Raw genomic sequence first — 56473 nt, forward strand, 5'->3', positions numbered from 1 at the left:
CGCGCTGAACGTGCCCGAAGCCGAAGAACCGCACGTCACGTTCGTCGAGAACGCGCTCGCCAAGGCACGCCATGCGGCAAAGCTCACGGGCCTGCCCGCCCTCGCCGACGACTCGGGCCTGTGCGTGCCCGCATTGCGCGGCGCGCCGGGCGTCTATTCGGCGCGCTACGCGCAGCTTGCAGGCGGCGAGAAGAGCGACGCAGCAAACAACGAACTGCTAGTCGAAAACCTCAAGCCACATGCCGATCACCGCGCCTACTACTACTGCGTGCTGGCACTCGTGCGCCACGCCGACGATCCGGAACCGCTGATCGCGGAAGGCCGCTGGCACGGCGTCGTGATCGACGCACCGCGTGGCGAGAACGGCTTCGGCTACGACCCGTACTTCTACCTTCCGGGTCTCGAAGCCACGGCAGCCGAACTCGATCCGGCGCTGAAGAACGCATCGAGCCATCGAGCCATCGCCTTGCGGCAACTGCTCGCGCGGCTGGAGGAGCTAGCGTGAGCAAGCAGCATCGCACCGGCATCGACGTGATCCAGTCGTTCACGATGCCTGGCAGCATCCGCCTGACTTCGCTGCCGCCGCTATCGCTTTACGTGCATTTCCCGTGGTGCGTGCGCAAATGCCCCTACTGCGATTTCAACTCGCACGAATGGAAAGGCGAGCGCTTTCCCGAAGACGACTACCTCGACGCGCTGCGCGCCGACCTCGAGCAGGCGTTGCCGCTCGTTTGGGGCCGCCAGGTGCACACGGTGTTCATCGGCGGAGGCACGCCCAGTTTGCTCTCGGCGGCGGGGCTCGATCGCCTGCTCTCCGACGTGCGCGCGCTGCTGCCGCTCGACGCCGATGCCGAAATCACGCTCGAAGCGAACCCCGGCACCTTCGAAGCCGCGAAGTTCGCGCAGTTTCGCGCGAGCGGCGTGAACCGCCTTTCGGTGGGCATCCAGAGCTTCAACGAAGCGCATCTGAAAGCGCTCGGGCGCATTCACGACGCCGCGCAGGCGCGTCATGCCGTGGAGGTTGCGGCAAACACGTTCGACAATTTCAATCTGGACCTGATGTTCGCGCTGCCACGGCAGACGCTGGCCGAATGCCAGGCCGATATCGAAACGGCGCTTTCGTTCGCGCCGCCGCATTTGTCGCTCTATCACCTCACGCTCGAACCGAACACGCTGTTCGCGAAGTTCCCGCCCGAAGTGCCCGACGACGATCTGTCGGCCGACATGCAGGAGTGGATCCACGCGCGCACGGCCGAGGCCGGCTATGGTCGCTACGAAGTGTCGGCCTATGCGCAGCCGAGCCGGCAGAGCCGCCACAACCTCAACTACTGGCGTTTCGGCGATTACCTGGGCATTGGTGCGGGCGCGCACTCGAAGCTCTCGTTCCCGAACCGCATCGTCCGGCAAGTGCGCTACAAGCATCCGGCCACGTTCATCGAAGAAGCGCGCGCGGGCAAGCCGATCCAGGAAGAGCACGAAGTGAGCGCGCGCGATCTTCCGTTCGAGTTCATGCTCAATGCGCTGCGGCTCGTAGAGGGCTTCCCGGTGCATCGCTTCCTGGAACGCACCGGACTGCCGATCACGACGATCGAGCCCGCGCTGCAGGAGGCAGAAAAGCGCGGCCTGATCCTGCGCGACTACGAGAAGATCGTGCCCACTGAGCTGGGTCAGCGGTTTCTCAACGATCTTCAGGAGCTGTTTCTCAAAGAGCCTGCCTGAGGCTCAAATCGAGATGGCTGGGGGACTGCCGGCGTGCCGGTGTTTCGGGTTACAATGCGCGGCTCCGGAGGTGTGGCAGAGTGGTTGAATGCACCGGTCTTGAAAACCGGCGAAGGGGTAACCCTTCCGTGAGTTCGAATCTCACCGCCTCCGCCAGCAGACTTTCCCGCCCCTTTCCGCCTTACTTTCTCTCCCTGAACTGTCCCATCCGGGACCACAGGCCCATGCCACAAGCACGTCTTGACGGCACATCGCGCCTGCAGCCGGAAGCGATTTGATTGAACTTAAGGGTCGCATGCGTATATCGCTGCCACATACTATGCCACCTATACGGCAGATGCCTAGGTGAAAACCCTAGTAGTGCTGTACAATCCTGCTCATTGAGAGGATTAATCATGCCGCACCGTTTCCAACTGCTTGAAAAATTCGCATTTTCGATCGTCGTCCTGTCTGCCGTGATCTGCTCGAGCTACATCGCCTGGGAAAGCTCGCCGGATCTGCGCGCCAACCTTGAGGTCGGCAAAGAGCTCTTCCTGAAGAGCGGCCAGTACTCGTACGCCTGCGCCACCGTGTCCGGCGATCCGTGCGCACAGTTCCCCATCGAATAAGCGTTCAACACGTCTTTCCCGCTGTTTGCCTCGCGCCGCCTTGCTCAAGGCGGCCTTGAACGCACACCCCGATACGCCACGCGGGTGACTGCGGATTGAAACCCCGCTCGTTTCGACTAAGCTCAAATCTGGTTTCGCATCCGAGCCTGCTCGCCATGCTCATCCGCGCCCGCCCGCGCAACGGCCTTGCAGCCGTGAGCGCCCCTAGCCACAGGCTCGACTGCACCTGCCTGCTGCGTTATCTCGGCTCGTCCTTGCTGCTCGCCCTCGCGAGTGCCTGCACGATCACACCCGCGACCCGCCCGACACTGGTCATCCCGCCCCAGGCGATCAACAGCGCGGCGCTCGACGAGTATCGCGCCGCCGTGGCGAAGCGCATCGTCGAGCGCAATCCGTCCCATGTGCTGCGTGGCACGCCTCAGGCGATGCTGCGCTCGCTCGTGGTCGTCTCGTTCACGGTCAATCGCGACGGACAGATCGTGAAGTCGTCGGTCTACCGCACCAATGGCGACTACGATTCCGAAGCTACCGCGCTCGTCACGCTGCGCCACTCGGCGCCGTTGCCACCGCCGCCGGCGCACCTGCTCAACTCGATCGGCCAGCTCGAACTATTCGAAGACTGGCTGTTCAATGACGACGGCAAATTCCAGTTACGCACGCTCGCCTCGCCGCAGGCACAGAACTTCAACTGAACCCGCGGGCGCCACTCACCTTGCGGGTGCCTTGCTGCGCCTTGCGAATGGTCGTTATAATTTTTTGCTATCCCCTACCGGCATTTGCCCGGCCAGGCGCATGGTCTGGCGCCACCCGCGCCGCGCCAATGCGCGCCCCGGCCGCCGCGCGGCCACGTCGCGTGCCCATTGCGCTTATCCACGCGCACCCGGCCGGTTCCCGTTTCGTGCACACACCCGGCCCCGCACGATGCATACTGCTAGATCGTTGCCTGCGCAAGGATGGCCCCAACGCCTGCGCCAAGGCGAAGCGCTGCCGCCTTGAGACCACTCCGCCGCGCCGCCAGCCTGCCAGCTTCGAACCCTGAATAAAAGACGCCTGCGCCGTGCCTTGCGCTTCGCGCGCCGGAACGCGCAAGGCGCGCTTCACACTGACAGCACAACGACTGGAGACCCATCGATGTCCACCTCTCTCATTTCGCCCGCGCGCGCCGATCAGCCAGACGCAGCGAAGCAGCAAAGCGCCGCGCGCGTGATCTTCGCGAGCTTCATTGGCACCGCGATCGAGTTCTACGATTTCTATGTGTACGCAACGGCCGCCGCGCTCGTGATTGGCCCCGTATTCTTCCCGCATGGCTCAGCCACGGCCCAGGCGCTCTCCGCATTCGTGACATTCGGCATCGCGTTCGTTGCACGGCCGATCGGCTCGTTCATCTTCGGCCACTTCGGCGACCGTATCGGCCGCAAATCGACACTCGTCGCTTCGTTGCTCGTGATGGGCCTGTCCACCACGCTGATCGGCTTCGTGCCCGGCTACGACTCGATCGGCAGCCTGGCCCCAATCCTGCTGTGCGTGCTGCGCTTCGGCCAAGGCATCGGCCTTGGCGGCGAATGGGGCGGCGCGGCGCTGCTCGCGACCGAATACGCGCCAGAGGGCAAGCGCGGCTGGTTCGGTATGTTCCCGCAACTCGGGCCCTCGGTAGGCTTTCTGGCATCGAACGGCCTCTTCTTCGGCCTCGCCTCCACGCTCTCCGACCAACAGTTCCGTGACTGGGGCTGGCGCGTGCCGTTCATCGTCTCGGCGGTGCTCGTCGCGCTGGGGCTCTATGTGCGCCTGAAGATTGCCGAAACGCCGGCGTTCAAGACTGCCATCGAGCGCGAGGAGCGCGTGCGCGTGCCGGTCGCCACGCTGCTTTCGAAGCACTGGTGGCCGACGCTGCTCGGCGCACTCGCGATGGTGGTCTGCTACACGCTGTTCTACAACGCCACCGTGTTCTCGCTTTCACATGGCGTGAGCGCCCTGCATATCCCGCGCCCGACCTTCCTCGGCATGCTGTGCATCGCGGTGGTGTTCATGGGCATCGCCACGCCGATCTCGGCCTGGCTGTCCGACCGCTTCGGCCGCAAGCCGGTGCTGATCGTCGGCTGCATCGCCGCGATCCTTTCGGGCTTCACGATGCAGCCGCTGCTCGGCAGCGGCTCGCTGCCGCTCGTGCTGCTGTTCCTCGTAATCGAGCTGTTCCTGATGGGCGCCACCTTCGCACCGATGGGCGCGCTTCTGCCCGAGCTCTTCCCCACCAGCGTGCGCTACACGGGCGCGGGCGTCGCGTACAACCTGGGCGGCATCCTGGGCGCGTCAGTGGCGCCGTATATTGCGCAGGTGCTCGCCGCGCGCGGCGGCCTCTCGTGGGTTGGCGCCTATGTCTCGATCGCGGCATGCGCGAGCCTGTTCGGCGTGTTGTGCATGCGCGAAACGCGTCACAGGTCGCTGACTTGATTCACAGCGCTGATTCACGGTCCTGATTCACAACCCTGATTCACAGCGCACCGGCAAAAAAAAGCGGAGTCCGCGCAAACGCGGATTCCGCTTTTTTATTCGCCAGCGACACTGGCGTGCCTATACTCGATTAAACGAGGTCCGCGTACGTCTGCGGGGGGAGATCTACCATGAACCTGCATCTGAGCAACGCCGATATCGTGCTGATGATCGCACTCGCTCTAGGTATCTCGCTCGTCCTGGCCTTCCGCCTGCGCACAGCGACCTGGCGTTCAGTCGTGCTGGAAGCGCTGGTTGCCAATGCCGCGGCAATCGCGGCAGTGGTTGCGGTCGAGCTGCTGCTCGCCTGAACGCACCGCCACACTCCGCGCGAGCCTCATCGATAGTAATAGCCGTGGTGGTAGCCGCCGCCGTAATAGCCACCCGCCGGCACCACGACGCACCCGCCCAGCGCCGCCGCGAGCAATGCACCTGCAATCAGGGTACGCGTCAATCGTTTCACTTCGTTCTCCCATCGAGTCAATGTCAGTTGTCCCGCGCGGCCCTTGCGGGCTGCGGACGCTTTCGATTGAACACGACGGCGAACGTCTGAGGCGTTGCAATTTGTAAGAAGCAGTGTGGCGGATGTTACAGCCCGCGCAATGTCTCGCGGACGCATGCGCCGCCAGCGCAGCGCACGGCAGGCAACGGCGACACTTTTAACAACTATGTAATGAGAAACAGCGCAGAAGCGGCAGAGCAGCGGCGCCGCAGAACGCGACGCCGTGCGTGTTGTTCAGGCCGCGGTTGCGAGTGGCCCCTTCGATGCATCGCCGCCGTTACGCGCAGGATAAACGCGATCGACAGCATCTAGCGCAACCGCGACCGGCGGCACGTGATGTCCGTCGCCGACCGAGATCGAACGGTTGGGCGCACGCACACCAAGATGCTCGGCGTCGGTCGCAACGAAGATCATGACAGTCGGCTTGAGCAGCGCGTGGCCGAGATGCACGAAGCCCGTGTCGGTGCCGACCACGAGCGAGCAGTCTTCGATACGCTGCGCGACTTGCGAAACCGTGAGGCGCGGCAGCACCGTGGCACCCGGCACGAGCGCGGCGATCTCGCGCGCGGTGGCGTGCTCGGCATCCGAACCCCACGGCAACTCGATGCGCAGACCGCGCGCAATCAATGCGTGGCACAGCTCGCCCCAATGCTCGACGGGCCACTTCTTCTCTTCTTTCGAAGTGGCGTGGAAGATCAGCGCGGTGGGCGCATCGGGTGCGGGAAGCGCCATGCCATCGCGGGGGATGCGCATCTGGAAATCGGGCGGCGTGTCGATTTTGTAGCCCAGCGCCTCGCCCGTGCTGATGCGCATGCCCAGCCACGCGTCGCATTTCGGGCGCGGGCCGAAGCGGCCGTTGTAGGCGAAGGCCGCGCCGCGCTCGCCGAGATCCTGGGCGAGATAGCCGAAGCGCCGCCGACCGCGCGCAATAAACGAGATGATCGCGCTCTTATAGACACCGTGAATATCGATGATCGCGTCGTAGCGCTCGGCGCGCAACTCGGCGATCGACTCCCAGATCGCTTTCAAGTCGCTCCAGCGGCGCGATTTCTTGAAGCGGCGCAGCGGGGCGCAGAACACGCGGTCGACACCGGCGTTCCAGCGCACGATATCGGCGAATGCCTCGTCGGAGGCCCAGTCGACCTTCACGCCGGGGAATGCGCGTTGCACGTCGGCTACGACCGGAAGCGCCTCGACGATATCGCCGAGCGAAGTCACTTTGACAATCAAGACTCGTTTCATTGTGCTGCGAACCTGCGAGGTCCGATTTCGATGATTTGCCTGAATTTTTCCCGAGATTTTAACGGAGCGGGACCGCGCCCACGGACAAATCTATGAGTTCATCCGGTATTCATCGGACCCTTCTTTCATGCATTCCGGCGCCTCGCCCCGGTCAGAGCAGCCTGCCCCGTTGCGTAGACGAACACAGCGCCCGACCTCAGGCCGTTACAATCAGTGCTTTGCGTCTCGAATAAAAACCATGCGCCCCATGAACCCGAACCTTCTTGCGCTGCTCGAGCGACGCGCGCGGCGCCTGTGGCGGCAATACGGCGTGCTCTGGCTCGGCGCGATCGCGGTCGGTCTCGTCGCGGTGCTCTACGCGCGCCTGATCGATTGGGGCTACAACGCCTTTCTGCGCGTGCAGCATGATCACGTCTGGCTGCCGCTCGTCGTCACACCCGCCGTTGCTGCGCTCGCCGTATGGCTCACCCGCACGTTCTTTCGCGGCGCAGAAGGCAGCGGGATTCCGCAGGTGATCGCCACGCTGCACACGAAGACCGGTAAAGCGGGGATGCGCCTGCTCACGTTGCGCATTCTCGCGGGCAAGATCCTCGTCTCGTTTCTCGCCATTCTCGGCGGCTTTACGATTGGCCGCGAGGGGCCCACGGTGCAGGTGGGCGCGGCGCTGATGTTCAACATGCGCCGCTTCTACCCGCGCTCGAACGCGCTCATCGAGCGCAAGCTCGTGCTCGCCGGCGCGGCTGCGGGCCTGTCCGCGGCGTTCAACACGCCGCTCGCGGGCATCGTGTTCGCCATCGAAGAACTCACGCGCAGCTTCGAGGCGCGCGCAAGCGGCGTGGTCATCACATCGATCATCATCGCCGGTGTGATCGCGCTCGGCCTGAACGGCAACTACACGTATTTCGGCAGGATCCAGATCGGCGCGCACTTCCCCAACCTGCTCGCCGTGGCCGTGCTCATTACTGCGATCGTCACCGGCATCGCGGGCGGCATCTTCTGCTGGCTGCTGCTCAACACGCAGCGCTGGATTCCCGCGCCGTTGCGCAAGCTGCATGCCGAACGTCCCATCGCATTCGCCGCGCTCTGCGGGCTTGTCATCGCAGTGATCGGACTTGTCTCGGGCGGCACGACGTTCGGCAGCGGCTACGCCGAAGCGCGTGGCCTGCTCGACGGCCGCGAGCATCTGTCGATCGCCTATCCGTTCCTCAAGATGGCCTCGATGGTCGGCTCCTACCTGCCGGGGATTCCGGGCGGCATCTTCGCCCCTTCGCTGTCGATCGGCGCAGGCTTCGGCAACGTGCTGCACATGATCTTCAACGACATGCAGCTGCCGATGCTCATCGCGCTCGCCATGGTCGGCTATCTCGCGGCGGTCACGCAGTCGCCCATCACTTCGTTCGTGATCGTCATGGAGATGATTGACGGCCATGCGCTCGTGATCTCGCTGATGGCCACTGCGCTGATCGCGAGCCGCGTCTCGCGCATCTTTGCGCCACCGCTCTACGAAACGCTCTCGTTGCGCTACACGCACCCGGCGATGGCGTTGGCTGCACCGAAAGCCGCACCCGAAAGCGACAAGCCCGGCCACACCGCAACGGGCGAAACCACAACCCGCTGAGGTGCGCCGGGCTTGCCGTGCCATTGCATGGCAGGTGGCGTCAATAAATCACGACGGGCGCGGGCCGCATATACATGGGCCGGGCCGGAACAACGATGCAACCGGCCAGCATGATCGTAAGCGCCGCAGCGGCAAGCAGTCTTTTGCTCATGGTGTTTTATCTGTCGATCAGGGTTAGCGCTTTTTTCACGTCAATCAAGCGCGCCTCTCAAGCTACCCAGCGACCTTCGACCCAGCGCCAGTTCGGGCCGTGCGCGACCCAGTGGCCCGGCACCCAGTGATAGCCGACACGCTCGGCCTGCCAGTGGCCCGCGATCCACACGTAGTGGCCGCGATTCCAGCGCCAGTGGCCCCGATCCCATACATAGCCGACACGCGGCGCGGGCACGACTTCGACGCGCGCGGGCGGCGGTGCGCTCGGCGCGATGACGACAATTTGTTCCGCAAACGCAGGGGCCGCGACGGCGCAAGCGCCCGCGGCAACAATGGCAGCCTTGGCAACCAGCAGGCGGATGGAATGGTTCATATGAAGCTCCCCTTCGAGGTGTACGCCGAAAGTGGCGTTACCCGATCAATGCGCGAGCACGCGCCTGCGCTGACAACGGCGCTGTTACCACGAGGGGTGAAGTGAAACCGAATATTTCGGTAAGGAAGGCGGCGATGAAACGCGCCGGCGGAAGGCGCGTAAAGAAGGCGTAAAGAAGACGCAAACGCAAACCACGCGCATGCGCGAAAAGCGATGGCGTTACGGCGACAATATTGAGATGCGCGCGGCGCACAGCCGCTCCGCGCGCATCGCGTGCATCAGGCCTGCGGAATCTCGATCTTGACCTCGAGCACTTCGAGATCGTCCTGGCGTTCGAGGCTCACGCGAATGTCGTCGTCGGAGATCTTGATGTACTTCGAGATCACCGCGACCAGCTCGCGTTGCAGGGCCGGCAGATAATCGGCGGGAGGATGGCCGCCTGCGCGCTCGTGAGCGATGATGAGCTGCAGGCGTTCCTTCGCTACCGAGGCGGACTTCTTCTTCTCGCCGAGAAAAAACGAAAGAAACGACATGACGTGCGCCTCCCTTACTTGCTACCGAAGAGGCGCTGCAAGAGCCCCGGCTTCTGGTAATCGGTGAAACGAAGCGTCTTGTCTTCGCCGAGAAAGCGCGCTACCACGTCCTTGTACGACTCCGCGACATCGGTGCCGTCGAGATGGACTGCGGGCAGGCCCTGGTTCGATGCGTGCAGCACCGCTTCCGATTCCGGAATCACGCCGATCAGCTCGATGCGCAGGATCTCCGAAATATCCGAAAGCGACAGCATTTCGCCTTCGCTCACGCGCTTGGGGTTATAGCGCGTGATCAGCAGGTGCTCCTTGATCGGATCCTTGCCTTCGATCGCGCGCTTGGTCTTCGACGACAGCATGCCGAGGATGCGGTCCGAATCGCGCACGGACGACACTTCCGGGTTCGTCACGATCAGCGCTTCGTCGGCGAAGTGCATCGCGAGCAGCGCGCCCGACTCGATGCCGGCCGGCGAATCGCAGATGATGTACTCGAAGTCCATCTTGCGCAGATCTTCGATCACCTTCTCCACGCCTTCCTTCGTGAGCGCGTCCTTGTCGCGCGTCTGCGAGGCCGGCAGGATGAAGAGATTCTCGCACTTCTTGTCCTTGATGAGCGCCTGATTGAGGTTCGCCTCACCCTGGATCACATTGATCAGGTCGTACACGACGCGGCGCTCGCACCCCATGATGAGGTCGAGATTGCGCAGGCCGACGTCGAAATCGATGACCGCGGTTTTATGGCCACGCAACGCGAGGCCCGATGCGAAACTCGCGCTCGTGGTCGTTTTGCCAACGCCACCCTTGCCCGAAGTCACCACAATGATTTTTGCCATTCCCTTACCTTGCGTTCGTCAGTTTCCCAATTTGGTCTCGTCGCGGTCTTGCGCCGCTCGCGCCCGCGTGTTGCTCGCGCCCGACAGGCGGCTCAGGAGAGCCGCAACGGCTCGATCAAGAGCCGTTCTTCGTCGAGCCGGATTTGCGCGGGCTTGCCCTTCACCTCGGCGGCAAGCGGAACTTCAGCGGTGCGGTAGATACCCGCGATCGAAATGAGCTCCGCCTCGAGGCTCGTGCAGAAAATACGTGCGTCGTGGTTGCCGTGCACGCCCGCGAGCGCGCGGCCACGCAATGGCGCGTAAATATGGATGTTGCCTTCGGCGATCACTTCCGCCCCGTTCGACACCGCGCCCAGCACGACGAGGTCGCCCTTCGCGTAGATGCGCTGACCCGAGCGCAGCGGACGGTCGATCACGAGCGTCGGCTCCGCGCTCGTCGAGCGCGCCACGGAACCGCCTGCATCGGATCCTGCGTCCGCTTCGGGAGCCTCCGGAGGGAAGAGTTCCGGCTGCACGGCGGACACGGCTGGCGCGCTGGCGGCAGCATCGGCGGACTGCACCGGCGTGCCGTTCGCCGCACCGGTTGTGACTGCAGAGCCAGCTTCAGCGCCGGCGGCCTGCACAACGGCCGAGGCCTGAGTGGCGGGCACGTCGCCGGCCAGGCCGACTGCGCTGCCTGCGACGCGCTTGTCGCGCGCTTCGAGGAACGGCAGGCCCGCCTCGGCGGCCCAGCCATGCTGCGCGGGCAGCGCGACCACGCCCACCGGGCGCATGCGCACGCTTTCGAGCAGGCGCGCGATGTCGGCAAGCGCGATTTGCTCACCCTCTGCGAGGCGCCGCAAGTCGATGGCGACCGTATCGTTGGCGAAGAATTCCGGCGTCGCCTCGAAGCGCCGGGTCAGTTCGGCGCGCATCGCATCGAGCTCAGTCGTTTTGACCACAAATAAAAGCGTATCGACTGAGCCGCTCTTCAGTTCAAAATAGGGCGATTTCCTGGACGACATGGCGTTCGGCGAAAATTTTTGCGTATTTTACAGGCGTCGACGCGCACGGCCATTATTTTTAATGGCTCAAAATGCTGCGACACAGGGAGCAATGCACAACGGCGGGAGATACCGGCGCATGACGTGCCGGACGCACGCCATGGCTAAGAACAAGAGAAAAGCTGCTGGGCAGACACTCCGTTACTGGGCCGACATGCTCTTCTGCGCGAGCGCGACGTCGCGCACGAGGAGCGTCTCCCACTGCTCGGGCGTTTGGGTGCTGCGAGCGTGGTCGCCCGTGGCGACGAAGCCGAGCCGCTCGTAGAAGCGCATGGCGGTGATGTTGTTGTCGGTCACCCAGGCGAAGACTTGCGCAGCGCCTTCGCTCAAGAGCCAGTCGATGGCGGCATTGACGAGCAGCTCGCCGCCGCGCAGATGCCGCACGGCCGGCGCCACCCACAATGCGAACACGAACGCGCGGCGCGCCGGCGCACTTTCGAAATTCGCGCCGATCAGGCCGGCCGGATGCCCCTCGGTATAGAGGATGAACGATGTGGCAGTATGCGAGTTCGCGTGACGGGCCGCCGCAGCGTCGAAAACGGCGACATCGGCGGACAGCGCGTCTTCAAGCGAGTCGCCGAACGCATAAGGCGCGTCGCGCAGCGAAGCAGTTCGAAGCTCGCGGAGCACGGCACCCTGATCGGCAGCGATACGGCGAACGGTCAGTGACGGACTCATGCAGTCGTAAACCCCAATAAAGCACTAACGCGTAGCTTTAACCGAACTGGGCGGAGAGTCAAATCCTTATTTAACAAATTTGCCCGGCGCACACCGCCGACGCGGAACTTGACAGACCAGCCCAGGGGCCCCACAGGCATATGCACCGCGGCTCAAGGGGCTTCGTACGCGCCCGTGCCGTCTGGCCAGGGCGTGAGAAGCTCGTAGCCCTCGTCGGTAACCGCCACCATGTGCTCCCATTGCGCGGAGAGCGAACGATCCTTTGTCACCACCGTCCAGCCGTCGCGCTGCACCGCCGTGCCGGCGCGGCCTGCATTGACCATCGGCTCGATCGTGAAGACCATGCCCGGCTTCAAGCGCACGCCCTGGCCGGGCTGGCCGTAATGCAGCACCTGCGGCTCTTCGTGATAGACCTTGCCGATGCCGTGACCGCAGTATTCGCGCACGATCGAGAAACCGTCGGCCTGGGCGCGACGCTGAATCGCGTGACCCACGTCGCCGAGCGTCGCGCCGGGCTTGACCTCGCGGATGCCCGCGAGCATCGCCTCGTAAGTCGTGTCGATGAGCTGGCGACCGACCGTGCTCGGCGTGCCCACGGTGTACATGCGGCTCGTATCGCCGAAATAGCCGTCCTTGATCACGGCCACGTCGATATTGATGATGTCGCCGTCCTTGAGGACCTCGTTGCGGCTCGGAATGCCGTGGCAGACCACCGAGTTGACCGAGGTGCAGATCGTTTTCGGAAAGCCGAGGTAGCCGACGTTGGCCGGCACCGCCTTGAGCGTGTTGACGATATAGTCGTTGCAGATCGCGTCGAGGTCGTCGGTGGAGACGCCGGGCTTGACGTGTTCGCCAATCATGGCGAGCACGTCGGCGGCAAGCCGGCCGGAAATGCGCAGACGCGCGACGTCGTCGGCAGATTTGTAAGTGATGGCCATCTGTGAACGCTGTGAACGGGTAGTGAGCGCGGCGGCGCAAGGCGCCTCGCAGCAAATTCGGGGCAGCCGCGCAGAAAGCGCCATTGTACCGGGGCGTCACCCCCATCCAGCAGGCGCCGATTCGGATACGTCCGATTGTCCGCGCACAAGCCACCCTTAAAAATAAGAAATATCTTACAACGACGTGAGCCGAACGCCCGACCATGACCCAGCCTGACTCCGCCCCCACGACAAGCGCCACGCCCGGCGCACAATCGGACGCCCCGCTCAACGTGCTGATCGCCCTGCCCACCTACGACAACTCGGTGCATTTCGACTTCGCGATCGCGCTGGCCCGCCTGATGGAAACCTTCAAGGAGCGCGGCGTGCGCTTCGAGTACATCCACACGGCTTCGTCGCACATCATCCGCGCGCGCAACTTCTTCGCAAGCTATTTCCTGAGCCACCCCGAATTCACGCACGTGCTGTTCCTCGATACGGACATGGACTTCTCGCGCGAAGCGGTTCCGCGCCTCCTCGCCGGCAACAAGCCGGTAGCGGGCATCGCATGCCCGTACCGGTTCTTCGATGTGGAAAAGAAGATTACGAGCGACGACGTGGGCCTCTCGCTGCGCGAATGGCAGGAAAAAACCGTGGAGTACAACACGGCGATCCGCGCCAACGAACAAGGCAGCAGCACGGTCAGCAACGGCTGGGTCGAGGTCAACCACATCGGCACGGGCATCTTCCTTATCCGCCGCGATGCGCTCGTTGCGCTCGCGCCGCTCACGCAGATCTACCGGCCGCCCTCGCAATACGCGCCCTACCTGCCCGATGGCCGCTTCTACGCGTTCTTCGATACGATCGGTGAAAAAGGCGTCTATCTCTCGGAAGACCTGTCGTTCTGCCAGCGCGTGCGCGCCGCCGGGATGTCGGTTTGGGCGCTCGTCGACGAGAAGATCGTGCACCACGGCGGCTCGGCGATCTCGGGCACCTTCCTGCGCTCGCTGGAGCAACGCGGGCACATGAAGAAATAAGCCGCCGAAAAAGCGACCACAAAGCAAAAACCCCCGCAGCCGTCAGGCATGCGGGGGTTTTCTGAATTTGGCGGAGAGGGTGGGATTCGAACCCACGGTACGGGGAAACCGTACGCCTGATTTCGAGTCAGGTACATTCGACCACTCTGCCACCTCTCCGGGGTACTGCCGGCATTGCTTTACTGCTTCTCTGACCTTGGTCGGCGACCAGAGAAGCGGAGATTATAGAACAAATTTTGGCTTTTGCAAGGGCTCTTTGAGAAAAATCTCGAAGAGAGCGTTCAGCCCTGCATTTCAAGCCGGGCAACCCCGCCCATGTACGGACGCAGCACCTCCGGCACGGTGACCGAGCCGTCCGCTTCCTGATAGTTCTCGAGCACAGCGACAAGCGTGCGGCCCACCGCGAGACCCGAACCGTTGAGCGTATGCACGAGCTCCGGCTTGCCCTGGGCATTGCGGTAGCGCGCCTGCATACGGCGCGCCTGGAACGCCTCGGTGTTCGAGCAGCTCGAAATTTCGCGATACGTGTTCTGCGCCGGCAGCCACACTTCGAGATCGTAGGTCTTGGTGGCCGAGAAACCCATGTCGCCGGTGCACAGCGTGATCACGCGGTACGGCAGGCCGAGCTTTTGCAGGATGGTCTCCGCATGCACGACCATTTGCTCCAGTGCGTCGTATGACGTTTCCGGCGCCACGATCTGCACCATCTCGACCTTGTCGAACTGATGCTGGCGAATCATGCCGCGCGTGTCGCGGCCATACGAACCGGCCTCCGAACGGAAGCACGGCGAATGCGCGGTGAGCTTGATGGGCAGCGCGCTGCCTTCGACGATGCTCTCGCGCACCGTGTTCGTGAGCGAGATTTCCGAGGTGGAAATCAGGTACTGCGTGACCGTGTTCTCGGCGCCGCCCTTCTCCACGCGGAACATGTCCTCGGCGAACTTGGGCAACTGGCCCGTGCCGTAAAGGATTTCCGGATTCACGATGTAGGGCGTGTACGTCTCCGTATAGCCGTGCTGCATCGTGTGCGTGTCTATCATGAACTGCGCGAGCGCGCGATGCAGGCGCGCGATCTGGCCGCGCAGCAGCGTGAAGCGCGCGCCCGAAAGCTTCGCGCCGGTCTCGAAGTCGAGACCCAGCGGCCCGCCCACGTCGACGTGATCCTTCACTTCGAAGCTGAACTGGCGCGGCGTGCCCCAGCGGCGCACTTCCACGTTGTCGGCTTCGTCGCGGCCCACGGGCACGCTCTCGTGCGGCAGGTTCGGCACGCCGAGCAGCAGGTCGGAAAGCTTCGTCTGGATTTCGTCGAGCTTCGCAGCCGAGGCCTTCATTTCGTCGCCGATGCCGCCCACTTCGGCCATGACCGCCGAGGTATCCTCGCCGCGGCCCTTCATCGCGCCAATCTGCTTCGACAGGCTGTTGCGGCGCGCCTGCAGTTCTTCGGTGCGGGTCTGGATGGCGCGGCGTTCCGCTTCGAGCGCGGAAAACGCCGCGACGTCGAGGGTATAGCCGCGGTCGGCGAGGCGCTTGGCGACGCCGTCGAGGTCTTTGCGCAGCAACTGGATGTCGAGCATGGGATTGTGAGACGCAGTGTCGTTGTGTGAAGCGTCGATTTTAGCGCACCGGCGGGGGCTAGCCCTTGCGCTTGCGCTCGCGGATTTCGTCACGATGCTCGTCGCGCCATTGCGCGTCGAGGTCGGCGAGGCGCGCGAGCTTCTCGCCGATCTTGCCTTCGAGCCCGCGCGGCGTGGGCTGATACCAGCGCGGCTCGCGCATGCCGTCGGGCAGATAGGTCTCGCCGGCCGCGTAGGCATCGGGTTCGTCGTGCGCGTAGCGGTATTCGTGGCCGTAGCCCAGCTCTTTCATGAGCTTGGTGGGCGCATTGCGCAAGTGGACGGGCACCGCGCGCGACTGGTCCTTGCCAACGAAGCGGCGCGCCTCGTTGTATGCCATGTAACCCGCGTTCGATTTCGGCGCGACCGCGAGGTAGATGACGGCCTGCGCGAGCGCCAGCTCGCCCTCGGGCGAGCCCAACCGCTCGTAGGTCTCCGAGGCGTCGAGCGTGATGCGCGCCGCGCGCGGGTCGGCGAGGCCGATGTCCTCCCACGCCATGCGCACGATGCGTCGTGCCAGATAACGCGGATCGGCGCCGCCGTCGAGCATGCGGCAGAACCAGTAGAGCGCGCCGTCCGGATTGCTGCCGCGCACCGACTTGTGCAGCGCGCTGATCTGATCGTAGAACGCGTCGCCACCCTTGTCGAAGCGGCGCAGATTTTCGGCGAGCGCGCTGCCGAGCAGCTCGCCGTCGATCTCGCGCTTCTTCTGCTGCGCGGCCGCCCGCGCGACGATTTCGAGGTTGTTCAGCAGCTTGCGCCCGTCGCCGTCGGCCGAACCGATCAGCGCCTTTTGTGCTTCCTCCGTGAAAGTGAGGCCGCCCAGCTCCGCGCTCGCGCGCGCAAGCAGCTCGCCCTGCTCGTCTTCGTCGAGGCTCTTGAGCACGTAGACCGCCGCGCGCGAAAGCAACGCGCTATTCACCTCGAACGACGGATTCTCGGTCGTCGCACCGATGAATACGAACAGGCCCGACTCCACGTGAGGCAGGAAGGCGTCCTGCTGGCTCTTGTTGAAGCGATGGACTTCATCGACGAACACGAGCGTCTGATGGCCATGCGCGCGGTGCATCTGCGCCGTCTCGACGGCCTCGCGGATATCCTTCACGCCCGAGAGCACCGCCGAGAGCGCGATGAACTGCGCGTGGAAGGCATCGGCCATCAGGCGCGCGAGCGTGGTCTTGCCGACCCCGGGCGGCCCCCAGAGGATCATCGAATGCGCTTCGCCCGACTCGAAGGCGACGCGCAGCGGCTTGTTGGCCCCGAGCAGATGCTTCTGGCCGATGACTTCGTCGATCGAGCGCGGGCGCAACCGCTCGGCGAGCGGGACGTTGGCACGGGTTTCTTCAAACATGACGTTTTCGCGATAATGTCGGCTTTGCCGGGGCCGGGCCATTGCCGAGGCGCTGTTCGCGCGCCCGAAAACGGCCTGCCATGACGGATGCAGTCGTGCATTATGACAGCCTGGGCGGTTGCGCGAGATGCCGTGCCTGGCTGCTGCCGATATGCGACCGATGCCCGCCTTCGCTGGCTGCCCGGATGGCCGGCCCCGCCAAACATCAGATAAGACAAACGACACAGAGGACCGTTTTACCGATGACTCTAGACTCGCAGGCCGGCGCGGCCAGCTCCGGCGAAGCCGGCTCGACCTACGCGCCCAACGTGCCCGTGCCCGACGCGCGCCGCCAGTTCCGCATCGGCGACGCCTTCGCGCTCTGGTTCTCGCTCGGCATCGGCCTGCTGGTCGCCCAGGCGGGCGCCCTGCTGGTGCCGGGGCTTTCGCTGCCCCATGCGCTCGCCGCGATCGGCATCGGCAGCGTGATCGGCGTCGTGCTCCTCGCGCTCGCGGGCGTGATCGGCACCGACACGGGCCTTGCCGCCATGTCGTCGCTGCGCCCGACGCTCGGCATTCGCGGCGCGTCGGTGCCGGCAGTCATCAACATGGTGCAGCTCGTGGGCTGGGGCTCGTTCGAGATCATCGTGATGCGCGATTCCGCCGATGCGCTCGCCAAGCAAGCCTTCGGCCTGTCGATTCCGCTCGTGTGGACGGTGATCTTCGGCTTGCTGGCCACGCTGCTCGCCGTGAGCGGCCCGCTCTCGTTCGTGCGCCGCTTCCTGCGCACCTGGGGCATCTGGCTTCTGCTCGCGGGTGCCGCCTGGCTCACGTGGAGTCTGCTCGTGCAGCACGACATCGGCGCGCTCATGCGCCGCCCCGGCACTGGCGAGATGCCGTTCGGCAGCGCGATCGACCTCGTGGTCGCGATGCCGCTGTCGTGGCTGCCGCTCATCGCCGACTACACGCGCTTCGGCCGCCGCGCGGGCGAGACGTTCCGCGGCACGCTGCTCGGCTATGGCATCGCGAACCTGTGGTTCTACGCGCTCGGCGCGATCTACGGACTCGCGGCGGGCGGCGGCGACGCGCTCCTCACCACGGCGCTCGCGAAAGCCGGTGGCGGCCTTGCGCTGTTGCTCGTGCTGATCGACGAAATCGACAACGCCTTCGCCGATATTCACTCGGCCGCGGTTTCCACGGGCACGTTCTGGACGCGCGGCAGCGTGCCGTGGCTCTCGGCGGCGTTCGGCGCGTTGTGCACGCTGATCGGCCTCGTCGTGCCGATGGCGCGCTATGAGAACTTCCTGCTCTTCATCGGCTCGGTGTTCGCACCGCTCTTCGGCGTCGTGCTCGCCGATCACTTCATCGTGCGCCGCCGGCGCATCGACGCCCATGCACTTGCCGATCTGAGCGGCATCTACGGTTACTCGGGCGGCTGGCACGTGACCGCGTTTGTCGCGTGGGGCATCGGCTTTGGCGCGTACCAGGCGCTCAACCAGTGGCTGCCGAATCTCGGTGCGACGCTGCCCGCGCTCGTGACCGGCGCGCTGTGCTATGTCGTGCTCGCGGGGCGTCGGCGCGCAGCTTACGCTTAAACCGCGCCTGCATCGATAGTGCTCCAAACGACAACGCCACGCTTCATCGCGTGGCGTTTGTCTTTTCAGCGGTGCGCTTCGACAGACTTATTCGCAGTGGCCGCAGCCGCCGTGCGCATGATGGTCATGGTGCTCATGCACATCCGCCGGCAATGCCTGCGCCGTCTGCGCGCTGATGCCCAGACGCTGCAACAGCTGGCGATCGGCTTCGGCTTGCGGGTTGCCCGTCGTGAGCAACTGATCGCCATAGAAAATCGAATTCGCGCCCGCCATGAAGCACAGCGCCTGAAGCGCGTCGTCCATCTGCTCGCGGCCGGCCGAGAGACGCACCATCGCCTTGGGCATGGTGATGCGCGCGACCGCGATCGTGCGCACGAACTCGAACGGATCGAGCGGCTCGGTGCCTTCGAGCGGCGTGCCGCTCACCTGCACGAGATTGTTGATGGGCACCGATTCCGGATACGGCTCCATGTTCGCGAGCTGCGCGATCAGGCCCGCGCGCTCGCGGCGCGACTCGCCCATGCCGACGATGCCGCCGCAGCACACGTTGATGCCCGCGTCGCGCACGCGCTCGAGCGTTTCGAGGCGGTCCTCGTAGGTGCGCGTCGAGATGATCTGGCCGTAGAACTCGGGTGAGGTGTCGAGGTTGTGGTTGTAGTAATCGAGGCCCGCGTCGGCGAGCGCCTTCGCCTGATGCGCTTCGAGCATGCCGAGCGTGACGCAGGTTTCGAGCCCCATCGACTTCACGCCGCGAATCATGTCCTTGATCGGCTCGAGATGGCGGTCCTTCGGATTGCGCCATGCCGCGCCCATGCAAAAGCGCGTCGCGCCGTTCGCCTTCGCCACACGCGCGGCGTCGAGCACGGCGTCCACGTCCATGAGCTTGCTCGCGTCGAGCCCGGTATCGTGATGCGACGACTGCGGGCAATATGCGCAATCCTCCTCGCAGCCGCCGGTCTTGATCGACAGGAGCGTGGAAAGCTGCACTGCATTCGCGTCGAAATGCTCGCGATGCACCTGCTGCGCGCGGAACATCAGATCGTTGAACGGCAGTTCGTAGAGTGCGGCGACGTCGGCGACGCGCCAGCGCGCGGCGGCTTCGTCTTGTGCTGGTGCGTGCGGCGCGCTTTTCTTGAGCGCGGTAATGTCGATATGAGCTTCGGTCATGGTGTAGGGGTCCTTCTTTACAGAGGCGACAGGGATTCGGATGCAGGCGCGAGAGTGTCGAGCCGCGCGAGCAACGCGTCGATGTTCAGGTGTTCTGCGGCGAGCTCGGCCAACGTAGCCGTATGAGCGCCGGGCATACGGGGCACGACGCCGATGAGCGGCGCGCCGAACTGCGCGGCCAGGCGCTCACGCAGCGCGTCGATGTTTTCTTGCGGGAAGGTCATGGCCGGGTCGATGCGGTTCGCGACCCAGCCCGCGATCGTGAGGCCGCGTGCGGCGATCGCCTCGGCGGTGAGAAGCGCATGGCTGATGCAGCCCAGTCGCATGCCCACGACGAGCACCACCGGCAGATTCAGCGCAACCGCGAGATCAGCGGTGTCCTGCGTCGCCGTGAGCGGCACGCGAAAGCCGCCCACGCCTTCCACCACCACGGCGTCCGCGCGCTCGCGTGCCTCGCCGAAACATTGCACGACGCGCGCCATGTCCAGCGTCACGCCTTCGAGCGCGGCGGCAATGTGCGGCGCGGCCGGCTCCCTGAGCAAAAACGGCGTGCGCATTTCCGCAGGAAGCAGCACGCTCGCGGCAGCGTCGAGCTGGTCGGCATCTTCGTTGTGCCAGACGCCTTCGCGCTCGTATGCACCCGCAGCGATGGGCTTCATCGCCGCCGCGCGCAGGCCCGCTCGCGCCATGCCGCGCAAGAGCGCCGCGCTCACGAAAGTCTTGCCGATTTCGGTATCGGTGCCGGTGACAAAAAGCGAATACTTTACAGTGCTCATCGCGCGCCCTCTTGCGCCTGCTGTTGCTCTTGCCGTTGCTCTTCAAGGCTCGCGCGTTGCAGCGCCGCGTTCAGACGGTCGAGGTCGGCGTCCGAATGCGCAGCCGAGAGCGAAATGCGCAGCCGCGAGGTGCCGGCGGGCACCGTCGGCGGACGAATCGCCGGCACCCACAGACCATCGCGCTCGAGCGCGGCTTGCAGCGCAAGCGTGGCCTCGTTGGCGCCGACCACGAGCGGCTGCACTGCCGTGTGCGAATCGACGGGCCGCCAGCAAGTTTCCTTGAGCATCGAGCGCGTGCGCCCGATCAGATGATTCAGATGAGCGCGCCGCGCGTCACCCTCCTCGCCCGCAATCAGTTGCAGGCTCGCGGAGACCGCGTGCGCGACCGCCGGCGACGACGCCGTCGTGAAGATGTACGGACGGGCGCGCTGCACGTGCCACTCGATCACCGTGTCGTGAGCGCAGATGAACGCGCCCGAAACGCCCGCCGCCTTGCCGAGCGTGCCGACCATCACGAGGTTCGGCGAGCGCAGCGCGGCTGCGGCCAGCGCGCCGCGCCCTTGCGGGCCGAGCACGCCAAGCCCGTGCGCGTCGTCGACCACCAGCCATGCGCCATGCTTTTCGGCAAGTTCGACCAGACGCGCGAGCGGCGCGACATCGCCGTCCATGCTGAACACCGTGTCGCTCACGATCACCTTCGCGCGCGCGTCCGACGCTTCGAGCATCGTGCTCAAGGCGTCCATGTCCGCGTGCGGATAGATCCGGATCTCGGCCCGCGAGAGCCGCGCGCCGTCGATCAGCGAGGCGTGATTGAGCGCATCGGAAAAGAGCGTCGTGCCCTGCCCCGCGAGCGCGGTGAGCACAGCCAGATTCGCCATGTAGCCGGTGCTGAAGTACAGCGCGCGCGGCGCATCCACAAAGGTGCCGGCGAACGCCGCGAGATCGTCCTCGAGTTGCGCGTGGGCGCGCGAATGGCCACCCAGCAGATGCGAGCCGCCGCTGCCCGCGCCGTAGCGCTGCGCGCCCTCGGCCAGCGCCGCGACGAGCCGCGGATGCGCAGCCAGCCCGAGGTAGTCGTTGCTCGCGAAGCCGATGCTCTCGCGGCCATCGACAACCATATGGGCGCTGCACGGCGAATCGATGGTGCGGCGGCGGCGGCGCAGGCCTTGCGCATCGAGTTCGCGCAGGTTTTGTTCGAGTGTGTGCAGCAAGTGCATCAGAGGTCCTCCGCGACAGTCGCGTCGAATGTCTCGCGCGTGCGCGCGGCCAGGTGCGCTTGCGTTCCGGCGTCGAGAATGTATGGCGGCATTACGTAGACCGTCGTGCCGATCGGGCGCAGCAGCAGCTCGCGCTGCAGCGCGTTTTCGAAGAACCGGCGCGAGAACGTGCGCGCGCGCTCGGCGTCGTCGATCGCCACGTCGAACGCGAGAATCGTGCCGCACTGGCGCAGGTCGCGCACGAGCGGATGCTGCTCGAGCGGTGCAAACGCTTCGCGCAATTGCTTCGATTTTTGGGCGTTCGCGGCCAGCACGCCATCGCGCTCGAAGAGATCGAGCGTTGCAAGCGCCGCGCGGCAGGCGAGCGGATTGCCCGTGTACGAATGCGAATGGAGGAAGCCGCGCGCGGTGTCGTCGTCGTAGAAGGCCGCGTAGATTTCGTCGCGCGAAAGCACGATCGACAGCGGCAGGTAGCCGCCGCTGATGCCCTTCGAGAGCGTGAGCAGATCGGGCCAGATGCCAGCCTGCTCGCATGCGAAGAACGTGCCCGTGCGCCCGCAGCCCACGGCGATTTCGTCGGCGATCAGATGCACCTGGTAGCGGTCGCACAGCGCGCGCAGGCCCCGGAGATACGCGGGATCGTGCATCGCCATGCCTGCCGCACACTGCACGAGCGGCTCGACGATCAGCGCCGCGATGCGCCCTTCGCGCTCGGCGAACACACGCTCGACGTCCGCGAGCGCGCGGTGCGCCACGTCAGCGGCGCTCTCGCCTTCGCGCGCCGTGCGCGCATCGGGCGACGCGACCACGTGCGCGTGAGTCAAAAGGGGATCGTAAGCATCCCTGAAGAGCTTCACATCCGTCACGCCAAGCGCGCCGATGGTCTCGCCGTGATAACTGTTGGCCAGGCACACGAATTCGCGCTTGTCGCTCGCACACTGATTGCGCCACGCGTGAAAGCTCATCTTCAGCGCGATCTCGACCGCCGAGGCGCCATCGGACGCAAAAAACGCATGGCCGAGCGTGCCGCCGGTGAGCGCGCTCAGGCGCTCGGCGAGTTCGACTGCGGGCTCGTGCGTGCAGCCCGCGAGCATCACGTGCTCGAGCGTGTCGAGTTGCGCCTTGAGCGCGGCGTTGATTACCGGATTGGCGTGGCCAAACAGATTGACCCACCACGAGCTAACGGCGTCGAGGTAGCGCCGGCTTTCATGGTCGTACAACCACGGCCCTTCGCCACGCGCGACGGCGACGAGCGGCAAGCGCTCGTGGTGCTTCATCTGGGTGCAAGGATGCCAGACGGCGCGCAGGCTGCGCGCGATCCAGGCGTCGTTGGCGGGGTAGGAATGCGAGTTCAAATACGGCTCCTGCTGGTGTGTCCTGCTGGTGTCCTGCCAGGCAACGGGCCCGAGATTAACGCGTTCAATTCCGCAATGCACTACCCCCGAAATGGCCTTGAAAGGCCCGCTCGCACGAGGTTCGGCGCGGTTCGGGACAGCTGCGCACAGTTCTTTTGCGAAGACCCGAAATGCCCGCAGATGACGACGGCAAAGTGAAGCGCGCTTGTGCAAAAAAATCTGCGGCCGCACGCCGAAAAAGACGAGCGCGTACGCCGCGGTCGAACTCGAGCGCGAAGGCAGGAGCGCAACAGCGGTGAGAAAATAGTGGGAAAAACGAGGGAAACGAGGGAGCGGTGGCAGCGCGACGATGCGCGCGCCAGCGATGCGTCAGGCGCGCTTAACGGCTCGCGAGTGCGTGTGCGGTATCCGCATCGGCGGCAACGGCATTGCCGTCGTCGGCGTTGTCGTTTTGCGCCGTGGCGGTGTCGTTAGACCACACGACATGGCTGTTCACCGCGTAGAGGCGGCACGGATCCGAACTGTGCTTCTGGCAGTTCGCAACGGCGACAGCCATCGGATTGTCGCCGCCCTCGGCCCACGACCATGCGCCCGAATCGGACACGGCAAAAGCACGGCTCGGGTACTGCTTGAGGAAGTTGCGATAGCCGTCACGGCCCGCCTGATCGAGGAACGGCACCGCGCTCACCGAATCGATCGATGCGTAGCCCGTGGCGCGCGGCGCGGCTTGCGTCGCTACGCGATATTCCACGGCCGTGGGCATACCCTGGTTCGCCAGGAACGCCTCGACCTTGGGCCACCAGACCTGCACGCCGTCGCGGTCGCCCACGAGGCGATGTGCATCGTTCTTGTACGAGCCGAAATCGACGAGTTGCGCGCCCGCGCCCGGCTGCGCGGAACGAAACGCCGCGAACATCCGCGTAACGAGATCGGACGTCCACACCGAATCGTTGTCGCCGTAGAGCCAGAGCGAGGCTACGCGGGCCTTCGCGCCGTAATCGCCGAAGGCTTCGGTCAGGTTGTTCTGCCAGCCGGTGCAAGCGTCCTGGCGCAGGCCGCCCGAGAAGTTGATGAGCGCGCGCACGCCGTGCGCGGCTTCGGTGCCGTAGGCCATGGTCGCGAGACCGCCATGCGAGGTGCCGGCGACGACGATATGGCTCGCGTCCACGTACGGCTGCTTCGCCATGTAGTCGACCGTGGTGGCCACGTCGGCGGCCTGGCCCAGGCCGTTGCTCGCGACGTCGCAGCCGTCTTGCTGATAGTCGCCGCCCGAGCCGGCGAAACCCCGGCGGTTCGGCGCGACGACCACGTAGCCGCGGCGCACGAATTCGCGCGCGAACGACGTCGGGTCGCTGCGCGGCTGCATGCGCGGGTCGCCCTGAATTTTGCCGTGATTGAACACCACCATCGGGAACGGGCCAGGACCGTCGGGACGGTAGACCGTGGTTTCGAGCGTAACGCTCGGGTCGCCGGCCACGGGAATGTGAATGATCTGCTGATTCATGTCGGCGCGCACGACGGGCAGATACGTGTCGCCGAGTGCGATGCGCGGCACGTTCGCACTGCCGAGCGGGCCGTTGGCGAACGACGCAGCCGCGCCTTGCGAGGCGTCGCGATGCGCGTTCGAATGCGTGGCGGACGGCGTCGACATCAGCGCTGCCTGAGCGCTGGCGGCGGCAGCCGGGTCGGAAAGCGACGCTGCATGAGCAACCGACAGCACACACGCCGTGCCGGCCATCGCCCATCCGGTAAGAAGCTTCCTGAACGCCATGCGCAACACCCGCCTGCGAAAAAACCGCCGTCAATCTGCGTACCGAACCACTGCGCGAACGTCCCCTGCCCACTGCGGGCACAACAGCACACGGCGCGCCTGGCCGGGAGGCCTGGCGTGGTCGCAACCGATGCTGCGGGGGAGAACACGGATCGGAACACCTGTGCGGCGCCGATCTGCAAACTTTCAGATCCGCCGCCAGCACCCGTCTTGTGATCGCCGCGAGAAATGTCTTTTCAACACTTGCTTACGTGGCGTAACGAGCACCGTGATTGCATCGTCGCACGACAATTATTTGTTGCGCAATTCAGGGGTAACCCGGCATAAGGCGTGCCAACGAAGGGCCAGTTCCTCGTATACCTTGACGCGCGGCGCATAGCGGGATTTCGGGGCGGTCGTGAGCCGCGGCGAAATAACGATCATTCACACAGTCATATGTCGCCGCTCGCTAAGGCCCCGTTTTTTTGCATTAAGTGATTGTTTATAAAGGCGTTGTTTTAGCCGCCACGGCAGCGGCGCAAGGACTGCCCTCAGCCTTCGAGGATGTCGCCGTCGACGTAGCGCCAGCGGCCGTCGTCGCCGCGCGTGAAGCGGCTCAGTTCGTGCAGACGAAAGGCGCGCCCGCCGCTCTTGTGGCGCGCGACGAACTCGACGCGCGCATGCGTCTCGTCGATGGGCTCGTGGCGCTTGACGGCAAGCCCGAGCCAGCGCGGCGCGCCGGGCGCATCGGGGTCGACGTCGAGATCGGCGGGACAGGTCTCGGCGGCCCAGGTCGCGCGCAGGTAGCCGGCTTCGCCAAGCACATAGGCCGTGTAGCGCGAGCGCATCAGTTCGAGCGCCGTGGCGGGCAGCGCGCCGCCGTCGATAAAGCGGCCGCAGCAATCGGCGAAGCGCGGGGGCTTGGCGCCCGATTTCAGGTTGGGGGCGGCGCCGCCGCAAGGACATTCGAGCGGGCGCTTCGCGCGCGTGGATTGAGCAGACATTCAATATCGATCCTTCTCACGCACTTCGTGCGCTTTCAGCAGAACAAAAAAACAAGGGCCGCTCGCGCCAGCGCTGCGGCCCCTACGTGCAATGGCTGCGCAATTATTGCGCGGATATTGCGTGGATCGGGCGCTCACCAATCGAGCTCGGTCCCGTCGTACTGGAAAAAGCGTCCGTTGAAGACCTCGCGTGCCGCCGCGGCTTCCGCCACCACTTCGCGCATGCCGGCGACGCTCGCCGTCACGTCGATGGCCGCCTGCGCGCCGCCCATCTCCGTGCGCACCCACCCCGGATGCAGCGCGATGCAAGTCGCCCGGCGCGTCTCCAGCGAGGTGATCTTGATGACGTCGTTCAAGGCCGCCTTGCTCGCGCGATAGAGCCAGCCCGTCGTGCCGGTTGTCTGCGTGATGCTGCCCATGCGGCTCGACAGCACGCCAAGCACGCCGAACGCCGCGTCGACGAGCGGCAGCAGAATCGGGATGAGCTGCATCGGGCCGCGCACGTTGGTGTTCATCACGTACTCGAAGTCTTCGGCGTTGATGGCTTCGACGCCCTCGGTGCGCGGGCCGTAGACGCCGGAAACGATGAGCGCCACGTTGAGCCGCTCGCCCTCGAGCTTCGCGCCGAGCGCGGCAATGTCCTCGGGCCGCGCGATGTCGAGCGCGAACGCCTGCGCGCCCAGCGCGTTGAGCGCCGTGCGCGCTGCCTCGGAGCGCGCCGTGGCCAGCACGCGCCAGCCGGCCTTCGCATACTGGCGCGCGAACTCGAGGCCGAGGCCTCGCGACGCGCCCACAATCAACGCTGTTTTCATGTCGCCGCCTTTTCTGGGTGCCGCGGCTATGCAGCGCCGCGTGCCAGCGATGGGAGGCGCCGCTGCGTGCGGCGCCCGTCACTCGGAAGCCTACATGAGTTCGACGCCCATTGCGGTCGCTTCGCCACCGCCGATGCATAGGGTCGCCACGCCGCGCTTAAGACCGCGCGCGCGCAGAGCGCCGATCAGCGTAACGAGAATGCGCGCGCCCGATGCGCCGATCGGATGGCCCAGCGCGCACGCGCCGCCGTTCACATTGACCTTCTCATGCGGCAGATCGTGCTCCTTCATCGCGGCCATGGTGACCACGGCAAACGCCTCGTTGATCTCGTAGAGATCGACGTCGGCGGCCTTCCAGCCGGTCTTCTCGAAGAGCTTCGCGATCGCGCCCACCGGCGCGGTCGTGAATTTCGCGGGCTGCTGCGCGAAAGTCGAATGGCCCGTCACGCGCGCGAGCGGCGTGACGCCGAGGCGCTTCGCCGTGGACTCGCGCATCATCACGAGCGCCGCCGCACCGTCCGAGATCGAAGAGGAATTCGCGGCCGTCACCGTGCCGGTCTTGCTGAAGGCGGGCTTGAGCGTCGGGATCTTGTCGAGATTGGCCTTGAACGGCTGTTCGTCGCGCTCGATCATGGTCTCGCCCGCACGCGTGGCCACCTTGACCGGCGCGATCTCCCAGGCGAACGAGCCGTCCTCGTTGGCGCGTTTCGCGCGCTTGAGCGACTCGATCGCAAAGGCGTCCTGGCTCTCGCGCGAAAAAGCGAATTCGCCCGCGCACTCCTCCGCAAACGTCCCCATGAGGCGGCCCTTGTCGTAGGCGTCCTCGAGGCCGTCGAGGAACATGTGATCGAGCACCTGGCCGTGCCCCATGCGCATGCCCGCGCGTGCCTTGGGCAGCAGATACGGCGCGTTCGACATGCTCTCCATGCCGCCCGCGACGATCGCTTCGGCCGAGCCCGCCAGCAGCATGTCGTGCGCGAACATCGCCGCGCGCATGCCCGAGCCGCACATCTTGTTCACCGTGGTCGCGCCCGCCGCGAGCGGCAGGCCCGCGCCGAGCGCCGCCTGGCGTGCGGGCGCCTGGCCCAGGCCGGCAGGCAACACGCAGCCCATCACCACTTCGTCAATCTGCTCGGGCTTCAGGCCCGCGCGCTCGAGCGCGGCCGCAATCGCCGCCGCGCCCAGTTGCGGCGCGCTCAATGCGGCGAAATCGCCCTGAAAGCCCGCCATCGGCGTGCGCGCCGCCGCCACGATCACCACTGGATCCATCTGCGTCTCACTCATGCTCTCTCTCCTTTTTCAATCAATCGACGATGCGAAATTCGAGTCTGTACGTTGTTCGTGCGGCGCGAAGCGCTCGGGATAGCGCGTGCGAAAACGCACCGCCGCGTCATATGGCAGGCAGTCGGGCACCTCGCCCGCCAGCAGGCGCGCCTGGCTCTGCTGCCATAGCGCGGGGTCGAAGAAGTCCGCGTGATGCTCGAGGAAATAGCGCCGCACGCGCGTATCGCCGAGCAGGAAGGTGCGGTACGTCTCCGGAAAAATATCGCGCGGACCGACTCCGTACCATGGCTCGCTCGATAATTCGTCTTCCTCATGAACTGGCGCGGGCACCGCGCGCACGTTGCATTCGGTCAGATACTCGATTTCGTCGTAGTCGTAGAACACCACGCGGCCGTGGCGCGTCACGCCGAAATTCTTGTAGAGCATGTCGCCCGGAAAGATATTCGCGCGCATCAGGTCCTTCACCGCGTTGCCGTATTCGCGGATGCCGTGCTCGACCTCTTCGTCGCTGCCGTTTTGCAGCCAGATGTTGAGCGGCACCATGCGGCGCTCGATGTAGAGGTGGCGAATCACGAGATTGTCGCCCTCGTACTCGATCATCGAAGGCGCAAGCGTTTCGAGTTCGCGCACGAGCGCCTCGGAGAGGCGCGCAACGGGCAGCGCGACGCTGGAATATTCGAGCGTATCGGCCAGACGCCCGAGCCGGTCGTGACGCTTCACGAGCTGATACTTCGCCTCCACCTGCTCACGCGTGGTCTCCTTCGGCGCGGGAAAGCTGTCCTTGATCACCTTGAACACGTACGGAAACGATGGCAGCGTGAACACGATCATCACCATGCCGCGAATGCCGGGTGCGGCGACGAACTGATCGCTCGAATGCGAGAGATGGTGCAGCAGATCCCGATAAAACAGGTTCTTGCCCTGCTTCTGCAGCCCGAGCGACGTGTAGATCTCGCCCTTCGCCTTGCGCGGCATGATCGTGCGCAGAAACTCCACGTAGGCGGACGGCACGCCCATATCCACGAGGAAATACGAGTGCGAGAAGCTGAACATGATCAGCAACTGATCGGTGCGCAGCAGCACAGTGTCGAGCACGAGCATGCCGCCTGGCGTGTGACGGATCGGCACTACGAACGGCGCGAGCAGATCGCCGTTGATGATGCGCCCGACGATGTACGCTGACTGATTGCGAAAGAACAGCGAAGCGAGCGCGTGAATCTGGAAGTTGGGCTTGGGCTCGACCACGCCGAAGGTGTCGAGCATCGCGCGCATCACGCAGTCCACATCGCGCGCGAGGTCCTCGAACGGCGTTTCGAGCTGAAAATTCGTGACGATGCGCGCGAGCGTGGCCGCCAGCCCGTCCCTGGCCGGATAGTACGCGCGATAGGTGGGCTTGGCCGCGGGCTCGTCGTTCTCGATGTACTCGGTTGAGATCGCGGGCCGCACGAAAATGAAATCGTTGTTGAAATACGAGCGATGCAGGATCTTGCAGCACACCGAGTTGAAGAACGTCTCGGCGCACTCGGGCTGCCGGTGCGTCGTCAGCAGGCCGATGTAATGAAGCTTGATCTGCTCCCAGACCTCGTCGTCGATGTTTTCCGCGTCGTACTCGTCTTCAAGCGCCACCACGCACTCGCGCACGCGCTCGTCATAAGAGGCGATGCGCTCGCGCGCGAGTTGCTGCAGGCCGTGCCAGTCGCGCGCCTCGAAGCATTCGCGCGCCCGCACGGCCACCGCGCAGAAGTTGCGGTAATGATGGTCGAAGCCCTCGAGCATCGTCTGCGCAACGTCGAAGCCGATCTGCGATGAAAGCAGTTTCGGGAAATGTCTCATGACGCATTCACCTCGGCTCGGCGGCTTGGTGCAGGAACGTGCAGAAATGGGCAATGACGGGCCAGCGCCGGCTACTGATCGTCGGGCAAGGTGTGCGGCGCGATCCGCTCGCCGGCACCGTTCTTCGCGAGCAGCGCACGCGCCTGCGACTCGTACTGCGCGAGGTCTTCGAGCGTGGCGTCGAGGTCGGCGCGCTGGCGCTCCAGTAGCTCGCGGTGGCGCACGACGGTGGCGAGAAACGCCTGGAGCTGCGGCTGCGTATCGGTGGGCGAGTCGTAGAGATCGAGCAGCGCGCGGATCTCGTTGAGCGTGAAGCCGAGGCGCTTGCCGCGCAGCGTGAGCTTCAGCCGCGTGCGGTCGCGCCCCGAAAACACGCGCTTGAGTCCGCTCGCGCCTTCGCGGCTCGGCGCGAGCAGGCCCTGATCCTCGTAGAAGCGGATCGCACGCGGCGTCACGTCGAATTCGCGGGCAAGCTCGGTAATCGTGTACTGGGTCATGTGGAAAAAGCGCGCCTCGCGCAAGCCGGGTTCGGGCTCGACCGGGCAGAAGGGCTATCGTTGGAGTCGACGTTTACGTTATCGTCAACTCAAGGGTTGCGCAACAGCCGGTTTGTGCCGCGTATCGGAACACTCTCCCGAACTGCCTGCAGGAATGGCGCAATGCAGCGACAATGAGGCGAAGCGGCGGCGCCAGCCGCCCACAGTCCACCATAACGACGCGAGACGACTCTCCAATGAACGCCCTCGAACACCAGCTCGACTATCCTTTCGCCGATACCCTGCCCGAGCCCGGCCTCGCCTTCGAAGTCGCGCCCGGCGTGAAATGGCTGCGCATGCCGCTGCCCTTCGTGCTCGATCACATCAACCTCTGGCTGCTGCGCGACGAGATCGACGGCCAGCAAGGCTGGACCGTGGTGGACTGCGGCATCACCGACGATACGATCAAGGCGCGCTGGGAGCAGGTGTTCGAAACCCAGCTCGAAGGCTTGCCGGTGCTGCGCGTGCTCGTCACGCACTGCCATCCGGACCATATCGGCCTTGCGCACTGGATTTGCGCGGGCGGCGAGAAGAAGCGCTGGGACGTGCGCCTGTGGACGACGCTCGGCGAATACATGAGCGCGTGCGTGCTGGCCTCGGGCAACGGCTCGAACGCGGGCGGCGAAGGCGCGGCGCGCCATTTCGCGCGCCACGGCGTGAGCGACGAAGCCTCGCTCGAGCAACTGCGCAACCGCCGCAATTACTACTCCAATCTCGTACCTGCGCTGCCGGGGCAATACCGCCGCCTGCGCGAGGCCGACACGGTCACGATCGGCGGCCGCGGCTGGCGCGTCGTTACGGGTTACGGCCATTCGCCCGAACATTGCGCGCTGCTGTGCGAATCGCTTGGCGTGCTGATCTCGGGCGACATGGTGCTGCCGCGCATCTCGACCAACGTATCGGTGTTCGACATGGAGCCGGAAGGCAACCCGCTCGGCCTGTACCTCGAGTCGCTCGGTCGCTACGAGGCCATGCCCGAAGACACGCTCGTGCTGCCCTCGCACGGCAAGCCGTTTCGCGGCGTGCGCACGCGCATCGGCCAACTGCGCGCGCACCACGACGCGCGGCTCGCCGAAGTCATGGAGGCCTGTGCGCACACGCCAAAAAGCGCCGCCGACATCGTGCCGCTCATGTTCAAGCGCGCGCTCGACATGCATCAGCTGACGTTCGCGATGGGCGAAGCGCTCGCGCATCTGCATCTGCTGTGGTTCGCGGGCAAGCTCAAGCGCACGATCGACGAGAAAGGCGTGGTGCGCTTTTCGGCCTGATTGCGTAAGCAGATAACAAGAAACAAAAGGGGGCGGCTCAATCGAGCCGCCCCCTCTTCTTTGCCGCATCACATCACGCCGCGAAAATCAGTTCCCGCCACCCGTAATCAGGTCGGCGCCCTTGGGCCGCACGAACTTGAACGCCGACGCCGGCAGCGACGGATTCTTCTCGATGTTGGAGAACGTGAGCAACGTCACGTTGCCGAACACGTCGTGCAGTTCCATCGCTTCAAGGTTGCCGTCACGAAAGCCGATGCCCACGCTCTTGAACTGCGTGTCCTTCGACTTCGGCACCAGTTGCAGCCAGTCGATGCCGTTCTTCACACCCGCGTCGGAAAGCGTGAAGTTTTTGTCCAGATCGTTGCTGCCGAACAGGATGGCCGCCGGGCTCGCGCCAAGCGCGCCGCCGAGCTTGCGCTCGGTGACCTGGTTCAGGTCCTTGTCGTAGACATAGAGATTGTCGCCATCGGATTGCAGCAGTTGCTGATACGGCTTCTCATAGGTCCAGATGAACTTGCCGGGACGCGAGAACACGAAGGTGCCGCTCGACGTCTTGGCGTTCGCCGTGGCCGTGGCAATGGCATCGCTCGCGTTCTTCGCGTTGGTGGGCGTCTTGAGCTCGCGCTGCACGAAGTTGCCGCGCGCGGCGTGCACTTGCGAGACGAACTGCTTCAGTTGATCGGTGCCACTCGCCCAGGCGTGCGACGCCATCACGAGCGACGCGCCAAGCGCGACGAAGATTGCGCGGCCCGCGCGGCCCAGCGTCAAACGGGTCTGTTGTCCAACCGGAAACTGCATCTGTCGTTCTCCAAAAACTTCCATGCGACCACCCTGAGTGCTCGCGCCGTCATGCGCGCGGACTCAAGGCAGACTCAATCGACCTCGCGCGTGGGCGCGAGAATCTCGCGGTTGCCGCTCGAAGACATCGCCGAAACGAGTCCCGATTGCTCCATCTGTTCGAGCAGGCGCGCCGCGCGGTTGTAGCCGATGCGCAGATGCCGCTGCACGAGCGAGATCGACGCGCGCCGGTTCTTGATGACCACCTCGACGGCCTGATCGTAGAGCGGGTCGGACTCGTCGCCGGTTCCGGAAGCGCTCGCCGAGCCTTCGTCGCCCTCGCCCGCCGTGCCGCCTTCGAGAATGCCTTCGATATAGTTCGGCTCGCCCTGCTCCTTGAGCTTGTCGACGACGCGGTGCACCTCGTCGTCGGACACGAATGCGCCGTGCACGCGCACAGGCAGCCCCGTGCCGGGCGGCAGATAGAGCATGTCGCCCATGCCGAGCAGCGACTCGGCGCCCATCTGGTCGAGAATCGTGCGCGAGTCGATCTTCGACGACACCTGGAACGCGATGCGCGTCGGCACGTTGGCCTTGATGAGGCCGGTGATCACGTCCACCGAAGGCCGCTGCGTCGCGAGGATCAGGTGAATGCCGGCGGCGCGCGCCTTCTGCGCAATGCGCGCGATCAGCTCTTCGACCTTCTTGCCGACCACCATCATGAGGTCGGCCAGTTCGTCGATCACCACGACGATGTGCGGCAGCTTTTGCAGCGGCTCCGGATCGTCGGGCGTGAGGCTGAACGGATTCGGAATCTTCTCTTCGCGCTTGTTCGCTTCGTCGATCTTGTTGTTGTAGCCCGCGAGATTGCGCACGCCCAGCTTGCTCATGAGCTTGTAGCGGCGCTCCATTTCGGCGACGGTCCAGTTCAGCGCGTTGCCGGCCTGGCGCATGTCGGTCACGACCGGACACAGCAGATGCGGAATGCCCTCGTACACGCTCATTTCGAGCATCTTCGGATCGATGAGGATCATGCGCACCTGCTCGGCGCTCGCCTTGTAAAGCAGCGAGAGGATCATCGCGTTGATGCCCACCGACTTGCCCGAGCCGGTCGTGCCGGCCACGAGCAGGTGCGGCATCTTCGCGAGATCGGCGCAAACCGGCTTGCCGCCGATGTCCTTGCCCAGACCCATGGTGAGCGCCGAAGGCGCGTCCGCATAAACGGCCGAGCCGAGGATTTCGGACAGGCGCACGGTCTGGCGGCGCTGGTTCGGCAACTCGAGCGCCATGTAGTTCTTGCCCGGAATCGTCTCCACCACGCGGATCGAAACGAGCGAAAGCGAGCGCGCGAGGTCCTTCGCGAGGCCCACGATCTGGCTGCCCTTCACGCCGGTGGCGGGCTCGATCTCGTAGCGCGTGACGACCGGGCCCGGATACGCAGCCACCACGGCCACGTCCACGCCGAAGTCCTTGAGCTTCTTCTCGATCAGGCGCGAGGTGAACTCGAGCGTATCGTCGGAGATCGTTTCCTGAGTCTTGGGCGCGGGGTCGAGCAGCGAGATCGGCGGCAAGGTGGAGTCGCCCGGCAGATCGGTGAAGAGCGGCACCTGACGCTCCTTCTCCACGCGCTCGGAGCGCTGCGGCGTGACCACGGGCGGCACGATCGTGACCGGCTCGTGCTCCTCGATCTTCACGCGGCCGCGCTCGACCTTGCCTTCGCGCTTGACCGCGGCGGCCTCGCCGAGCTTGCGGTCGCGGCCCGCTTCGCGGCGCAGTTGCGCCATCGTCACGGCATTGATGATCGACTCGCCGACCTTTTCGGCCACGCTCAGCCACGAAAAACGGAAATACAGCGACAAACCGATCGCAAGCGCCAGCAACAGCGCGAGCGTGCCGCCCGTAAAGCCCAGCGCGCTGGAGACGCCGCGCGCCACTGCCTCGCCCACCACGCCGCCCGGCGCACGCGGCAACTGCACCTTGAGCGACCACATGCGCAGCGCCTCGATGCCGTCGCAGGCGAGCAGCACGAGCACGAATGCGAAGCCTTCGGCGATCCAGCCGTGGTCGCGCGGTTTCTCGTCGTCGTCCTCGGGGAGCGCTTCGTGGCGCGTGATGCGCTGGTAATTCTTCGAAATGTGGCGCGCGAGCAGCACGACCCACCAATAGGCGGACAGGCCGAACAGCAGCAGCAGGATGTCCGAGGTCCATGCGCCGACGCGCCCTGCCCAGTTCGAGATATGGTCGACCTGAGCGGCGTGGGTCCAGCTCGGGTCGCGGCGGCTGTAGCTGATGAGCGCCATCAGCAGGAACACGCCGAGCGCGACCTGCAGGATCCAGCGGATTTCGGTGAAAAGACGCGACATGCGATTAGGCAATGCCTGCGCCTGCGCGGAAAAAGGAGCTTTGGCCATTGAATCCTGGTGATTCTTGATGCTTGCGCGGTCCGGGCGCACTGCCGGGGGCTCCGGCAGACCGGCGCGGCCGCCGACGTCTGATCCGGCCTATTGTAAACGCGTTGTTTAGACCCCGGCTGCCTCAACGCTGTAAATGAGGGTAACTGGCAACGGCGCCGCCGGCGCCGAACCCAGGCTATCGCGCCGATGAAAAACCTTGATAGCGCGGCGAAAGCTCCCGGCCTTTATAATTGCGGGCTGATGCCCAACTACCTGCGTGTGCCCCGCCGCACTCACCGGCGGCCGCCTGAGGATTCAGCTAACTGCACCAGGCCGCCGGCCCCGGGAACCCGCGCCACGCAGCGCCTTCTACGGAATTCGATCATGTCCGCAACCAAACACGCCAAAGTCCTGATTCTCGGTTCCGGCCCCGCCGGCTACACGGCAGCCGTCTATGCGGCGCGCGCGAACCTTTCGCCGCTGCTCGTCACCGGGCTCGCCCAGGGCGGCCAGCTCATGACCACGACCGATGTGGAAAACTGGCCCGCCGATCCGAACGGCGTGCAGGGCCCGGAACTGATGCAGCGTTTTCTCGAGCATGCCGAGCGCTTCAACACGGAAATCGTGTTCGATCACATTCACACGGCCAAACTCGATGAGAAGCCCATCCGCCTGATCGGCGACTCGGGCGAGTACACCTGCGATTCGCTCATCATTGCGACGGGCGCATCGGCGCAATACCTCGGCCTGCCGAGCGAAGAGCTCTTCATGGGCCGCGGCGTCTCCGCCTGCGCGACCTGCGACGGCTTCTTCTACCGCAACCAGCACGTCGCGGTGATCGGCGGCGGCAACACGGCGGTCGAGGAAGCGCTTTATCTCGCCGGCATCGCGAAGAAGGTCACGGTCATCCACCGCCGCGACAAGTTCCGCGCCGAGCCGATCCTGATCGACCGCCTGCTGGAAAAGGAAAAGGAAGGCGTCGTCGAGATCAAGTGGGATCACGTGCTCGACGAAGTCAAGGGCAACGAGGGCGGCGTGAACGGCCTGCGCATCAAGAACACGAAGACGGGCGAAACCACCGACCTCGATCTCCAGGGCGTGTTCGTCGCGATCGGCCACAAGCCGAACACCGACATCTTCGAAGGCCAGCTGGAGATGAAGAACGGCTACATCATCACGAACGGCGGCCTGAACGGCAACGCCACGGGCACGAGCGTGCCGGGCGTGTTCGCGGCCGGCGACGTGCAGGACCACGTCTATCGCCAGGCCATCACGAGCGCCGGCACGGGCTGCATGGCCGCGCTCGACGCGCAGCGCTATCTGGAAACCGTCAGCGAGATCGGGGCGCACGTGATGAGCGCCGAAGCCGAGCGCTGATCGATCCGCGCGAGCCGTTAAAATAGCGTCGTTAAACCAGACGGCGCACCGAGAGAGGGCCGCGGCCAGCCAGCCGGCGGCCCTTTGCTTTTACAGCGTTTTTTGCCGTCTTTTTTGCAGCGTTTTTCGCGTGCCGCGCTGAACGCACGCCACTGAGATTCATCCAGCGTCTTTCGCCATGCCCAAGAACGTGCCCCATCCGGGCGAGCCCAAGCGCCCCGCCCCCACGCGCCCTGCCGCGCCAAGCATCGCGCCCGAGCCCGCCCCCGAACCCGGCAAGGCCGCCACGGGCTTCGCCGGCCTCGGCAGCCTGCGCGAAGCGCTCAAAACACAAACGCGCCAGCGCGAGCGTGAACGCGCGGCCGCCCAGGCGGCGCGCGTGGAAGCCGCCGCCGACAGCGACCTGTTCCGCCGCGAAATCGGCCAGATCGCGCCGCTCAAGCAGCCGCCGCGCGCGCAGCCGCGCCGCGAAGCACCCGTGCCGCTGCCACTGCAAACGCGTCTCGACGAGCAGGCGGTCCTGCACGAAGCGATTTCCGACGACTTCGACCCCGAAGCCCTGCTCGATACCGACGACTCGCTCTATTACCACCGTCCCGGCGTGAGCGAGGAAGTCGTCAAGAAGCTGCGGCGCGGTGCGTGGATCGTGCAAGCGCAGCTCGACCTGCACGGCATGCGCCGCGAGGAAGCGCGCGATTCACTGCAAACCTTCATCCGCGAGGCGGGCAAGCGCGGGCTGCGCTGCGTGCGCGTGATTCACGGCAAGGGGCTCGGCTCCGTGGGCAAGGAGCCCGTGCTCAAGGGCAAGGTGCGTGCGTGGCTCGTGCAGAAGGAAGAAGTGATCGCGTTCTGCCAGGCGCGGCCGCATGACGGCGGCGCCGGTGCGGTGCTCGTGCTGCTGCAGCCGCATACGCACGGGCACGGACAGCATCACTCGCACGCACGCTGAGCGAAGCCTTCAGTAAAAACCCCGCGGCTGCTCACGCAGCGGCGGGGTTTTTTGTCGCTTACCACACCAGAAGCGCACCAGCAAAACCTGGCGCGAATCGATCCGGACCGCTCAAGCGATGCGCTCTTCGGTTTTCGGATCGAACAGCACAGCCTTCGACACGTCGAATAGCAGCTCCATGCTATTGAGCGGCTGCGGATTCGCGCCCGGGTGCACGCGGCTCACGATGCGCTTGCCGTTGACCTGCGCGAACACGAGCGTGTCCGGGCCGGTCGGCTCGATCACGTCGACCTTCACGGTGTGGCGCTGCAGTTCGTGGCCGTGGCCGTCGTGCGAGCTGCGCGCGTCGGTGATGCGCTCCGGGCGCAGGCCCAGCACCACCTCCTGGCCGACACGGCCGCGCAGCTTGCTGGCCTCGAACGGCAGGTTCAGCACGCTGCGTGCGACACCCGTGTCGAGCTCGATGCCGATGCCCGAGCCCTGCTCCACCAGCTTGCCGTTGATGAAGTTCATCGGCGGCGCGCCGATGAAGCCCGCCACGAAGAGATTCGACGGCGAATCGTAGATCTCCTGCGGCGCGCCGAACTGCTGCACGATGCCGTCCTTCATCACGGCGATGCGGTCGCCGAGCGTCATCGCCTCGATCTGGTCGTGCGTCACGTAGACGATCGTCTTGCCCACGCGCTGGTGCAGCAGCTTGATTTCCGAGCGCATCTCGATGCGCAGCTTGGCGTCGAGGTTCGAGAGCGGCTCGTCGAACAGGAACATGATCGGGTCGCGTGCGAGTGCGCGGCCCATCGCGACGCGCTGGCGCTGGCCGCCCGAAAGCTGGCCGGGCTTGCGGTCGAGCAGATGCTGAATCTGCAGCATGCTCGACACGCGGTCGACGATCTGCGTCTGCTCGGCCTTCGGCACCTTGCGGATGTTCAGGCCGAACGAGATGTTCTCGCGCACGGTCATCGACGGATAGAGCGCGTACGACTGGAACACCATCGCGATGTCGCGATCCTTCGGCGAGAGGTTGTTCACCACCTTGCCGTCCATCATGATCTCGCCCTTGGTGACGGTTTCGAGACCCGCGATCATGTTGAGCAGCGTCGACTTCCCGCAGCCCGAGCCGCCGACCAGAATCAGGAACTGGCCGTCTTCGATGTCGATGTTGACGCCCTTGAGGACGGGCACCCCGTTGGGGTAGGTCTTGTAGACGTCGCGAATGGAAAGGCTTGCCATGCTATGAATCCTTTAATCGAGTAGAGCTTCTTAGCCCTTCACCGCGCCCGCCGTGAGGCCGCGCACGAAGTAGCGGCCGGCGATCACGTAGACGAGCAGCGTGGGCAGCGCGGCGATGATCGCGCCGGCCATGTCGACGTTGTATTCCTTCACGCCCGTGGAGGTGTTCACGAGATTGTTCAGCGCCACCGTGATCGGCATCGAATCGACACCCGAGAACACGATGCCGAACAGGAAGTCATTCCAGATCTGCGTGAATTGCCAGATCAGGCACACCATGAAAATCGGCAGCGAGATCGGCAGCATGATGCGCGTGAAGATCATGAAGAAGCCGGCGCCGTCGATGCGCGCAGCCTTCACGAGTTCCGCCGGCACGCTCACGTAGAAGTTGCGGAAGAACATCGTCGTGAACGCGATGCCGTACACCACGTGCACCAGAACCAGCCCGCCAATCGTGTTCGAAAGGCCGAAGAAGCCTTCGAGACGCGCCATCGGCAAGAGGATCGCCTGAAACGGGATGAAGCAGCCCACCAGCAGCATCGTGAAGAGCGCATCCGCGCCGCGAAAGCGCCAGTGCGTGAGCACGTAGCCATTGAACGCGCCGATGATCGACGAGATCAGCACGGCCGGGATCACCATCTTCACCGAGTTCATGAAGAACGGCTGCATGCCGTCGCAGCGCACGCCGGTGCAGGCATGCGCCCACGCCTTCACCCACGGCGCGAAGCTCGGGCTCGCGGGCAGCGTGAGCATGTTGCCCGTGTGAAGCTCGTCGAGCGTCTTGAACGACGTCGACAGCATGACGTAGAGCGGGAACAGGAAGTACAGGGCGAACAGGATCAGCGCCGCATAGACGAACACGCGGCTCACCTTCATCTTAGGCTGCATTGCGCGTGCTCCTCGATTCCAGGTACATGAGCGGCACGAGCACGGCCACCACTGTCGCGAGCATCATCATCGACGAAGCTGCGCCGACACCGAGCTGCCCGCGGTTGAACGAAAACGTGTACATGAAGATGGCCGGCAGCGACGACGACGTGCCGGGGCCACCCGCGGTGAGCGCGACGACGAGGTCGAAGGTCTTGATCGTGATGTGGCACAGGATCAGCAGCACCGAGAAAAACACCGGACGCATGCTCGGAATCACGATCTTGCGGTAGATCGTGGGCAGTGTCGCGCCATCCACCTGGGCGGCCTTGAAGATTTCGCTGTCGACGCCGCGCAGGCCGGCGAGGAACAGCGCCATGCAAAAGCCGGTGGACTGCCAGACGGCGGCAACCACGATACAGAAAATCGCCTTGTCCGGGTCGTTGAGCCAGTCGAGCTGGAAGCTCGTCCAGCCCCAGTCGTGCAGCACCTGCTGAAGACCGAGATCGGGGTTGAAGATCCACTGCCACGCCGTGCCCGTGACGATGTACGAGAGCGCCATCGGATAGAGAAACACCGCGCGCAGCGCGCCTTCCTGGCGAATCTGCTGATCGAGCAGGATCGCGAGAAACAGCCCGAGCGCCACGCAAACGGCGATGAACGGAATGCCGAACCATGCGAGGTTCTGCGCCGAGGTCCACCAGACGTCGTTGCTGAAGAGCTCGCTGTAGCGGTCGAAGCCCGCGAATTCGTAGCGCGGCATCAACCGCGAATTCGACAGCGACAGATAGCCGGTGATGATGATGAAGCCGTAGACAAACACGAGGCTGATCAGAATGCTGGGCGAAAGCACCAGCTTCGGAATCCAGCGGTCTGCGAGCGCCGCCATGGGCGACGCGCGGCCTGTGGCAGGCGTGGCCGCCTTGCCGTTGCCGCTAAGAGAAGCAGTCACTGCGCGACTCCTGGTACGGTGTGGAACATTACGGACTCCGCACGATAAAGGGTTAGGTTTGACCCGTCATGCCCGGAGTGCGCCGCGCACGGCGCACTCCGCTTGTTTCATTGCAACGACTTCAAAAACCCGCTTCGCTTACTTGGTCTTGGCAGCCTTCGCGAGCGCTTCCACCGCGCTCTTCGAATCCTGGGTCGAGTTCATGAACTTCGTGACGACGTCGGTGATCGCACCGGCCGTGGCGTCTGCCTGAGCCATGCCGTGTGCGAGCGACGGCACATAGCCGCCCGCCTTGATCGCGGCCTGCTCATCCGCGTACGACTGCTTGCCGCACGCATCGAACTTGCTCATGTCCACGCCAAGGCGCACCGGGATCGAGCCCTTGTACAGGCTGAACTGTTCCTGGAAAGCGGGGCTCATGATCGTCTTCGCCAGCGCGATCTGACCCGGCGTGGCCGCCTTCTGGTCCTTCTGCTGGAAGAACACGAACGAGTCGACGTTGAACGTGTAGGCCTTCGAGGTGCCCGGCACCGGCGCGCAGACGTAGTCCTTGCCCGGCTGCTTCTTGGCGTTTTCGAACTCGCCCTTGGCCCAGTCACCCATGAACTGCATGCCCGCCTTGCCGTTGATGACCATGGCCGTGGCGAGGTTCCAGTCGCGGCCCGTGCGCGCGTTATCCATATACGACTGAATCTTGCGAACTGTGTCGAACACACCCACCATCTGCTGCGAGGTCAGGGTCTTCTGGTCGAGATCGACAATCGCCTTCTTGTAGAAGTCCGCGCCCTGCGAGAGCACCACGTCTTCCCACAGCGTCAGGTCTTGCCACGGCTGGCCGCCCGCCGCAACCGGCTGGTAGCCCGCGGCCTTGAGCTTGTCGGCCAGCGCGAAGAACTCCGGCCACGTGGTCGGCGCCTTGCCGCCCACCTTGTCGAGCGCGGCCTTGTTGATCCACAGCCAGTTCACGCGGTGCACCGAGAACGGCGCGCCGACGTAATGGCCGTCCGCGCGCATGATCTTGTCGATTTGCGGCGGCAGGTTGGCCTTCCAGTCGCCGGTAGCCGAATCGATCGGCACCAGCACGCCCTGCTGCGCCCATTCCTGGATCAGCGGGCCCTTGATCTGCGCTGCCGTGGGTGCGTTGCCCGAGATCACCTGGGTCTTCAGTGCCGTCATGGCCGCCGCGCCCGCGCCGCCGGCGACCGCGAAGTCCTTCCACACGTAGCCCTGCTTCTGCATGTCGTCCTTGAGCACGCCGACCGCCTTCGATTCGCCGCCCGAAGTCCACCAGTGCAGCACTTCGAGGGATTCGGCTGCCTGCGCAGTCGCGACGCCGGCCATGAGACCTGCGGCGCACAGGGCGCCCATGATCGCTCGGAATTTCATTGCTTATCTCCTCCAGACACCTGATCAGTAAAAACTAGTTGGCCCCTGATGTACCCAGGGTGCGGTGTGGTTAATACAGGCACAAAAACAGGCAAAACACTGGACGGACGGGCGCCGGAGTGCCGCGCGCGTGAAGGTCAATCGATGCGCGCGGGCCGCGGGCCGGTGTCCGGCCGCTGGACGCTCAAGAGATGAGTGGTTCGGAATACAAAGACTGTCTCCTCTTTTGATTTTCTCCGGCCGCGTTCGCAAGCGCGATGCGCAGCCAGTCGAGGCGCCGCGTGCCATGCTCATGCAGCGCGGCGGCCGAACATCCCCACCTCCGGCGCCCGGCGGGCACATGAACGGCTCCATTGTCCGTTAACATGTGGGCGTTCCGCCCATCCGAAAAAGCGCGCGAAAACCCGTGCACGATTGCTGCAAAACCCATGCTGCGCCGCGCTTGTCTACGCTTTTTTCATCGAATGAACGTTACCTCTTGATTTGGATTGTAGTTAAACTACAATTCAGTGTCAAAAAAAATTTTATCGGACTACGGCCGCCTGGCGCAGCGCGATCGGCATACCGCCGCGGCCCCGCCGGAACTTGTTCCCGCGGCATTTCTGGACTGTGACGGAGACTATGCAAAGCCCTAACGATTCTGGTTTCACGTTCGTGCTCTTCGGCGCCACCGGCGACCTGTCGATGCGCAAGATCCTGCCGGCCCTGTTCGAGGCGCACCGCTCGGGCATGCTCGCCGCGTCCGGGAAAATCGTGGGCGTTGCACGCCACGAGGACACTCGCGACCAATACCTCCAGTGGGTCAACGAGCACGTCAAGCCGCACGTCTCGAAGAACGGTCTCGACGAAGCCGCGTGGGCGAGCTTTCTCGAGCGCATCGTCTATGTGAAGCTCGACCTCTCGCGCGCCGAGGACTTCACCACGCTGCGCGACGGCATCGAGGCGCTGCCCGGCATCCGCGTGTTTTACCTGGCCACGGGCCCGTCCCTGTTCGTGCCGATCTGCCGCGCGCTCGCCTCGGTCGGCCTGAACCAGAACGCGCGCATCGTGCTGGAAAAGCCGCTCGGCTACGACCTCGAGTCGTCCAATGCGATCAACGACGCGGTCGGCGAAATCTTCGCCGAAGAGCAGATCTACCGGATCGACCACTATCTCGGCAAGGAGCCGGTGCAGAACCTGCTCGCGCTCCGCTTCGGCAATGCGCTGTTCGAGCCGCTGTGGCGCCGCGAATGGGTCGAAAGCATCCAGATCACCATTGCGGAAGAACTGGGCGTGGAAGCGCGCGGCGACTTCTACGACAACACCGGCGCGCTGCGCGACATGGTGCAGAACCACTTGCTTCAATTGCTCTCGATCGTCGCCATGGAGCCGCCGCATTCAATGGATTCGGACTCGGTGCGCGACGAAAAGCTGCGCGTGCTGCGCGCGCTCAAGCCCATCAATCCCGCCGATATCAGCAAGGTCGCCGTGCGCGGCCAATACCATGCGGGCGTGATCCGCGGGCAGCAGGTGCCGGGCTACGCGACCGAGCACGGCGTGAAGCCCGATAGCCGCACCGAAACCTTCGTCGCCCTGAACGTCGAGATCGAGAACTGGCGCTGGGCGGGCGTGCCTTTTTTCCTGCGCACGGGCAAGCGTCTGGCCGACCGCGTCGCGGAAATCGTGGTGAACTTCCGCCCCGTGCCGCATTCGGCGCTGGGCCCCACGGCGCTGCGCGCGGGCTCCAACCGTCTGGTCATCCGCCTGCAGCCGAACGAAAATATTCGTCTGTACTGCCTCGCCAAGCAGCCTGGCGAAGGCATGAATCTCTCGAGCGTGCATCTCGACCTCGCGTTCGACCAGTTCTTCCGCGAAGGCCAGATGGAGGCGTACCAGCGTCTCTTGCTCGACGTGATCAACGGGCGCCTCGCGCTCTTCGTGCGCCGCGACGAGCAGGAAGCCGCGTGGAAATGGGTCGAGCCCATCCTCAACGAATGGGCCGTGTCGCCCCGCCCGCCCAAGCCTTATGCCGCGGGCACCTGGGGACCGGCAGCGTCGAGCGCGATGCTGGCGCAGCACGGCACCTGCTGGCTCGAAGAAGAGAATTGACCGGACCGATGAACACCCCCGCGAACATTCCCGCGGATCGACAAAAAAGCAGCCTGGAGGAGAAGTGATCGAGCTTCACGTATTCGACGACCCGCGCGTCCAATCGGACGCGCTGGCGCGAGCCGTGGGCGACGCACTACATGCGTCGCTCGCCGCTCTTGCTGCCGCGCCCGGCACCGGCGCGCGCCGTGCAACGCTCGCGGTTTCCGGCGGCACGAGCCCGCGTCCGTTTCTCGAGACCCTGTCGACGCACCGCTTCGACTGGGCGCACACCGACATCACCCTGGTGGACGACCGCTGGGTGCCCGAGACCGATCCGGCCAGCAACGCACGCCTCGCGCACGAGACCCTGCTGAAGCACGAGGCGGCGCAGGCGCGTTTCCTGCCGCTCGTCGACGTCACGCAGGAACTGGATGCGCACGTGGCCGCGCTCAACGCCGACCCGCAGCGCCGCCTGCCCAACGTCGCGGTGCTCGGCATGGGTGAAGACGGCCACACCGCGTCGATCTTCGCCGACGCGCCCGAGTGGCACGAAGCCATCACCACGGCGCGCCCGTTCGTGGCCGTGCATCCGCAGGCCGCGCCGCACGCGCGCGTCTCGTGGTCGATGCAGGCGCTGCGCCAGGTCGATCGCCTGTTCCTGCTGATCGCGGGCCAGCGCAAGCTCGACGTGCTGCAACAAGCCGCTGCCGCGGAACAGAACAACGCCATCTCGAAGCTGGCGAACGACAAGGGAGTGAGACTCGATGTCTACTGGTGCGCCTAACAAATCCGCCCCTGGCGCGGGCCAGCACGCCGACGGACCGAGGCTGCTCGCCGACATCGGCGGAACCAACGCGCGCTTCGCGCTGGAGACGCGCGCGGGCGAGATCGGCCAGGTGCGCGTGTACCCATGCGCCGACTATCCGGGCGTCGCGGACGTGATCCAGCAGTATCTGAAGGACACGAAGATCGGCCGCGTGAACCACGCCGCGATCGCCATTGCGAACCCGGTCGACGGCGACCAGGTGCGCATGACCAATCACGACTGGACCTTCTCGATCGAAGCCACGCGCCGCGCGCTCGGCTTCGACACGCTGCTGGTCGTGAACGACTTCACCGCGCTCGCCATGGCCTTGCCGGGCCTGACCGACGCGCAGCGCACCCAGGTGGGCGGCGGCCAGCGCCGCCAGAACAGCGTGATCGGTCTGCTCGGGCCGGGCACGGGCCTCGGCGTCTCGGGCCTGATTCCCGCCGACGACCGCTGGATCGCGCTCGGCAGCGAAGGCGGCCACGCCAGCTTCGCGCCGCAGGACGAGCGCGAAGATCTCGTGCTCCAGCACGTGCGCAAGAAGTGGCCGCACGTGTCGTTCGAGCGCGTCTGCGCGGGGCCCGGCATCGAGCTGATCTATGGGGCGCTTGCCGCGCGCGACAAGAAGAAGGTGGGCGCGGACATCAACACGGCCGAGATCGTCAAGCGCGCGCACGACGGCGACGCGCTCGCGGCGGAAACCATCGAATGCTTCTGCGGCATTCTCGGCAGCTTCGCGGGCAACATCGCGATGACGCTCGGCTCGCTCGGCGGCATTTATATCGGCGGCGGCGTGGTGCCGCGTCTGGGCGAGCTATTCATGCGCTCGTCGTTTCGCCAGCGCTTCGAGGCCAAGGGCCGCTTCGACGCCTATCTCGCTAACGTGCCCACCTACGTCATTACCGCCGAATACCCGGCGTTTCTCGGCGTCTCGGCCATCCTCGCGGAACAGCTCTCGAACCGCGCGGGCGGCGGATCGTCGGCGGTGTTCGAGCGCATCCGCCAGATGCGCGATGCGCTCACGCCCGCCGAGCGGCGCGTGGCCGACCTCGCGCTCAACCATCCGCGCTCGATCATCAACGACCCCATCGTCGATATCGCGCGCAAGGCCGACGTGAGCCAGCCCACGGTGATCCGCTTTTGCCGCTCGCTCGGCTGCCAGGGGCTCTCCGACTTCAAGCTCAAGCTCGCCACCGGCTTGACGGGAACGATCCCCGTGAGCCACAGCCAGGTGCATCTGGGCGACACCGCGACCGACTTCGGCGCGAAGGTGCTCGACAACACGGTTTCGGCCATCCTGCAGCTGCGCGAGCACCTGAACTTCGAGCAGGTCGAGCAGGCCATCACGCTGCTCAACGGCGCGCGGCGCATCGAGTTCTATGGGCTCGGCAACTCGCATATCGTCGCCCAGGACGCGCACTACAAGTTCTTTCGCTTCGGCATCCCGACTATCGCTTACGGCGACCTCTACATGCAGGCGGCGTCCGCTGCGCTGCTCGGCAAGGGCGACGTGATCGTGGCGGTCTCGAAGTCGGGCCGCGCGCCTGAGCTCTTGCGCGTGCTCGACGTGGCGATGCAGGCCGGCGCGAAAGTGATTGCGATCACGTCGAGCAACACGCCGCTCGCCAAGCGAGCGACCGTGGCGCTCGAAACCGATCACATCGAGATGCGCGAGTCGCAGCTTTCGATGATCTCGCGCATCCTGCACTTGCTGATGATCGACATTCTCGCGGTGGGCGTCGCGATCCGCCGCGCGTCGCCCGAGGGCGACATGAGCCACGCCGTCGAAAAGGCCCGCGAGCAGGCCGACGACGACGCCTCCGCCGTGCTCGACTGGCTGAGCCACGGCGCGTCATCGTCGGCGCGCGCGAGCGATTGATGTCAATGCGTGACGCAAACGCATGACGCAAATGCGCCACGCGAACGTGCGATGAAATGAACAACGGGACGCCTCGGCGTCCCGTTGTTCATGGTGCGCGCTTACGCGTTCGACGCCGTCTGGCTGACGCCCGGCGCGGGCCGGCCATGCCACTTCACGACGATGCGGCGGCCAACCCAGGTGAGCGCGCCGCACGCGCCGATCGTGCAGCCCATGCCGAGCGGCGAGACACCCGGGAACCAGCCGACCACGACGCTCGCGAACGCGCCCAGCGCGAGCTGCGTCGCGCCGAACACCGCAGCGGCCGCGCCGGCGTTCTTCGGGTAGCGGTACATCAGATCGGTCGCGCAGTTCGCGCTCAGCAGCCCCACCACGCCCACCACGAAGAACAGCCCTGCCACGATCGACCACAGCCCGCCCCAACCCGTCACGCACACGAGCGCAACAAAGAACGACGCGGCGATGCTCACCGTGGAGGCCATCGACACCATGCGCAGCGTGCCCATGCGCCCGATGAAGCGCGTGTTGAGGAAATTGCCGAGCATGATGCCGAACACGTTCGCGCCGAAGAACAGCCCGTAGTGCTGGGGCGAGACGTGGAAGTACTCGATATAGACGAACGGCGTGGCCGAGATATAGGTGAACATGGCCGCGAACGCCATGCCGCCGCACAGCATGTGGCCCCAGACGAGCGGGTCGCGCAGCAGCCGCTCGTACGCCATGAACGAGCGCAGCACGGCGCCGCTCTCGCGCTTCTCGGCGGGCCAGGTCTCGGGCACGCGCAGCCAGGCGGCCGCAGCGCACGCGAGGCCGAACAGTGTGAGTGCGACGAACACCACGCGCCAGCCGCCGAGCAGCAGCAACTGCCCGCCGACGAGCGGCGCGAGCAGCGGCCCGATCGAGGTGACGATGGCGACCATCGACAGCACCTTGGCGGCGTCGGACGGCTCGTGCGCGTCGCGCGCGATCGCCCGTGCGAGCACGGAGGCCGCGCCCGCGCCGAGCGCCTGCAGAAAGCGCACGACCGTGAGCTCGCCCACCGAGTACGAGAACCAGCATGCGATGCTCGCGAGCGTGAAGAGCGCGATGCCGCCCAGCAGCACGGGGCGACGGCCGTAGGCATCGGAGAGCGGGCCGTAGAGCAGCATGCCGATCGAGAAGCCGGCCATGAAACTCGTGAGCGTGAGCGCGGCCGCAGCCGTGCTCACGCCGAACGACTGGGCGATGGCGGGCAGGCTCGGCAGGTACATGTCGGTGGCAAGCGGGCCGCAGGCGGCGAGCGCGCCGAGCAACAGGATCAGCCGGCCATCGGGCCGGCGTCGCGGGGAATGGGGCATGGGATCGACCAGGAGCGGACCGTCGCCGAGGGCGCGGTCCCGGTGTTCTGGGCCGCTTCGGCATGAACCGGTTGGGGTCTCATCCGCGTCTCTCCTCCGCATCTCGATTGCGATGCAAGTGCGACGCGGGTGACGCAAAAAGCGGCTACGTAGCGGGGGCATTGTACCCGACGCTTAAATTCCGCTTTCGGCATCGCGCAAGGCCGGCCAGGCCGGGCTGCGCCCACGCTTTGCGTTAAGCTGCGCCCTTTCCCGTTCTTCAATGCGCCGCACGGCGCGAGCTTCGTTCATGAGCGCCTACCTGCTGATCTGGAGCCCCAGGAAGTGGCCCTGGCCCGAGTTGCCCGACTGCGCGCGCCGCGTTCAGGAAGGCGCTGCCGTCGCCGACACCTGGGGCTGCGGCTTCGCACGCGGCATCCTGCCCGGCGACCGCGTGTTCCTGCATCGCGTCGCCTCCGAGCCGCGCGGCCTGTTCGGCTCCGGCTACGTGACGCGCGCGCCCTACGAGGTGCCCGACCTCGCGTACAAGCGCGGCTATCGGCTATGCATCGACTTCGTCTACGACTGGCTGGTCGACGCCAACGACAACGTCGTCATCGCGCGCGACGCGTTGCGCGTCCATCCGTTTTCCGTGCAGACATGGGATGCGCAAAGCTCGGGCACGGTCATCAAGCCGATCGCCGAGGGCGCGCTGGAGAAACGCTGGGTCGAGCTGACCGGCAAGCGGCCCATGCCGGCCGCCGCGGTTGCGGCGGCTGCGGCGCATGACGCGCTTGCGCGGACCGCGCGCCGTCCGTAGCGGCCCCCGGCCCATTCGGCGTGAGTCCGGTACAATTTCGCCATTGCCGCCCCTTCGCTGGCGCCCGGCCCGGCACCTCGTCTGGCCGGCCCCGAGCCGCATGGGGTCCGAGCGTCGGCGCGCCAAGGCCCCGCCTGCCGCGCGCCTGATCACACCACTGCAGCCACCGCACCAACCACTCTCGCAGGCCCAGCACCCATGTCCAACAGCTCGTCCACGAACCAGGCCCTCTTCGAACGCGCCCAGCGCACCATTCCGGGCGGCGTCAATTCGCCCGTGCGCGCGTTCCGCTCGGTCGGCGGCACGCCGCGCTTCATCGAGCGCGCACAAGGTGCGTACTTCTGGGACGCCGAAGGCAAGCGCTATATCGACTACATCGGCTCGTGGGGCCCGATGATCGTCGGCCATGTCCACCCCGAGGTGCTCGAAGCCGTGCAGCGCGTGCTCGTCAACGGCTTCTCGTTCGGCGCGCCCACCGAGGCAGAAATCGAGATCGCCGAGGAAATCTGCAAGATCGTGCCGTCGATGGAGCAGGTGCGCATGGTGTCGAGCGGCACCGAAGCCACCATGAGCGCGCTGCGGCTCGCACGCGGCTACACGAAGCGCGACCGCATCGTGAAGTTCGAAGGCTGCTATCACGGCCACGCCGACAGCCTGCTCGTGAAGGCCGGCTCGGGTCTGCTCACGTTCGGCAACCCCACATCGGCGGGCGTGCCGGTGGACATCGCGAAGCACACCACGGTGCTCGAGTACAACAACGTCGCGGCGCTCGAAGAAGCGTTCAAGGCGTTCGGCGACGAGATCGCCGCCGTGATCGTCGAGCCCGTCGCGGGCAACATGAATCTCGTGAAGGCCACGCCCGAATTCATTGGCGCGCTGCGCAGCCTCACGGCGAAGCACGGCAGCGTGCTGATCTTCGACGAGGTGATGTGCGGCTTCCGCGTCGGCCTGCGCGGCGCGCAGGCGCTCTACGGCATGCAGGCCGATCTCGTGTGTCTGGGCAAGGTGATCGGCGGCGGCATGCCGGCGGCGGCGTTCGGCGGCCGCCGCGAGATCATGGACCACCTCGCCCCCAACGGCGGCGTGTACCAGGCGGGCACGCTCTCGGGCAACCCGATCGCCGTGGCCGCGGGCCTGAAGACGCTGCAACTCATTCAGGCGCCGGGCTTCTACGACCGGCTCACAGCGCAGACCGCGCGGCTCGCGCAAGGCCTCTCGCAGGCCGCACGCGAAGCGAACGTGCCGTTCGTCGCCGATTCGGTGGGCGGCATGTTCGGTCTCTATTTCGCGGACAAGGTTCCGGGCAGCTTCGCGGAAGTCACGAAGAGCGACGTGACGCGCTTTAACCGCTTCTTCCATCAGATGCTGGACGCGGGCGTGTACTTCGCTCCGTCGGCTTACGAGGCGGGCTTCGTGTCGAGCGCGCACGACGACGCCCTCATCGACGAAACGATCGCCGCCGCGCGCCACGCGTTCGCCGCGCAGTAAGGCACACCGTAAGGCGCGCAACAAGGCGCGCCGAGCATCAGCCGAAAGCGGGGCGCACGCCCCGCCCCTCGTCCGCAACGCCCCGGAGCCCGCACGACATGTTTTCGCAAGCCGATTTCACCTACATGGAGCGCGCGCTCGCCCTCGCGGTGCGCGGTCTGTACACGACCGATCCGAACCCGCGCGTCGGCTGCGTGCTGGTGAAGGACGGCGTGGTGATCGGCGAGGGCTTCACGCAGCCCGCTGGCCACGACCACGCCGAAATCCAGGCGTTGAGGGACGCGCGTGCGCGCGGCCACGAAGTGCGCGGCGCCACTGCCTACGTTACGCTCGAACCGTGCAGCCATTTCGGCCGCACGCCGCCCTGCGCGAATGCACTGATCGAAGCGAAGGTCGCGCGCGTGATCGCGGCGATGGAGGACCCCAACCCGCTCGTTTCGGGGCGCGGCCTCTCGATACTGCGCGACGCGGGCATCGAAGTGCGCTGCGGCCTGCTCGCCAACGAAGCGCGCGAACTGAATATCGGCTTCGTCTCGCGCATGACGAGAAAGCGCCCCTGGGTGCGCATGAAGGTGGCGGCATCGCTCGACGGCCGCACCGGCCTGCCTTCGGGCGAAAGCCAGTGGATCACGGGCGAAGCCGCGCGCGCCGACGGCCACGCGTGGCGTGCACGCGCCTCGGCCATCCTCACGGGCATCGGCACTGTGAAGGAAGATGACCCGCGCATGACCGTGCGCGCGATCGACACGCCGCGCCAGCCCAAGCGCATTCTCATCGACAGCCGTCTCGACGCCTCGCCGCTCTCACAGATCTTCGTTGGCGCGCCCACGCTGGTGTTTTGCGCCGCGCTCGACGCCACCAACGAGGAACGCGCCGATGCGCTGCGCGCGCGCGGCGCCGAAATCGTCGCGCTCGGCAACGCGGGCGGCAAGGTGGATCTGCCCGCCGTGCTCACGGAGCTGGCCGCGCGCGGCGTGAACGAACTGCACGTGGAAGCCGGCTACAAGCTCAATGGATCGCTGCTGCGCGAAGGCTGCGTGGACGAGCTGCTCGTCTATCTCGCGCCCTCGCTGCTCGGCACGGACGCGCTCGGCATGTTCAATCTTGCCGCGCCCGCGACGCTCGATGCGCGCACGCGCCTCGCGTTCCACTCGGTCGAGCGCGTCGCCGAGGATCTGCGCATCCTCGCGCGCCTCGTGCCCGATGACTCGAATACGAATCTCGACGCGGACACGCACGCGCATGGAGACGCATCATGATTGTTTCTGACGAACTGAACGCACTGAACACAAAGGACAGCCAGATGTTTACCGGAATCGTCGCGGCCGTGGGCCGCATCGAATCGATCAAGCCGCTCGGCAGCGACGCCGATGCGGGCGTGCGCCTCACCGTCGACGCGGGCGGCCTCGACCTCGACGACGTGCAGCTCGGCGACAGCATCGCCATTCAGGGCGCGTGCATGACCGTCATCGAAAAATCTGCGACCCGCTTCGACGTGGACGTCTCGCGCGAAAGCCTGAACCGCACCGTGGGCCTCGCCGACACCGGCGAAGTGAATCTGGAAAAAGCGCTGCGCGCGCACGACCGTCTGGGAGGCCATATCGTCTCGGGCCACGTGGACGGCCTTGGCACTGTCACGCGCTTTGCGCCCGTCGGCGAGTCGCACGAGCTGCGCGTGCTCGCACCCGCGGAGATCGGCCGCTATCTCGCCTATAAGGGCTCGGTCACGGTCAACGGCGTGAGCCTGACCGTAAACTCGGTGGACGACCGCGCGGACGGCTGCGAATTCTCGATCAACCTGATCCCGCACACCGTTGAAGTGACCACGCTCAAGCACCTCGTGGCCGGCGCGAAGGTGAATCTCGAGATCGATTTGATTGCGCGGTATGTGGAGCGGATGCTCGGTGCATCTCAGAACAACCCTAAACCGTTGAAATAATCCGGATTTTGAAATCCACGGTTTACCGCTGCCTCCCCCGATCTTGGCCAAATTCGCGATTGGATGGCGGCGGTGATTCCGAATGTGCACGACCCTTACCTACGGTTCGTATTATCGTCAGGTCTCCAAAATTCGGCTCTTCGCCCATTCAACAGGGTCAAAATTTCCGCCAAAACGGCCCTGACTCTGTGTCCCGGGCACCGCGCAAGCGCAACTGCAGCATCACTGATAGAATCCGTCCGAATTCCCTCGCGGCCGCCTTTTTGACGCGCCGCGCGCTCCCCACCCGAACACCATGAAGGAGGCAAAGATGGCAGTAGTCAAGAAGGCCGCCGTCATGCCGCCGGTTCGGGTGATGCCACTTATCGCGCACGCGCTGCTTCCGGTGCGCTGACTGCGTCCACGACGGCGCGTCTCGGGCGGTGCGCCCGTGGCGGCGATCTGGCCGCCACGCCGCTTTCCCACGATTTCGAGGATTGACGTTCGGCATCAGGTGCCTGAACGAGCGAACCCCGTTTTCCGCTCATCGCATTTCTGAAGAGTCTTCAGGCCTTTGGCCCGAAGCATCTGTCCATGGCAGACCAAGACAAAAACCCTGCTTCCGGCGGACAAACGTTCCGCAATGTTCTCGGCTTCACGTTCCGGCAGTGGTCGCGCCAGCCGCGCCGCGCAGGCGCGGTGGCCCTCGCCGCGCTACTGGGCGCGCTCGCCGACGTGCTCACGCCGCACTATGCGGGCCAACTCGTCGACGCGCTCGCGCACGACGCCGCGAGCGGCAATGCCGCCGCCTGGCACGCCGCCGTCACGGCGTTCGGGGCACTGACGGCGCTCGGGCTCACCGGCACGCTGATGCGCCAGGCCGCATTCCAGAACATCATCGTGCTCACGCTGAAGATGATGAGCGAGATCGCCACGCACGCCTTTCACCGCGTGCAGCGCTTCTCCACCGACTGGCACGCGAACAGCTTCGCCGGCTCGACCGTGCGCAAGATCACGCGCGGCATGTGGGCGCTCGACCTGCTCAACGACACGCTGCTCGTGGCGCTCTTTCCGTCGCTCGTGATGCTGGTCGGCTCGACCGCCCTGCTCGCGCTGCAGTGGCCCGTCATGGGCCTCGTGGTCGGTATCGGCTCGGTGCTTTATCTCGCCATCACCGTGTCGCTGTCGCTGTTCTACGTCGCGCCGTCGGCGCGCCTCGCGAACCAGTGGGACACGAAGATGGGCGGCGCGCTCGCCGACGCCATTTCGTGCAACGCGGTCGTCAAGGCCTTCGGCGCGGAAACGCGCGAAGAGGCACGGCTCGCGCGCGTGATCGACAAATGGGACAGCCGCACGCGCCGCACCTGGCGGCGCGGCACCTTCAACGGCGGCGTACAGGGCGCGCTGCTGGTTGCGATGCAGGCCGCCATACTCGGCGCGGCGCTCCTGCTGTGGGCGCACGGGCTCGCGAGCGTGGGCGACATCACCTTCGCGCTCACGCTGTTTTTCCTGCTCAAGGGTTATCTGCGCGACGTGGGCATGCACGTGCGCAACCTGCAACGCTCGGTCAACGACATGGAAGAGCTGGTGATGCTCGAAGCCCAGCCGCTCGGCATCGAAGATGAAGCGGGCGCGCCACCGATCGTGATCGACCGTGGCGACATCCGCTTCGAGAACATGACGTTCCGTTACGGCGCGCACGAGCGGCCGCTCTACGCGAATCTTTCGCTGCGCATCGCGCCGGGAGAGCGCGTGGGTCTGGTCGGCCATTCGGGCTCCGGCAAGACCACGCTCATCAAGCTGATCCAGCGCCTCTACGATGTCACCGACGGCCGCATCACGATTGACGACCAGGACATCGCGCAGGTGCAGCAGGCGTCGCTGCGCTCGCAGATCGCCATCGTGCAGCAAGAGCCGGTGCTGTTCCACCGCTCGCTTGCCGAGAACATTGCTTATGCGCGGCCCGGCGCGACCCACGACGAGATCGTGCTGGCGGCGAAACTCGCGAGCGCGCACGACTTCATCATGGCGCTGCCGCGCGGCTATGAAACGCTCGTGGGCGAGCGCGGCGTCAAGCTCTCGGGCGGCGAGCGCCAGCGCGTGGCAATCGCGCGCGCGTTCCTTGCAAACGCACCGATCCTGATCTTCGACGAAGCGACCTCCAGTCTCGACAGCGAAAGCGAAGTGCTGATCCAGCAGGCGATGGAGCGGCTGATGGAGGGCCGCACGACGGTCGTGGTCGCGCACCGGCTTTCGACCGTGCGCGCGCTCGACCGCCTGCTGGTGCTCGAGCGCGGGCGCGTCGCGGAGGAAGGCACGCACGACGAACTCGTGCGCCGCGAGAACGGGCTGTACCGCCGCCTGTTCGAGCGCCAGGCGCTGGAGCTCACGAAGGGACTCGCCGACGATGTCGTGCTGCGATAAACGGCGACTGAACAGCTTCATTGTCGCGAAAGCGCCACTCGGGGGGCGTGCGGGACGTTCGGCCGACCCTTGCATACGCCCGATGCGCATCCGGCGAGGCGAACGCCCAACGCCTGCAAGCCCGCTCACGCACACGCCAGACCCAAATCCCTCCGCCACCCTTCGTTCTGGGCGACGCGCCCGCCCGCGTGGCGTAAAATGTGCGCTTTCCAGCCAAAATTCCACCATGACGCTCGCCTCCACCCTTGAAATCATCGCCGAGCTCAAAGCCGGCAAGATGGTGATCCTCGTCGACGAAGAAGACCGGGAAAACGAGGGCGACCTCGTCATCGCAGCGGAGTTCGTCACGCCTGAAGCCATCAACTTCATGGCGAAGTACGGCCGCGGCCTGGTCTGCCTCACGCTCACGCAGGAGCGCTGCAAGCTGCTCAACCTGCCGCTCATGACTTACCGCAACGGCACGCAGTACGGCACGGCGTTCACGGTCAGCATCGAGGCGGCCGAAGGCGTCACCACCGGCATCTCCGCCGCCGACCGCGCACGCACGATCCAGACCGCCGTGGCACATGACGCGCGCGCCGACCACATCGTGCAGCCGGGCCACGTGTTCCCGATCATGGCGCAGCCCGGCGGCGTGCTCGTGCGCGCGGGCCACACCGAGGCCGGTTGCGACTTCACGGCGCTTGCGGGCCTCACGCCGGCGGCGGTGATCTGCGAGATCATCAAAGACGACGGCACGATGGCGCGCCTGCCCGATCTGATCGAGTTCGCCAAGGAGCACGACATCAAGATCGGCACCATCGCCGACCTGATCCACTACCGCAGCCGCACCGAATCGATCGTCGAACGCGTGGCCGAGCGCACCATGCACACCGCCCACGGCACGTTCCGCGCGGTCATGTACGTCGACCAGCCCACCCGCACGCCGCACATCGCGCTCGTGCGCGGCACGCCCAAGCCCGGCGAGGACACGCCGGTGCGCGTGCACGAGCCGCTTTCGGTGCTGGATCTGCTGGAAACGGGCTCCTCCACGCACTCGTGGACGCTCGACGCGGCCATGCGTGAAATCGCCGAGCGCGATCTCGGCGTGATTGTCATGCTCAACTGCGGCGACACCAAGGAACATCTGATCGACGTCTTCAAGGCGTTCGACCAGAAGGAGCGCGCAGAGGCGCTCGCGCGCCGGCCGGTGGACTTCAAGACATACGGCATCGGCGCGCAGATCCTGCGCGAACTCGGCGTGGGCCGCATGCAGGTGCTCTCCAAGCCGCGCCGCCTCGGCAGCATGTCGGGCTATGGCCTCGAAGTCACCGGCTTCGTGCCGATGCCGGGCAGCGACGCAGAAGCGCCCTGCCCGCCGGAAGCCGCCGACCGCTCTGCACATTAAACCGCAGGCCCCACTTCACGCGTCACCACGCTCAACCGAACCTACGGATATCACATGGAAATCGGACAATACCAACCGAATCTCGACGGCGATGGACTGCGCATCGGCATCGTCCAGTCGCGCTTTAACGAACCCGTCTGCAACGGCCTCGTCGACGCCTGCATCGAAGAACTCGAACGTCTCGGCGTCACCGGCGAAGACGTGCTGCTCGTCACCGTGCCGGGCGCGCTGGAAATTCCGCTCGCACTGCAAAAGCTCGCCGAAAGCGGCCAGTTCGACGCCCTGATCGCGCTCGGCGCGGTCGTGCGCGGCGAGACGTACCACTTCGAGCTCGTCTCGAACGAAAGCGGCGCGGGCATCTCGCGCATCGCGCTCGACTTCGGCGTGCCGGTCGCGAATGCGGTCCTCACGACCGAGAACGATGAGCAGGCCATCGCGCGCATGACCGAGAAGGGTCGTGACGCCGCGCGCGTCGCCGTCGAAATGGCGAACCTCACGGTCGCGCTAGAGCAGCTCGACGGTGGCGACGACGACGAAGACGAGGAAGACGAAGAGGAACAGCAATGAAGAGTGCGCGCCGCCGCTCCCGCGAACTGGCCACGCAGGGCTTGTATCAGTGGCTGCTGTCGGGTGTGCCCGCCGGCGAGATCGACGCGCAGCTGCGCGGTTCGCAGGGCTACGACAAGGCCGACCACGAGCACCTGGACGCCCTTCTGCACGGCGTGATCCGCGAATCGGAGGAGCTCTCCGCCGCCATCGTGCCGTGCCTGGACCGTCCGATCGAGCAGCTCTCGCCCGTCGAGCGCGCGGTGCTGCTCGTGGCGACCTACGAGTTCAAGCACCACGTCGACATTCCGTATCGCGTCGTCATCAACGAGGCGGTCGAGCTCACGAAAACCTTCGGCGGCTCTGACGGCTATAAGTACGTGAACGGCGTACTCGACAAGCTCGCGGCGCAATTGCGCGCCACCGAAGCCCAGGCCGCCCGCCGGTCGTAATGGCGGTAAGGGTTGTAATGGCATGAAGCGCGCGGGGCCGGGGCATCGAGCCCCCGGCCTCTCGCGCTCCATCGCCCGCAAGCACTGGAAACACCCGCATGAACACTGTTGCCGAACCGCTGCTGCGGCTTGCCGCGCGCGTCGACGAGATCCA

51 protein-coding genes and 2 tRNA genes (2 of these 53 running past the window's edge) are annotated in these 56473 nt (G+C 65.4%); 25 read left to right on the forward strand and 28 right to left on the reverse strand.

Translation table 11 applies throughout. The features are described from left to right. The 7 genes from rdgB to P5W98_RS10640 all read left to right on the forward strand — a co-directional run. Positions 1 to 505, forward strand: partial view of an RdgB/HAM1 family non-canonical purine NTP pyrophosphatase gene (rdgB, locus tag P5W98_RS10610; RefSeq protein WP_421024492.1) — the 3' portion only. Its footprint begins 137 nt before the window's first position; the window shows 505 of its 642 coding nt (coding positions 138-642); its start codon lies beyond the left edge, outside the window; the stop codon is at positions 503 to 505. A gap of 44 nt (positions 506 to 549) precedes the next feature. Continuing rightward, the gene (gene hemW / locus P5W98_RS10615) at positions 550 to 1719 is read left to right on the forward strand and encodes a radical SAM family heme chaperone HemW (RefSeq protein WP_421025251.1); all 1170 of its coding nucleotides are present in this window, start codon (positions 550 to 552) and stop codon (positions 1717 to 1719) included. Between the two features lie 66 nt (positions 1720 to 1785). Beyond that, positions 1786 to 1875: transfer RNA gene (locus P5W98_RS10620), tRNA-Ser, on the forward strand. Between the two features lie 239 nt (positions 1876 to 2114). Next, a complete protein-coding gene (locus P5W98_RS10625; protein WP_421024493.1) occupies positions 2115 to 2327 on the forward strand; it encodes a hypothetical protein in 213 nt (70 codons plus the stop codon). Positions 2328 to 2482: 155 nt separating this feature from the next. Next, a complete protein-coding gene (locus tag P5W98_RS10630; protein WP_421024494.1) occupies positions 2483 to 3019 on the forward strand; it encodes a TonB C-terminal domain-containing protein in 537 nt (178 codons plus the stop codon). A gap of 439 nt (positions 3020 to 3458) precedes the next feature. Then, positions 3459 to 4775 carry an MFS transporter gene (locus P5W98_RS10635; RefSeq protein WP_421024495.1) on the forward strand — a complete coding sequence of 439 codons (1317 nt, stop codon included), beginning with the start codon at positions 3459 to 3461 and terminating at the stop codon, positions 4773 to 4775. Positions 4776 to 4945: 170 nt separating this feature from the next. Continuing rightward, the gene (locus P5W98_RS10640) at positions 4946 to 5125 is read left to right on the forward strand and encodes a hypothetical protein (RefSeq protein WP_035522328.1); all 180 of its coding nucleotides are present in this window, start codon (positions 4946 to 4948) and stop codon (positions 5123 to 5125) included. Positions 5126 to 5151: 26 nt separating this feature from the next. Here P5W98_RS10640 and P5W98_RS10645 read toward each other — a convergent pair whose 3' ends face one another. Then, the gene (locus P5W98_RS10645) at positions 5152 to 5277 is read right to left on the reverse strand and encodes a hypothetical protein (RefSeq protein WP_269151836.1); all 126 of its coding nucleotides are present in this window, start codon (positions 5275 to 5277) and stop codon (positions 5152 to 5154) included. Between the two features lie 273 nt (positions 5278 to 5550). Further along, on the reverse strand, positions 5551 to 6558 hold the full coding sequence (waaC, locus tag P5W98_RS10650) for a lipopolysaccharide heptosyltransferase I (protein ID WP_421024496.1): 1008 nt from the start codon (positions 6556 to 6558) through the stop codon (positions 5551 to 5553). Positions 6559 to 6805: 247 nt separating this feature from the next. Here waaC and P5W98_RS10655 point away from each other — a divergent pair, with 247 nt between their 5' ends. Then, a complete protein-coding gene (locus tag P5W98_RS10655; RefSeq protein ID WP_421024497.1) occupies positions 6806 to 8176 on the forward strand; it encodes a chloride channel protein in 1371 nt (456 codons plus the stop codon). Positions 8177 to 8384: 208 nt separating this feature from the next. Here P5W98_RS10655 and P5W98_RS10660 read toward each other — a convergent pair whose 3' ends face one another. From P5W98_RS10660 to map, 6 genes are all read right to left on the reverse strand, one after another. Then, entirely contained in the window at positions 8385 to 8702 is a 318-nt protein-coding gene (locus tag P5W98_RS10660) for a hypothetical protein (RefSeq protein WP_421024498.1), read from the reverse strand. Between the two features lie 278 nt (positions 8703 to 8980). Then, positions 8981 to 9235 carry a cell division topological specificity factor MinE gene (gene minE, locus P5W98_RS10665; RefSeq protein WP_322056710.1) on the reverse strand — a complete coding sequence of 85 codons (255 nt, stop codon included), beginning with the start codon at positions 9233 to 9235 and terminating at the stop codon, positions 8981 to 8983. A gap of 14 nt (positions 9236 to 9249) precedes the next feature. Then, positions 9250 to 10065 carry a septum site-determining protein MinD gene (gene minD, locus P5W98_RS10670; RefSeq protein WP_421024499.1) on the reverse strand — a complete coding sequence of 272 codons (816 nt, stop codon included), beginning with the start codon at positions 10063 to 10065 and terminating at the stop codon, positions 9250 to 9252. A gap of 92 nt (positions 10066 to 10157) precedes the next feature. Continuing rightward, entirely contained in the window at positions 10158 to 11069 is a 912-nt protein-coding gene (gene minC / locus P5W98_RS10675; protein ID WP_421024500.1) for a septum site-determining protein MinC, read from the reverse strand. 180 nt (positions 11070 to 11249) lie between these two features. Next, complete coding sequence (locus tag P5W98_RS10680) at positions 11250 to 11786, reverse strand: GNAT family N-acetyltransferase (RefSeq protein ID WP_421024501.1); 537 nt, start codon at positions 11784 to 11786, stop codon at positions 11250 to 11252. Positions 11787 to 11938: 152 nt separating this feature from the next. Then, positions 11939 to 12724: a type I methionyl aminopeptidase gene (map, locus tag P5W98_RS10685; protein WP_421024502.1), complete on the reverse strand. Its 786-nt coding sequence runs from the start codon at positions 12722 to 12724 to the stop codon at positions 11939 to 11941. 203 nt (positions 12725 to 12927) lie between these two features. Between map and P5W98_RS10690 the strand changes: the two genes are divergently transcribed. Further along, complete coding sequence (locus P5W98_RS10690; RefSeq protein ID WP_421024503.1) at positions 12928 to 13740, forward strand: glycosyltransferase family 2 protein; 813 nt, start codon at positions 12928 to 12930, stop codon at positions 13738 to 13740. A gap of 68 nt (positions 13741 to 13808) precedes the next feature. Here P5W98_RS10690 and P5W98_RS10695 read toward each other — a convergent pair. The 3 genes from P5W98_RS10695 to P5W98_RS10705 all read right to left on the reverse strand — a co-directional run bounded on the left by P5W98_RS10695 (position 13809) and on the right by P5W98_RS10705 (position 16704). Beyond that, positions 13809 to 13899 (reverse strand) — tRNA-Ser (locus P5W98_RS10695). Positions 13900 to 14021: 122 nt separating this feature from the next. Next, the gene (serS, locus tag P5W98_RS10700) at positions 14022 to 15314 is read right to left on the reverse strand and encodes a serine--tRNA ligase (RefSeq protein ID WP_421024504.1); all 1293 of its coding nucleotides are present in this window, start codon (positions 15312 to 15314) and stop codon (positions 14022 to 14024) included. 58 nt (positions 15315 to 15372) lie between these two features. Next, entirely contained in the window at positions 15373 to 16704 is a 1332-nt protein-coding gene (locus tag P5W98_RS10705; RefSeq protein WP_421024505.1) for a replication-associated recombination protein A, read from the reverse strand. 242 nt (positions 16705 to 16946) lie between these two features. Between P5W98_RS10705 and cytX the strand changes: the two genes are divergently transcribed. After that, complete coding sequence (gene cytX, locus P5W98_RS10710; protein ID WP_421024506.1) at positions 16947 to 18278, forward strand: putative hydroxymethylpyrimidine transporter CytX; 1332 nt, start codon at positions 16947 to 16949, stop codon at positions 18276 to 18278. A gap of 87 nt (positions 18279 to 18365) precedes the next feature. On the opposite strand, the gene bioB is transcribed toward cytX, so the two are convergent. From bioB to P5W98_RS10760, 10 genes are all read right to left on the reverse strand, one after another. Next, positions 18366 to 19445, reverse strand: coding sequence for a biotin synthase BioB (bioB, locus tag P5W98_RS10715; protein WP_421024507.1), 1080 nt, complete (start codon positions 19443 to 19445; stop codon positions 18366 to 18368). A 17-nt stretch (positions 19446 to 19462) separates the two neighbouring features. Continuing rightward, positions 19463 to 20221 carry a dethiobiotin synthase gene (bioD, locus tag P5W98_RS10720; protein WP_421024508.1) on the reverse strand — a complete coding sequence of 253 codons (759 nt, stop codon included), beginning with the start codon at positions 20219 to 20221 and terminating at the stop codon, positions 19463 to 19465. Beyond that, positions 20218 to 21438, reverse strand: coding sequence for an 8-amino-7-oxononanoate synthase (gene bioF, locus P5W98_RS10725; RefSeq protein WP_421024509.1), 1221 nt, complete (start codon positions 21436 to 21438; stop codon positions 20218 to 20220). The genes bioD and bioF overlap by 4 nt, the downstream gene beginning before the upstream one ends. Beyond that, entirely contained in the window at positions 21438 to 22793 is a 1356-nt protein-coding gene (gene bioA / locus P5W98_RS10730) for an adenosylmethionine--8-amino-7-oxononanoate transaminase (RefSeq protein WP_421024510.1), read from the reverse strand. Before bioA ends, bioF begins: the two co-directional genes overlap by 1 nt. Before the next feature lie 379 nt (positions 22794 to 23172). After that, positions 23173 to 24564 (reverse strand): dienelactone hydrolase family protein, encoded by a 1392-nt coding sequence (locus P5W98_RS10735; RefSeq protein ID WP_421024511.1) that lies wholly within the window; start codon positions 24562 to 24564, stop codon positions 23173 to 23175. 530 nt (positions 24565 to 25094) lie between these two features. After that, on the reverse strand, positions 25095 to 25547 hold the full coding sequence (locus P5W98_RS10740; RefSeq protein ID WP_421024512.1) for a YchJ family protein: 453 nt from the start codon (positions 25545 to 25547) through the stop codon (positions 25095 to 25097). A gap of 134 nt (positions 25548 to 25681) precedes the next feature. Beyond that, the gene (locus P5W98_RS10745; RefSeq protein WP_421024513.1) at positions 25682 to 26359 is read right to left on the reverse strand and encodes an SDR family oxidoreductase; all 678 of its coding nucleotides are present in this window, start codon (positions 26357 to 26359) and stop codon (positions 25682 to 25684) included. Between the two features lie 90 nt (positions 26360 to 26449). Further along, positions 26450 to 27643: an acetyl-CoA C-acetyltransferase gene (locus P5W98_RS10750; protein WP_421024514.1), complete on the reverse strand. Its 1194-nt coding sequence runs from the start codon at positions 27641 to 27643 to the stop codon at positions 26450 to 26452. 15 nt (positions 27644 to 27658) lie between these two features. Continuing rightward, positions 27659 to 29476, reverse strand: a complete 1818-nt coding sequence (aceK, locus tag P5W98_RS10755) for a bifunctional isocitrate dehydrogenase kinase/phosphatase (protein ID WP_421024515.1) — start codon at positions 29474 to 29476, stop codon at positions 27659 to 27661. 71 nt (positions 29477 to 29547) lie between these two features. Next, positions 29548 to 29973, reverse strand: coding sequence for a MerR family transcriptional regulator (locus tag P5W98_RS10760; RefSeq protein ID WP_421024516.1), 426 nt, complete (start codon positions 29971 to 29973; stop codon positions 29548 to 29550). Positions 29974 to 30209: 236 nt separating this feature from the next. On the opposite strand from P5W98_RS10760, the gene P5W98_RS10765 reads away from it, so the two are divergent. Beyond that, entirely contained in the window at positions 30210 to 31280 is a 1071-nt protein-coding gene (locus P5W98_RS10765; protein ID WP_421024517.1) for an MBL fold metallo-hydrolase, read from the forward strand. Between the two features lie 87 nt (positions 31281 to 31367). Here the strand turns inward: P5W98_RS10765 and lolA are convergent, their stop codons facing one another. Both lolA and P5W98_RS10775 read right to left on the reverse strand, forming a co-directional pair. Next, entirely contained in the window at positions 31368 to 32078 is a 711-nt protein-coding gene (gene lolA, locus P5W98_RS10770; RefSeq protein WP_421024518.1) for an outer membrane lipoprotein chaperone LolA, read from the reverse strand. 74 nt (positions 32079 to 32152) lie between these two features. Next, a complete protein-coding gene (locus tag P5W98_RS10775) occupies positions 32153 to 34468 on the reverse strand; it encodes a DNA translocase FtsK (RefSeq protein WP_421024519.1) in 2316 nt (771 codons plus the stop codon). A 366-nt stretch (positions 34469 to 34834) separates the two neighbouring features. Here P5W98_RS10775 and trxB point away from each other — a divergent pair, with 366 nt between their 5' ends. Both trxB and P5W98_RS10785 read left to right on the forward strand, forming a co-directional pair. Continuing rightward, positions 34835 to 35827 carry a thioredoxin-disulfide reductase gene (gene trxB / locus P5W98_RS10780; protein ID WP_421024520.1) on the forward strand — a complete coding sequence of 331 codons (993 nt, stop codon included), beginning with the start codon at positions 34835 to 34837 and terminating at the stop codon, positions 35825 to 35827. Between the two features lie 178 nt (positions 35828 to 36005). Next, positions 36006 to 36776 carry a Smr/MutS family protein gene (locus tag P5W98_RS10785; protein ID WP_421024521.1) on the forward strand — a complete coding sequence of 257 codons (771 nt, stop codon included), beginning with the start codon at positions 36006 to 36008 and terminating at the stop codon, positions 36774 to 36776. A 111-nt stretch (positions 36777 to 36887) separates the two neighbouring features. On the opposite strand, the gene P5W98_RS10790 is transcribed toward P5W98_RS10785, so the two are convergent. The 4 genes from P5W98_RS10790 to P5W98_RS10805 all read right to left on the reverse strand — a co-directional run bounded on the left by P5W98_RS10790 (position 36888) and on the right by P5W98_RS10805 (position 41211). Next, entirely contained in the window at positions 36888 to 38006 is a 1119-nt protein-coding gene (locus P5W98_RS10790) for an ABC transporter ATP-binding protein (protein ID WP_421024522.1), read from the reverse strand. Between the two features lie 30 nt (positions 38007 to 38036). Further along, the gene (locus P5W98_RS10795; RefSeq protein WP_213293438.1) at positions 38037 to 38894 is read right to left on the reverse strand and encodes a carbohydrate ABC transporter permease; all 858 of its coding nucleotides are present in this window, start codon (positions 38892 to 38894) and stop codon (positions 38037 to 38039) included. Next, positions 38884 to 39825, reverse strand: coding sequence for a carbohydrate ABC transporter permease (locus P5W98_RS10800; RefSeq protein ID WP_421024523.1), 942 nt, complete (start codon positions 39823 to 39825; stop codon positions 38884 to 38886). The genes P5W98_RS10795 and P5W98_RS10800 overlap by 11 nt, the downstream gene beginning before the upstream one ends. Positions 39826 to 39963: 138 nt before the next feature. Then, positions 39964 to 41211 (reverse strand): ABC transporter substrate-binding protein, encoded by a 1248-nt coding sequence (locus P5W98_RS10805; protein ID WP_421024524.1) that lies wholly within the window; start codon positions 41209 to 41211, stop codon positions 39964 to 39966. 621 nt (positions 41212 to 41832) lie between these two features. Between P5W98_RS10805 and zwf the strand changes: the two genes are divergently transcribed. The 3 genes from zwf (at position 41833) to P5W98_RS10820 (ending at position 45968) form a co-directional block, all read left to right on the forward strand. Next, positions 41833 to 43299 (forward strand): glucose-6-phosphate dehydrogenase, encoded by a 1467-nt coding sequence (gene zwf / locus P5W98_RS10810; RefSeq protein WP_421024525.1) that lies wholly within the window; start codon positions 41833 to 41835, stop codon positions 43297 to 43299. Between the two features lie 64 nt (positions 43300 to 43363). Next, positions 43364 to 44065, forward strand: coding sequence for a 6-phosphogluconolactonase (gene pgl, locus P5W98_RS10815; protein ID WP_421024526.1), 702 nt, complete (start codon positions 43364 to 43366; stop codon positions 44063 to 44065). Beyond that, positions 44046 to 45968, forward strand: a complete 1923-nt coding sequence (locus P5W98_RS10820) for a bifunctional transcriptional regulator/glucokinase (RefSeq protein ID WP_421024527.1) — start codon at positions 44046 to 44048, stop codon at positions 45966 to 45968. The genes pgl and P5W98_RS10820 overlap by 20 nt, the downstream gene beginning before the upstream one ends. A gap of 101 nt (positions 45969 to 46069) precedes the next feature. Here P5W98_RS10820 and P5W98_RS10825 read toward each other — a convergent pair whose 3' ends face one another. Further along, positions 46070 to 47305 carry a Bcr/CflA family multidrug efflux MFS transporter gene (locus tag P5W98_RS10825; protein WP_421024528.1) on the reverse strand — a complete coding sequence of 412 codons (1236 nt, stop codon included), beginning with the start codon at positions 47303 to 47305 and terminating at the stop codon, positions 46070 to 46072. 289 nt (positions 47306 to 47594) lie between these two features. Here P5W98_RS10825 and P5W98_RS10830 point away from each other — a divergent pair, with 289 nt between their 5' ends. The 9 genes from P5W98_RS10830 to P5W98_RS10870 form a co-directional block, all read left to right on the forward strand. Further along, the gene (locus P5W98_RS10830) at positions 47595 to 48104 is read left to right on the forward strand and encodes a hypothetical protein (protein ID WP_421024529.1); all 510 of its coding nucleotides are present in this window, start codon (positions 47595 to 47597) and stop codon (positions 48102 to 48104) included. 198 nt (positions 48105 to 48302) lie between these two features. Further along, positions 48303 to 49592: a glutamate-1-semialdehyde 2,1-aminomutase gene (gene hemL / locus P5W98_RS10835; protein WP_421024530.1), complete on the forward strand. Its 1290-nt coding sequence runs from the start codon at positions 48303 to 48305 to the stop codon at positions 49590 to 49592. A 98-nt stretch (positions 49593 to 49690) separates the two neighbouring features. Beyond that, positions 49691 to 50851 (forward strand): bifunctional diaminohydroxyphosphoribosylaminopyrimidine deaminase/5-amino-6-(5-phosphoribosylamino)uracil reductase RibD, encoded by a 1161-nt coding sequence (ribD, locus tag P5W98_RS10840; RefSeq protein ID WP_421024531.1) that lies wholly within the window; start codon positions 49691 to 49693, stop codon positions 50849 to 50851. Between the two features lie 44 nt (positions 50852 to 50895). Then, positions 50896 to 51531, forward strand: coding sequence for a riboflavin synthase (locus tag P5W98_RS10845; protein WP_421025252.1), 636 nt, complete (start codon positions 50896 to 50898; stop codon positions 51529 to 51531). 573 nt (positions 51532 to 52104) lie between these two features. Then, positions 52105 to 53934: an ABC transporter ATP-binding protein gene (locus P5W98_RS10850; RefSeq protein WP_421024532.1), complete on the forward strand. Its 1830-nt coding sequence runs from the start codon at positions 52105 to 52107 to the stop codon at positions 53932 to 53934. Positions 53935 to 54160: 226 nt separating this feature from the next. After that, the gene (gene ribBA, locus P5W98_RS10855; RefSeq protein WP_421024533.1) at positions 54161 to 55321 is read left to right on the forward strand and encodes a bifunctional 3,4-dihydroxy-2-butanone-4-phosphate synthase/GTP cyclohydrolase II; all 1161 of its coding nucleotides are present in this window, start codon (positions 54161 to 54163) and stop codon (positions 55319 to 55321) included. A gap of 54 nt (positions 55322 to 55375) precedes the next feature. After that, positions 55376 to 55888: a 6,7-dimethyl-8-ribityllumazine synthase gene (gene ribH, locus P5W98_RS10860; protein WP_129562624.1), complete on the forward strand. Its 513-nt coding sequence runs from the start codon at positions 55376 to 55378 to the stop codon at positions 55886 to 55888. Then, positions 55885 to 56319 (forward strand): transcription antitermination factor NusB, encoded by a 435-nt coding sequence (gene nusB / locus P5W98_RS10865; protein WP_035522241.1) that lies wholly within the window; start codon positions 55885 to 55887, stop codon positions 56317 to 56319. Before ribH ends, nusB begins: the two co-directional genes overlap by 4 nt. 98 nt (positions 56320 to 56417) lie before the next feature. After that, on the forward strand, positions 56418 to 56473 hold the beginning of the coding sequence (locus P5W98_RS10870; RefSeq protein ID WP_421024534.1) for a pyridoxal phosphate-dependent aminotransferase. It continues 1138 nt past the right edge of the window; 56 of the gene's 1194 nt are visible here — the first part of the coding sequence; the start codon lies at positions 56418 to 56420; the stop codon falls past the right edge of the window.

This window comes from Paraburkholderia sp. A1BS-2L (assembly GCF_051125205.1).
Lineage (GTDB): Bacteria > Pseudomonadota > Gammaproteobacteria > Burkholderiales > Burkholderiaceae > Paraburkholderia.

What these genes read in the sequence shown, in the direction of transcription:
- hemW (WP_421025251.1), top strand. Translation starts at nt 550, where the DNA reads ATGCCTGGCAGCATCCGCCTGACTTCGCTGCCGCCGCTATCGCTTTAC.
- P5W98_RS10625 (WP_421024493.1), top strand. Translation starts at nt 2,115, where the DNA reads ATGCCGCACCGTTTCCAACTGCTTGAAAAATTCGCATTTTCGATCGTC.
- P5W98_RS10630 (WP_421024494.1), top strand. Translation starts at nt 2,483, where the DNA reads ATGCTCATCCGCGCCCGCCCGCGCAACGGCCTTGCAGCCGTGAGCGCC.
- P5W98_RS10635 (WP_421024495.1), top strand. Translation starts at nt 3,459, where the DNA reads ATGTCCACCTCTCTCATTTCGCCCGCGCGCGCCGATCAGCCAGACGCA.
- P5W98_RS10640 (WP_035522328.1), top strand. Translation starts at nt 4,946, where the DNA reads ATGAACCTGCATCTGAGCAACGCCGATATCGTGCTGATGATCGCACTC.
- waaC (WP_421024496.1), bottom strand. Translation starts at nt 6,558, where the DNA reads ATGAAACGAGTCTTGATTGTCAAAGTGACTTCGCTCGGCGATATCGTC.
- P5W98_RS10655 (WP_421024497.1), top strand. Translation starts at nt 6,806, where the DNA reads ATGAACCCGAACCTTCTTGCGCTGCTCGAGCGACGCGCGCGGCGCCTG.
- P5W98_RS10660 (WP_421024498.1), bottom strand. Translation starts at nt 8,702, where the DNA reads ATGAACCATTCCATCCGCCTGCTGGTTGCCAAGGCTGCCATTGTTGCC.
- minE (WP_322056710.1), bottom strand. Translation starts at nt 9,235, where the DNA reads ATGTCGTTTCTTTCGTTTTTTCTCGGCGAGAAGAAGAAGTCCGCCTCG.
- minD (WP_421024499.1), bottom strand. Translation starts at nt 10,065, where the DNA reads ATGGCAAAAATCATTGTGGTGACTTCGGGCAAGGGTGGCGTTGGCAAA.
- minC (WP_421024500.1), bottom strand. Translation starts at nt 11,069, where the DNA reads ATGTCGTCCAGGAAATCGCCCTATTTTGAACTGAAGAGCGGCTCAGTC.
- P5W98_RS10680 (WP_421024501.1), bottom strand. Translation starts at nt 11,786, where the DNA reads ATGAGTCCGTCACTGACCGTTCGCCGTATCGCTGCCGATCAGGGTGCC.
- map (WP_421024502.1), bottom strand. Translation starts at nt 12,724, where the DNA reads ATGGCCATCACTTACAAATCTGCCGACGACGTCGCGCGTCTGCGCATT.
- P5W98_RS10690 (WP_421024503.1), top strand. Translation starts at nt 12,928, where the DNA reads ATGACCCAGCCTGACTCCGCCCCCACGACAAGCGCCACGCCCGGCGCA.
- serS (WP_421024504.1), bottom strand. Translation starts at nt 15,314, where the DNA reads ATGCTCGACATCCAGTTGCTGCGCAAAGACCTCGACGGCGTCGCCAAG.
- P5W98_RS10705 (WP_421024505.1), bottom strand. Translation starts at nt 16,704, where the DNA reads ATGTTTGAAGAAACCCGTGCCAACGTCCCGCTCGCCGAGCGGTTGCGC.
- cytX (WP_421024506.1), top strand. Translation starts at nt 16,947, where the DNA reads ATGACTCTAGACTCGCAGGCCGGCGCGGCCAGCTCCGGCGAAGCCGGC.
- bioB (WP_421024507.1), bottom strand. Translation starts at nt 19,445, where the DNA reads ATGACCGAAGCTCATATCGACATTACCGCGCTCAAGAAAAGCGCGCCG.
- bioD (WP_421024508.1), bottom strand. Translation starts at nt 20,221, where the DNA reads ATGAGCACTGTAAAGTATTCGCTTTTTGTCACCGGCACCGATACCGAA.
- bioF (WP_421024509.1), bottom strand. Translation starts at nt 21,438, where the DNA reads ATGCACTTGCTGCACACACTCGAACAAAACCTGCGCGAACTCGATGCG.
- P5W98_RS10735 (WP_421024511.1), bottom strand. Translation starts at nt 24,564, where the DNA reads ATGGCGTTCAGGAAGCTTCTTACCGGATGGGCGATGGCCGGCACGGCG.
- P5W98_RS10740 (WP_421024512.1), bottom strand. Translation starts at nt 25,547, where the DNA reads ATGTCTGCTCAATCCACGCGCGCGAAGCGCCCGCTCGAATGTCCTTGC.
- P5W98_RS10745 (WP_421024513.1), bottom strand. Translation starts at nt 26,359, where the DNA reads ATGAAAACAGCGTTGATTGTGGGCGCGTCGCGAGGCCTCGGCCTCGAG.
- P5W98_RS10750 (WP_421024514.1), bottom strand. Translation starts at nt 27,643, where the DNA reads ATGAGTGAGACGCAGATGGATCCAGTGGTGATCGTGGCGGCGGCGCGC.
- aceK (WP_421024515.1), bottom strand. Translation starts at nt 29,476, where the DNA reads ATGAGACATTTCCCGAAACTGCTTTCATCGCAGATCGGCTTCGACGTT.
- P5W98_RS10760 (WP_421024516.1), bottom strand. Translation starts at nt 29,973, where the DNA reads ATGACCCAGTACACGATTACCGAGCTTGCCCGCGAATTCGACGTGACG.
- P5W98_RS10765 (WP_421024517.1), top strand. Translation starts at nt 30,210, where the DNA reads ATGAACGCCCTCGAACACCAGCTCGACTATCCTTTCGCCGATACCCTG.
- lolA (WP_421024518.1), bottom strand. Translation starts at nt 32,078, where the DNA reads ATGCAGTTTCCGGTTGGACAACAGACCCGTTTGACGCTGGGCCGCGCG.
- P5W98_RS10775 (WP_421024519.1), bottom strand. Translation starts at nt 34,468, where the DNA reads ATGGCCAAAGCTCCTTTTTCCGCGCAGGCGCAGGCATTGCCTAATCGC.
- trxB (WP_421024520.1), top strand. Translation starts at nt 34,835, where the DNA reads ATGTCCGCAACCAAACACGCCAAAGTCCTGATTCTCGGTTCCGGCCCC.
- P5W98_RS10785 (WP_421024521.1), top strand. Translation starts at nt 36,006, where the DNA reads ATGCCCAAGAACGTGCCCCATCCGGGCGAGCCCAAGCGCCCCGCCCCC.
- P5W98_RS10790 (WP_421024522.1), bottom strand. Translation starts at nt 38,006, where the DNA reads ATGGCAAGCCTTTCCATTCGCGACGTCTACAAGACCTACCCCAACGGG.
- P5W98_RS10795 (WP_213293438.1), bottom strand. Translation starts at nt 38,894, where the DNA reads ATGCAGCCTAAGATGAAGGTGAGCCGCGTGTTCGTCTATGCGGCGCTG.
- P5W98_RS10805 (WP_421024524.1), bottom strand. Translation starts at nt 41,211, where the DNA reads ATGAAATTCCGAGCGATCATGGGCGCCCTGTGCGCCGCAGGTCTCATG.
- zwf (WP_421024525.1), top strand. Translation starts at nt 41,833, where the DNA reads ATGCAAAGCCCTAACGATTCTGGTTTCACGTTCGTGCTCTTCGGCGCC.
- P5W98_RS10820 (WP_421024527.1), top strand. Translation starts at nt 44,046, where the DNA reads ATGTCTACTGGTGCGCCTAACAAATCCGCCCCTGGCGCGGGCCAGCAC.
- P5W98_RS10825 (WP_421024528.1), bottom strand. Translation starts at nt 47,305, where the DNA reads ATGCCCCATTCCCCGCGACGCCGGCCCGATGGCCGGCTGATCCTGTTG.
- P5W98_RS10830 (WP_421024529.1), top strand. Translation starts at nt 47,595, where the DNA reads ATGAGCGCCTACCTGCTGATCTGGAGCCCCAGGAAGTGGCCCTGGCCC.
- hemL (WP_421024530.1), top strand. Translation starts at nt 48,303, where the DNA reads ATGTCCAACAGCTCGTCCACGAACCAGGCCCTCTTCGAACGCGCCCAG.
- ribD (WP_421024531.1), top strand. Translation starts at nt 49,691, where the DNA reads ATGTTTTCGCAAGCCGATTTCACCTACATGGAGCGCGCGCTCGCCCTC.
- P5W98_RS10845 (WP_421025252.1), top strand. Translation starts at nt 50,896, where the DNA reads ATGTTTACCGGAATCGTCGCGGCCGTGGGCCGCATCGAATCGATCAAG.
- P5W98_RS10850 (WP_421024532.1), top strand. Translation starts at nt 52,105, where the DNA reads ATGGCAGACCAAGACAAAAACCCTGCTTCCGGCGGACAAACGTTCCGC.
- ribBA (WP_421024533.1), top strand. Translation starts at nt 54,161, where the DNA reads ATGACGCTCGCCTCCACCCTTGAAATCATCGCCGAGCTCAAAGCCGGC.
- ribH (WP_129562624.1), top strand. Translation starts at nt 55,376, where the DNA reads ATGGAAATCGGACAATACCAACCGAATCTCGACGGCGATGGACTGCGC.
- nusB (WP_035522241.1), top strand. Translation starts at nt 55,885, where the DNA reads ATGAAGAGTGCGCGCCGCCGCTCCCGCGAACTGGCCACGCAGGGCTTG.